The organism is Celeribacter sp., from assembly GCF_048266405.1.
GTDB lineage: Bacteria > Pseudomonadota > Alphaproteobacteria > Rhodobacterales > Rhodobacteraceae > Celeribacter.
This window is the reverse complement of the sequence record NZ_JBLWZO010000004.1, coordinates 223,217-277,609: the sequence shown is the minus strand read 5'-3', so window position 1 is coordinate 277,609 and position 54,393 is coordinate 223,217. Positions and strand designations below refer to the sequence as shown.

The following is a 54,393-nucleotide window of genomic DNA, read 5'->3' as shown; positions in this document are numbered from 1 at the left end:
CATCCGGCGTTCGCGCGGTATTTCGGTCATGATGCACGAGGAAGCGGGCACGCCGGAATTTTGGGATCACTACAATCGCCTGCTGAAAGGAAAACCAGCGCCTGCGCCGGTGAAGCGCAATTTTGAGGCGTTGATCCTTAGCTACTACGAGAGCGACGCCTACAAGAAGCTGAAGCCTCGGACGAGATCCGACTATAGGCGGTACATCAGCCACATTCGTGAGATCTGGGCCGACAAAGACCCGGCCAGGATCGAAACCCATCACATTTATGAATTGCACCGCGCTAATGCGGATCATTGGCGGCAAGCCAACTATCTTGTTCAGGTCATGGTCGTCTTGATGAACCACGCACGATTGATCGGCTTCATCAAGAAAGAGCACGGCAATCCAGCGAAGGGCATTCCGCTTTTCAAGCAGCAAAGCGACGGCTGGGAACCTTGGCCGGATGATGTTCGTGCCGAGTTCGAAGCACTGGCTTCAAAGAGAGCGCGGCTGGTCTACGAGCTTTGCGTTGGTACAGGCCAGCGCATCGGTGATGTTGTGAAGATGAGGTGGGAGCACTTCTCCGATGAAGGATTTGATTTCACCCAAGGCAAAACCGACAAGCCATTGTGGATCCCGCTCACCGACCGCTTGAAAGCCCATCTCGACGGGCTCGCACGAACGGACGGCACTGTTGTGACCGACGCCAAGGGTCGACCAGTGAGCTACCGGATCGTTGCGGAGGAAATGCGCACCATCAAAAAGAAGATGAAGCACAAAAAGGCGAGCTACTACAAAACGCACGGGCTCAGGAAAAACGCGACGATCGAACTTTATCTGGCTGGATGTGATGACGAGATGGTCAAGGCCGTCACCGGCCACTCAGGTGTTGAGATGCTAAAAAAATACGGCGGGCCGATCCGGCAAAGGGAGCTCGCGAAGCGCGCTCAAGAGGCAAGAAATCAAATGGAACGAAGCAAGACCGAAACGTGAAAGTTTCAACGGTTGTTTCAAAAATGGCAGTGAAGGAGAAGGCGGATGACGCAAGTCATTGATTTTATTGGAGGCGAGTACCGGAATCGAACCGGTGTTCACGGATTTGCAATCCAGTGTATTTAGCATTAAAAACAATATCTTAGGGCCTAAAAAGTATCAGGACATTTGCCGAACAAGTCGCGAACCTGATACCCCCATTCTGGCAGGCTTAAAGCCATGAGCGGTATGGCTTTGATTTGGGCCGCGAACGTTAAGGGCCTGAAACCCGCCGCGAAGATCGTGCTTATCCAGCTGGCGGACTTCCACAACAAAGAAACTGGCCAGTGCAATCCAAGCGCTCAGCGGTTGGCCGACGAGTGCGAGATGGGCCGCGCAACGCTGTTCCGGCACATGACCACCTTAGAGGAATGTGGCCTTGTCACACGCCACGCCCGTGGGGACGGGGATGGTGGGCGCGGGTCTAACCAGTATGAGCTGCACCTCGATATTACCCTTGGTCCAAGCGCGCGCCCAAAGGCCGGGGGTGGCGGTCCTGATGGGGTTGAGTCTCAAAATGGGACGGGGGGAAACGTCTCAAAAACGAGGAGGAAAAGTCTCAAGGGTGAGACGGGGGTAGTCTCAAAACGAGACAGGAACCTTACCATAGAACCTGTAAAAGAACCTCCTTCGCGCAGGCGCGAGGCGGAGGAGGCTGAGAAGATTTTGGCAGCCTATCCGCCGGACCGATTGCGCTGCAAAACGGCGTGTCTTGCCCAGATCGAAGAAGCCATAAAGGAAGGGATCGCAGCAGAGGACTTGCTTCAGGCCGTCCAATCCTACGTGACCGACAGCGCGGGCTTTACCCGCTCCAAGGTTTGCTTTTCCGACAACTGGTTTCAGTCGCGGCGCTGGCAGGCCTATGTCGAGAAGCAGGCGGAAGATCGAGAAAAGGCGGCGGCGTTGCAGGCCGATCACCACAAACGGCTGGCATGCTGGATAAGTGATCGCAGCCCGATGTGTAAACACATCACAGCCAAACAGATCGACGGATTGCTGGCGTCGAAACTGGTGACGCGGGCGCAAATTCAAGCCGCAGGCCTCAGATCATGACCGTTACCGATCCCAACGAAGAGCAAACAGCAAGGCGACCCATGTCATACGCTGACGCTGCTGACACGGGACCTTGCGAGGGGCGGCAAGCCTCCCCTTCGAACCCCACCGGCACGGGAAAATCCCGCACCAAAGAGCCGCTGACCGAAACCTTCGTCTTCCGCTGCACCGCGTCCGAGAAGGCTCAGTTGCGCGCCAAGGCGGAGGCTGCTGGCCTGCCCGCCGCGACGCTCCTGCGCGAGGCGCTTGGCCTGACTGAAGCGCGCCGCCGCAAGCCCGTGCCGCGTATCGATCCGGCGCTGGTGCTGGCCGTCGGGCGCATTGGCGGCAACCTCAACCAAATCGCGCGCTGGCTGAACCGCGCGATGCTGGCGGGGCGCGTTAATCTTGACGCGCTCACCGTTGCCCGCCGCCTGCTGACCATCGAGCGCCAGCTTGCCCAGATCATCGAGGCCGCCCGCCGATGCTGATCAAGTTCTTCCGCAACGGCAAAGGCGCGGGCGCTGGTCCGGTCGGCTACCTCGTCGCGGACAAGGTGCTGGCCTATGACGACAACCGCGACCTGATCCGCGATGCAGACGGCCAACCGATGATCGTCACGCGCGAACCCTTGCCAGAGGTTCTACGCGGCAACCCCGGCCGCACTGAGGCGCTGATCGACGCCAGCCGTCACCAGTGGACCTACCGTGCAGGCGTGATCAGCTTTGCCGCCGAGGATGCCCCGACCGAGGATCAACAGGCTGAGGTCATGGACCGCTTCGAACAACTGGCCTTCGCGGGGCTGAACCCTGAGCAATATGACGTGCTCTGGGTCCGACATACCCACGAAGACCGCGTTGAGCTTCACTTCTGCACGCCGCGCTTGGAGCTGACCTCAGGGCGGAGTCTGAACATTGCGCCACCCGGCTATGAGAAAGCCTTCGACAGTTTGCGCGATGTGATGAATCAGCGCCACGGCTGGGCCGATCCGATGGAGTTGGAGCGCATCCAAGAGGTCCGCGACATCATCGAGACGCCGACCCGCGCCCAAGGCCGCGACGAGCTGCATGCTTGGCTGCAAGACCAGATCAGCGTCGGCCTGATCACCGACCGCGCCACCATGATCGATGCCCTCACAGATGCAGGCTACGACCTGCCGCGCGTCGGCAAAGCTTACCTAACCGCCCGTGATCCCGACACAGATGAACGCTGGCGTTTGAAAGGAGGTATTTTCCATGAAGACTGGCAAGCCGACACGGCTAAGCGAGAAGCTGAACGCGGAGCTGGACACGATCCGGCAGGACTACGCCGCCTCGATGGCATCGCAGCTGGAGAGCTTCAGGACCGATTTGAGCACCATTGCGACCATCGCGCATCGTACAATCGAGACCGATACCCGCACCTTTCTGCGACAGAACAAGAGTTGGCTGACGATCTCGCCCTGGCTGATCACGGGGGCATTCTTAGTGGGGATCGTCTCGATGATGGCCGCGAGCTTGCTCTGGACGCTGATACTGGCGAACTCCGAGATGACGGACTTGGGCCTGACGCGGATCGACAGGGAGGACGGGACATGGCTGGTGCTGGACCCGACCAAGACGCGCCTGAGGACTTGCACGCTAGCCGGCAGGTCAGTGGCCTGCATCAAGATCGAGGAGGATTAGATGACGACACCCCTGACAGCCTTGGAACGCGACTTGCTCGCCTGCGTCGAGCGGTTGGTGACGGCCTGCGAGGTCTCAGCAAAGGAATTGAGCGGGTTAGAGGAACGCTCGACGACCAGGATGCAGAGCCAGATGGATGGATTGGCCGCTTGCGTGTCAGTGCTCATACAATCGCAAACGGCGTCGGTGGCTGCGTTGCACGGCTTGTTGAGCGAGGGGCAGAACTACGGGAGGCTGCGCACGCAACTCGAGACCAGCTTGAAATTAGTGAAAGCCGCCGAGACGCAATTGAAACAGAACTAGAGACGCGGGAGGTCGAGATGGACCGAGGGATGACGCATTGATGAGCCAAAACCGATTGACAAATGGTAACGTATATGTCACCAATATCTGCAATGAATAAGCTTGTTGTCTATGTCACCGAAGCGGGGAAAACACCGTTCGACGATTGGTTCAATGGTCTGGATACGGCGGCAGCATTGAAAGTGCGAACCGCTCTTGCACGGATCGAGACAGGCAATCTTGGCGATGTGAAGCCAGTCGGACAAGGCGTGTCAGAGCGGCGCATTACCTTCGGCCCCGGCTACCGTGTCTACTTTGGCAAAGACGGCGATACGCTTGTGATCCTGCTCTGTGGCGGCACGAAAAAACGCCAGTCGAAAGACATCGAGCAGGCAAAAGCATATTGGGACGACTACAAGGCCCGCAAAGAGAAAGGCGACTGACATGCCCCTGACGAAAGACTTCAAAGACACGATCAAGGCCCGCGCTGAGCGCGATCCTGAATTTCGTGCAGGACTGTTTCGCGAAGCAATCGAAGCGATGCTCAGCGACGACCTAGAGACCGGCAAGCTGCTGCTACGCGACTACGTCAATGCCACGGTGGGGTTTGAGGCCTTGGCGCAAGACATGGACAAGGACCCCAAGAGCCTGATGCGAATGCTCAGCGCCAAGGGCAATCCGCGCGCGGATAATCTGCTGGCGATGGTGTCGCGGTTGAAGCAGCGCGAAGGGATGGCGTTTTCGATGGTGCAGGACGTAGAACACCGTGTTTAGGCTTTCCTAGATGCCATCAAACCAAGAGGTTTTGATTTGGATTTTTTCGATCATTTCAGTTTCCACACCTAGCCGGTTTTCCTTCAGGAGATCGCACAGGCGGTCGCCGTCGATAAGGTCGATAGCGATTGCGCCGTCACGCGTCGCTTCATCTGAAGCCTGACTGGTGAAATGCCCTGTGGTGATAAACAGCCCCTTATCGGCGCGGCCTTGCAGAGCGCCTCGGAAATCGCGGATTTCCTTAGAGCCCACGCTTCCCTTCCAGCGTTTGCACTGAAAGTAAACCTGGAACGAAACAAGGTTCACACGAAGAACCCCAACCCCGTCAATGCCCCCATCACCAGACTTGCCGCGCACCTCCACCTTTGTGAATCCAGCCTCGCGCAAAAGCCGCTGTGCTAGGCGTTCAAATGCGGCGGGGTCCATCTTGCCAAGGACAGACAGCAACGCCGATTTCCAATCCTCTTCATCATCGGGACCGTCCTCGGCCAGCATCTCAATCTCACTGGCTTGGCTAGATTTGGCCCCTTTGGCCGCAAGCCGTTTGAGGCGGGCGCGTTCACGCTCTTCCAAAGCTACCTGATCATAAATCGCGCGTGTTTCTTCAACGCTGGTGATTGCGGAACCGCCTTCGGTCAGGGCCCAGACCCCCCTAGAGGAGTTGTTTAGGGCCTTTCCGCGTTTGAGATACGTGCGTGCCCAAGCGAGATAATAATTCACGCGTGTACGGTTTTCATCGCGTGGCATGGTGAAGGCCTGTTCGACCTCGGTCACGCCTTCCAGCTCGATCACCTTCTCATCAAGCTCCTGAATAGTCGCAGAGCCACCGAGGTCCTTTAGCGCCTCAACGGTAACGAGCATCATCCCCGCAAGGTCTGGCAGAGTCTCTGCATCAATTTCAAAGCGTCGCGACATTCAATTTCCTTTCTGCCAGCCGACCAAGGTTCGGGCGGCGGATAAAATGCTATTTCGGGATCGCATCAGCAGTCGCGCTTCGACATCGTCCCAAGGTACCATCTTGCGCAGCGCGGCGCATTGGCTGGCGTTTTTGTGGGGCGCTGAAACAACAGCCTCGAAGGCGTGTTCTAGCGTGTCGTTGGGAACTTCGACCGCCTCGGTCAACCAAAACAGCATTGGTGCACATTGGATGTGGTTGTAAATATACCGTGCATCGCGGGGCTGACCGGTTAGGCGGCCATAAGCACCGGGGCCGTCGTATTCGGCGAGCCATCCGAGCCAGTGTTCCTTTTGGCTACCATACCACGCATTGCCGAAGCCCACGCCTTCCTGCAGCGCCTGTTCGAGCTGTTTGTGCTTTGGCGTGTCAGCGTCTAGCCGTTTGATCTTTCGCCGCAATTGCCGCGCATTCATTACGCTTTGTGCCGCCATGCTAAATCGCGCTTTCGAGCAGTTTGATTTCGTCGTCGATTAGGTCGAACAGGGCGTAGTCTTGAATGTCATTGAGAACTGACATAGTCACTTGCCCACTATTTTGCCCAATCTATCAAAATATTGCTCCACCATCTCAATTTCCGCGCCTGACAAGCCGTAGAGGCTGAAAACGTCACGCTCATTTTCATCATCCAATTCCTTGAATTTTTCAGATAAATCACCATTGCTTGCCATCGCAATGAGTTGCATGGTCCGCGTCGAAATTTTTGATACCAAGTCCTCATTTCCAGCCAATTCGGGCAATGGAAATGTCTTAAGATCATTCACGAGAATTTTGGGGAATGCGCCTTTCGTTGCTTTAGGAGATGAATTGAAATGGAAAAAGCTAGCAACTTTGGAGTTCAAGATCGCAAGTAGCACATGCCGATCAAACTCCTGATCATTCTCAACCAAGATATTGATGAGCGCAGGATCGTTGTACAGCTCTTCCTGAGTGTATGCCGCAAAAACTCTTGGGTTTGTGATCTCTCGAACCAAAATCCGTGGTTTTTGAAAAAACTCTGGTTGCCTTGGGTTCGCGAGTTTCGAGGAATACTCCACATACTCTCGCTGGTTCCACTTGACGGAAAACCGAGTTACGTCTTCACCTTTAAGCCAAGGAGAATTGGTGCTTGTCGCATTCTCTGAATGATAAACTCGATTCTTGATTACTTCTTCGGATTGACCTCGGTATTTGTCATAGGCAATCAGGCCCTGGGAAATCAACGGGAAGCGATCCTTGAGCTGTTGACCAACGTTTCGGATCTTCGAAACGGCGCTCATAACCTTTGCATCCAGTCGAAACACGAGGCCCCAGTTCCCGATATTTTCTGAAAGAACGTTGACGGGTGCGTTTTCAATCGGTTGCAATAGGTAGGAGGAAACATCTTTGCTTTGCCCGGTTCGTCGAAAATTTACACCTTCCGATCCAACACGACGGCGACCGTGAATTATGACATTGTGTACAACGATTCCGTCAAAAACTGTGAAGCCTGTAAGGTCATCAATGTGTAGGTCTTTCCAATCGTGAAGAAGCTGCTCCCGATAACTCTTTGCAAAAAAGTTGAACAGAATCGTGTTTGGAATGATCTGGCAGGTATGTCCTTCTAACTTAGCAATTCGCGATGCCAAGTTTATGAAAAGATAGTATATTTCATAATCAGGCACCTTTCCTAAGGCACTAATTATGTGGGTACGCATAGGTTCTTGAATCGATACCCCGTAAGGCGGGTTTGCAATCACCACATCGAACCCGATGTACTTGCCCTTATCATCAAGCACCTCAGGAAATTCAAACCGCCACTCTAGAGCGCCCAGAAAAGTTTTCCGTTGAAGTAGCTTCTCGCGGTCACCCTCAAGTCGTTGAATGCGTTCTCGGGTTACCTTCAGTTTCGCCTCAATTTTCTTGTTTTGCTCTTCATCTAAGAAGAGGTCGTCCTGAGCTTCTTTTGCACGCAGTCCAGCAATTTCGGCATCAATCTGCTTAGTAATTCGTCCCAGTTCCTCCTCATGGAACTGGGTTTTGACACTGTCGATTTTTGCTTGAAGTTGGCGCTTAACGTCTTTGCTTTTTGATCTTTTATAGTCTCTCACTAGTTTCCGATACTCAGACACCGTGAGTTTTGCCTTCTTGAAGGCTTCAGACAGGTTTTGATCTAGTGTGAACCGCGACAGGAGTGAGTTGCCACATTTGATGTTGATGTCAATGTTTGGCAGCGTTTCGAGTTGAGAGTCTTGGCCGTCCCGATAATAAGCGCTCTTAAGAAGTTCGATCCATAGTCTAAGCTGGCAAATACGCACCGAATTTGAGTTGATATCCACACCAAACAAGCAGTTCTCGATCAGCTTTTGCTTCTCGTGAAAAAGGGTTTGCTGAACCTGCTGAAGGCGCTTCGGCACTTTGGTGCCGTGCACTTGATAGGCGAAGACCTCGTCTGTGTCCGCATTCACAACTATTAGTTCATCGTTGTCCACCTCGACGACATAGTCAGACAACCGGTTGCCTTCTGCATCGGCCAAGATGCCAAGTCTAGACTTGAGCGCAATCAGTTCATTGAGACATGAAACAAGGAAGTGACCCGATCCAACCGCAGGATCACAGATCTTCAGATTGTCGATCACTGCGTTATGACGTAGTGTTGCTGACTTGGATCGATCATCGGAAATGTTGTTTCGGAGATCTTCCGTGTCGGTGAGCGTCCAGCTTGGGTTTTCCTTTTGAAAGGCTTCAAGGACGGTTTTCTCGATCACCTTTCGCGCCATGTACATCGTAACGAAGCCTGGCGTGAATATCGCGCCTTCTTTGTATCCATTGATTTTTTCAAAGATCAAACCAAGTACGGCAGCGTTGATTATGGTCTTGCTTTCCTCCTGAACAACCCCATTGCCAACGGTTCCGAAGTCATATGCATCAAGAAAATCAAAGATATAGGCCAAGGTTCCTTTCCTTCCTGAGGCGCGTCGGCCAGTCGCGTCACGAAGGACGGTTCGGCTGAACAGTGGTGCGTCCAGTCCGTTAGTCAGGTCACTTATTCTGAAAGATTTCTCCAATTTGGTGCGTTCGAAAAGAGAACTGTTGAGGTAAGGCACCTTTTCGTATTTTGCCGTTATATGGGGGTCCCGTTCAGACGGCGCAAAAGCAAGTACCTTGAAGAACAGATCCGACAGATCATCAAAGTCGGCGACCATTGAAGTCGATAGAAACTTGTACGACGGGTCTTGACCGTGGAACTTGAAGATTTGGGCTTCTAGTAGCTTCAAGAAGAGCAGACGGTTGACCCATGTAAGGCATAGTTCCAAGGCGATATTGAACTCGCGTTCATCATTCGATGAACCGTAGGTCTGAATCATTGTCGGATCATTGAAGTCGTCTTGATACCTTATTTGGCTGATTGCATTTTCCAAAAGTGAGCCAGGATTTCGCTTGGACGCTTCGAGGCGGCCGATCACACGCTTTGCGCCTTCCTTTCTTTCTTCCAGCCCGATGAGATGAAGCAGCTCATCATAAAAGGCTTTGTTCAGGCTGTTACTATCGTTCGACAGTTCTTTAGCGATCAAGCCATGAGGGCTGAGCAGCTTGAATAGTTTGACGAACGCTTTGTCGTCGGCACCATTCTTGAGTTTCGTTTTGTAGCTCCTCAAGTCAATGTGGACTGCCTTGAGTTCGGCTTCGTTGGCAGCGATGAATTTCGCAGCTATCTCTTTGTAAAAGAAATCGGTGGTGCTATCGGACTTCTTACCTGCGGCCCAGTCTTGGAAATCCTTTCTCAAAACCTTGTTTTGATAAAATGTTCTCTCAAAATCAGATGCTTGGAAGACATACATCTCGAATTCTGTGCAGATTACAACGTGACGAATATCTGTATTGCCTGCGTGCCGCTCCCGAAAGAAGTATAGAATGAGTTCGTGCAACGCCTTACGATTGATATCATCTTGCCGGATCATGTCAGCTTTGTTGAGTTCGCGCTTGGCCTCAAACAAGACTGCGGCGGGACTGCCCTTGCCGCCAGTCCGAATAACGAAGTCGATATCACCATATTGTTCAATCGTATGCGACGGTTGGTAAGTTGGCTTGAGTAGTCCCATGAAGTGGGTCTTGAGGTTTTCTTCAGTTTCCTTGCTGTCAATGTGACCCAGATAGAACTCCAAATCGCGCCCGAACTGCTCTACGTCCGTCCGAGCTGGTCGGTGCGCTTTCAACGCTGGAGAAAGTTTCTCAGAAATGGTTTGGGTTACTAACTTCATTCAAATGCTCACTAGTTGTCAAAAATGCTAAGCTCTTGCCGCCGATGCTTCATCAAAATCCGCAGGAATTTCTGTCCGATTAGGATGGCCATCGGGCCTAGGACGACCAGCGCGAGGTAAAGGGACCGCGCGATGTCCCAATCCGGTTGGCCCGATGTTGCAATCATTCCCGTGCCGCCGACCAGCAGAGATATCGCGCCGGCTACGCCGATCTGGCGGGCGAAGGTGAACACTTCTTGGTCGCAAGAGTCCAAGTCTGACTTTAAGGATTTAGGTGGTTGAGTCGTGTCGGTCATAGCGGTTCTCATGCTTAAAGCGTGTCAAAGTAATGGCTGGCCACCTGTGCCGGTGTTTCGCCGGTTTGCGCAGATTGCGCGGCGACAAAGCCGATGATTTTGGCAAGCTTGTCGATAGGAAGGTTCGTTCCCCGCCCGTAAGCTTCTGATAAGACGGCGATGGCGCAGGCCTCAGCCAGTTCAGGATCGTCGCTCTTATGGACCTTGCCGCGCCCGGTCAGCAGCCATTCAAGGGTTACGCCGAACCCCTCGCTTATCTTGACGGCCGCTAGGGCCGGAAGTTCGCGCTTTTCTTGCTCGTAATACTTGTAAGTCCGATCTGACACATCGATGGCCGCAGCCATGACCGGCTGGGTCAGATCGTTTTTCTTGCGAATTTCTCGTAGGCGAAGGCCTATTCCGGACAAGTTTGTTGACAAGGTGCACCTTAGGTTACTACAAGTGCATAAAGCTGCACTTGTAGCGAGTTGTGAGCAATTCTGTTCACTCTTGCAGTGTTTTCAACCGAATTTCAACGTAAAGGTGAGCTGTGACCAAACCTCTCGAAACACCAAAGGAGCTGGCCGAGCGAGTAGGTCTGCCCGTGACCAACATCCGATATCTGATCCGCGAGGATATGCTGGACCATATTTACACGGCGCCAGGGCAGCGTAACCCCAAAATTCCAAGCGGCGCTTGGGAGAAGTATGTGTCTCAGTTCACGGTCAAAGCGCAAATGGGTGCGTTGCGCAAAGCGGGTGAAGAAACGGGGGCGGACAAATGACGCGCCACACTCCTATGATGGCCAGCGAGACCACCGCAGCCCGCTTGCTCGATCTGCGCACGAACGAGTTCAAAGCTTTGGTCGATAAAGGTCACTTGCCGCAGGGGCATGAAATTGCGCCCGGAGTTGTTCGTTGGGATACTGAGACGCTAAAGCGAATTTCAGGTGGGGATGTGACAGGATTATGGGATCAAATTCAGTGGTAGGCCGACGCAAGAAATACCTTTGGCAGCATCCGTCTGGCCGTTGCTATGTGCGCAAGAGTATCAACGGCAAGATGTTCTATTTGGGGCGGATCACGGCGGGGGAGGGCACGGCAGAGTTCGACCAGCAATACTGGGAGATTGTCAGCGGGAAGAAAGCGGTCTCCAAGACATCATGGGGTGCTTTGATTGATGCCCTGCGTGAGACCGACAAATGGAGAGACTTTTCGCCGCGCTACCGGCGCGACCTCGAAAAAGTCTTTGAGTATTTGACCGAAAAGATTGGGCGCGCTGACGTGGCCCGACTGACGCAAGCGGACATCTATGAGGCCATGGAAAAGAACCGGCATCGCGTGCGGTTCGCGAACTATATCCCGACCGCGATCAGCATGTTGTCCAAAATTGCGATCCGCAAACGCTGGCGCAACGACAATCCCGCGATTGATATCGAGCCGTTGAAGGTTCCGAAGGACCGCAAAAAACCGCATTTGCCGTGGACCGACTGGGCGGTTGAAAAGATGCGGGAAGAGGGTGAGCCATTGCCTCGCCTGATTTTTGAGATTGGTGTGGGGAGTGTACAGCGCCCCGGTGACTGGGTGGACTTCCAGTGGGGCGACTATGACGGCGACACCCTCAAGCTGCGCCAGAACAAGACAGATACCGTTCTTTCACTGCCCTGCACGATTGCGCTCAAGGCTGCACTGGACGGAGCGAAGGCCGATCTGGGAGTCGCGCCTCACCCATCGCGCCACATCCTGACGCGGGCTGATGGTTCGAAGATGGATTATCACGCGATGGCACGTGTGATGGTTCGAGAGCGAAAACGGTTGGGCCTGATGGCCTATGACCAACACGCGCTGCGCTATCGCGGCGTGATGGAATTGGCGTGGGCGGGCTGCACGGACGATGAAATCGCCAGCTACAGCGGCCACACTTCCAAAGAGATGATCATCAAATATGCGGGTGAAGCCCGTCAGATCATGCGCGCGCGACAGGCAGCAGCAAAGCGCAAATGATCCAGAACAGAACAAGCACAGAACAAGAAACTGATACCCGAGGTGATACCAAATGAGCAGAAAAATTCATAACCCATTGATTTTAATGGAGGCGAGTACCGGAATCGAACCGGTGTACACGGATTTGCAATCCGCTGCGTCACCACTCCGCCAACTCGCCTCACGTGGTGGTTAGCGCGGTTTATACGATGAGTTCGGGGTTCGCAAGACGGCAAATGCTGTCTTTCTCATGTTGCCCTTTGTAGGTGAGCGTGGCTATAAGGGGCGTAACTCCGTATGTCCCAAAGAGTTCAGATCATGCCAAATTTCACACAACTGCGCACTACAATGGTCGACACGCAAGTGCGCCCTTCTGATGTGACCAAATTCCCGATCATCCAATCCATGCTGACCGTCCCGCGTGAGGCCTTTGTGCCTGCGGACAAACGCAGCGCGGCTTATGTGGGCGAGCATCTGGATCTCGGTCATGGTCGCGTGGTGCTTGATCCGCGCGTGTTGGCAAAGATGCTGGACGATCTCGATATCCAATCCGACGAGCTTGTGCTCGATATCGGGGCGGGACTCGGGTATTCTTCTGCGGTGATGTCGCACATGGCCGAGGCTGTGATCGCGGTCGAGGAAGATGCCGAGATGGCGGCAGCTGCGGCGAAAAACCTCATGGAAGCCGGCGTCGACAACGTCGTAGTCGAAACGGCAGCTTTGGCGGAAGGTGCGCCTCAACACGGGCCTTATGATGTGGTGATTTTGCAAGGTGGAGTGGAAAACCTACCTGACGCGATTCTGTCACAGGTTAAGTCTGGTGGGCGTATCGTATGTATTTTTATTGAAGGTGCCCTTGGCATCGTGAAAATGGGTTACAATATAGACGGGGAAATCAACTGGCGTGCGTCGTTTAATGCGACTGCTCCGGTGCTCCCTGGTTTCGAGGCAGAAAAAGCTTTTGCGCTTTGAGCGATGATCCGGTCGGTTCCGGTGCGCGAGCGTCAGGCGAGGTCAGATCAATGAAGATGAAAAACACACTTAAATCCCGAGCATTTGCAGCTGTTATGGCTGTGGGGCTTGGAATGAGCGCTCCTCTCGCGGCTGCGGCTGAATCTTTGGGTGATGCGCTTGCCGCAGCCTATAAACATTCAGGGCTGTTGGAGCAGAACCGCGCCACATTGCGAGCCACGGACGAAGGCGTTGCTACGGCCCTGTCAGCCCTGCGTCCGACGATTGGCTATAGTGCGGGGTCTGATTACAATTTCACCACCAAAGATTGGGTGTCTCAGCTTGGCTTCAACGCCACCATGACGCTTTATACCTTTGGTAAAAACAAAGTTTCGCTCGATATCGCCAAAGAAACCGTTCTGGCGACCCGCGCCTCCTTGGTGAACGTGGAGCAAGAGGTGCTTGCTGCCGCGGTCGACACCTACATGAACGTGCGCGAGCAAGAGGCTTTGGTCAATTTGCGCAATAGCGCCGTGCGTTTGGCGACGCAAAACCTGCGCGCGACCCGTGACCGGTTCGAAGTGGGGGAAGTGACCCGCACGCAGGTGTCGCAATTCGAGGCGCAACTGGCCTCCGTGCGCGCTCAACTGGCCTCCGCACAAGGCTCACTCGCCGCCGCTCGTGAAGCCTATAAAAACCAGATGGGCCATTATCCGCAAAACCTGTCCAGCCCGCCCAAGGTGAAACTGCCCGTGACCTCTGCGGATGCAGCCGTACGTTTGGCGCAGCGCACCCATCCCGGGATCAAAGCCTTGCAGCACCAAGTGGCTGCGGCGGATCTGGCGGTCGATGGCGCTGAGCGCAACCTGTTCCCCGAAATTTCGGCCTCCGCAAGCATCGGAGCGAGCGACGCCACCAGTGGCGTGAGCAAAACCTTCGGGGTCAAAGCGCAGGGTGTGATCTATTCGGGCGGCGCCATGTCGTCGGCCATTCGCAAAGCGATCGCACAACGGGATAAATCGCGGGCCGAACTGTTGACGGCGACACGCGATGTCGAGCAGGGCGTTCGCTCGAATTGGGCAATGCTGTCGGTTCTGTCCGCGTCACTGAATGCCTCGCAATCCTTTGTCCGCGCCCAACGCGTTGCTTATAACGGGGTGAAGGAAGAGGCCGATCTGGGCGCATCCACCGCGCTTGACGTTCTTGACGCAGAGCAGGATCTGCTCGATGCGCAGGTCTCCGCCATTCAGGCGCAAATCGCCGCAGAAACCCAATCCTACAAAGTGCTGCAATCGATGGGTCTTTTGACGGTTGAGAACCTGAACCTCAACGTGCCTGTCTACGATCCCGCTGCCTATTATAACGCAGTCAAAGATGGCCCGACGACCTATGTGAGCCCAGAGGGCGCAAAGTTGGACCGTGTTCTTGAGGCGCTTGGCCGCAAGTAATCCTGAAACGGCGCCCCCGCCGTGCGAAGAAAGCAAGTTGTTGTGTCGACGGGGGAAGGCCGCTACCATCTGAGGTGGTAGGCTGTGGGAGTCGCGTGGGGAAACGTATGTCTGATCCGATGACGAATATGAAAGGGGACGAAGATGTTCTTGCATCCATTCGCCGTCTCGTCGTGGATAGCCGCGCTGCGCGTGACCGCATGACAAATGGCCATCCATCGGCGGCCAACGCCGCACCGAAAGCGAGTGAGGCGAACGGGACATCCGGTGCGCCTGAGTTGCTTCTTTTGACCACCGATTTTCTCGTTGAGAAACCTGACAACACGCCAAGTGACGTCGAGGGTAATCCTCCTTTGATCTTGGGGCCGGATTTGGCCGTTGTGAAAACGGACGAGCCCGAGGTCGCAGAGCAAGAGGACGCGCCCGCTGAGGCGACGAATGCTTGGCACGCCCAACTCGACGACACCCCGGACGGGGATGCGGCAAAACATGCCGCCAAGTTGAACCTTGAACAACGCATTGCCGAACTTGAGGCGGCGATCGGCTCTGTCGAGGAAGAATGGGAACCTGATGGTTCCGAGTCCCTTGAGGGGGAAACGCCGCAGGGATTGCCGCGCGGATTTGCCGATATCGTGTTGAGTATGCGGGCCAAAACGGAGCAGACGTCAGACCCAGATGAGGCGACTGATGCGGAGATGGATGCCCTCGATGTGGCGGAGCCAAGCGAAGCGGCGTCTGACGTTGTCGAACCAGCCCCCTCAGACGCCATTGAAGAGACCGCCGAAGTCGTGGAGGCATCTGTTGATGTGCTTGAGGACACTCTCGACGCCGAGACTCTGGCCGATCTGACCGATGATCTTTACGTGTTTGACGGGGATGACGCCGAAGACGTCTCGTTTGATGAGCCGCAAAACGACGAGGAGCAGGCCCATTTCTCCGACGACGAAGAGGTGCTCGACGAGCACATGCTCCGCGCTCTTGTGGCTGACGTGTTGAACGAAGAGTTGCGCGGACAGTTGGGAGAGCGCATGACGCGCAATATCCGCCGCCTTGTGCGCCGCGAAGTGCAACGCGCCTTGTCTGTGCGCGACCTTCAGTAACGCCTAAAATTCAATTTCTTGTGCGATGGTGAGCAGGGCCTCTAGGTCCATGTGCCGCTCCATATGTGCCGCGAGCGCATCAAGCGCCACCTCAACACCGCCCTCGAAATCGCCAAGCCCCCCCGTGATGCCAAACCGTGCCAGATAAGACGCGCGAAAGGCATCGGCGGCGAAGAGCCCGTGCAGGTAGCATCCCATAACGCGGCCATCGGCACTTGCCGCTCCATCGCGGTCGCCCGCTATGTCGAGCCATGCGCGGGCGCAGTCGGGGCCTGTGGTGCGCCCGATGTGGATTTCATAGGCCTGCACTTCAGTGCCACTGGCCAGATCCCGTGCGGTGACTTCGGTGACGCGTTTTTCGGGCGTCATGTCTGTCTCAATGTCCAACAGGCCCAAGCCTGCGTGACGTCCTGCGTGGCCCTCAATGCCATCAGGGTCGTTGATCCATTGCCCAAGCATCTGATAGCCGCCGCAGATGCCCAAGACATGCCCGCCACGGCGCACGTGGGCGGCGATGTCGATATCCCACCCTTGGGCCCGCAAATAAACCAGGTCGCCGATGGTTGATTTCGTGCCGGGGAGGATCACCAGATCGGCATCAGCGGGCAGGGGGCGGCCCGCCTCGACGATCTCGACCGTGACATCTGCCTCGGCGGCGAGCGGGTCGAGGTCGTCGAAATTGGCAATGCGCGACAGGCGCGGAACGACGATCTTCACCCGTCCTGTGCCGCGCGATGTAATGTCCATGACGTCCTCGGCTGGTAGGCGGTGCGCCAGATCGAACCACGGGATCGTGCCCAAGTTAGTCCAGCCCGTCAGATCCGCAATCGCGCGCGCGCCCTCGTCAAACAGGCTGGCATCACCGCGAAACTTGTTGACGGCAAACCCTTTGATCCGAGCGCGGTCGACCTCGGGCAAAACGGTATGGGTGCCGACGATCTGGGCAATGACGCCGCCCCGATCTATGTCGCCCACCAATACCACGGGCACGCCCGCTTCCTCGGCAAAGCCCATGTTGGCAATGTCGCCCGTGCGCAGATTGATCTCGGCGGGGCTGCCCGCGCCCTCGATCACCACAATATCGGCGCTCTGGGCAAGGCGGTGAAAGCTCTCCATGACGGCGGGCAGGAGCGTCGCTTTGGTCTTGCCGTAATCGCGGGCCTTCATCGTTGCAACCCGTTTGCCGTGAACCACGACCTGTGCGCCCACATCCGTTTCGGGCTTGAGCAAGACAGGGTTCATATCGGTGTGCGGGGCGCGGCCACAGGCGCGGGCCTGAAGCGCTTGGGCGCGGCCTATTTCGCCGCCGTCCGTTGTCACAGCGGCATTGTTCGACATGTTTTGGGGTTTGAACGGCGCGACGGACAGACCGCGCTGTGTCAAGGCACGCGCAATACCCGCAACGAGCATGGACTTGCCCACGTTCGAGCCTGCCCCTTGGATCATGATCGCTTTTGCCACGCGGGTCTCTCCCTCACTTTGGCGGTAGGAATATGGGGTGGGGCCGCAAGAGGGAAGGGGTTAGTCGTCCTCGGGGCCGCGCCGTTTCACATCTGCCACGGGCGTGCCGTCAAAGTGGTAGTAGACGTTGCTGCCCGACATATCCGCCATGAAATCCAGACCGGGGTAAAAGGCGCGCTCCTTCGGATTGCGCGATCCCACTTCGAGCAGGACCACGTCTTCGTCGGTGTTGTTTTGAATGCAGTGGCCGATTTCCTCGCCCGCTCTGAACCCGACACTATCACCCGGAGACAGCGCCTCGGTGGTGTCGCCGTGCACCAAGGTCGGATGTCCCTCCAAGACATAGACAAACTCGTCTTCTGTCTCGTGCCAATGGGGCAGGGCGGACCATGTGTCGGGTTTGAGCCGTGTCAGGTTCACGCCAAACTGTGTGAGGTCAGCCGCATCGCCAAGGGCGCGTTTTTCGCGGGCTTTGGTGTGTTGGTGGTGGGGCGGGGGGTAGAGCGTGCCGATTTTGACGGGCACTGCGGTCGCTTCGATTTTCTTTGCCATATCGCGCCTCCTATGAGGCACAGGCTACGAGACGGCGCAGGTCTGTGGCAACCCAAAGACCCAAGCGTCAGACACAAAAAGACGCGCCAGCGAGCAGCTAGGCGCGTCTATTCTGAGCAAGAAACAGCAGCGTTTCACACGTCGTTGTAAATAGGAGCCTTATGCAGCTTCCATTTGCTGTGCGTTGCGACGTTCACTTTCTTCGCGTGACAGAGCCACAGAAGTCCGAACGCCCTTGGACACAAATTCCATCAGTCCGGAGACGACACGTTCGTTCGGGTCGATTCCAGCACAGGACAGAACTTCGCGGCCATCCCGAGAGCGCGCCCAGCGGGCGATCTGTTCGGGGCCGTTGCCGTACTTCTTGTCATCGGCAATAGCGTCATCGAGAGCAGCGAGAACAACCGCCGCGAAGAGTTTCCGCGAGCGTTGGCCTTGCTCGTAATTGAACGCGGTGCCGTCAACAAAATCAGCCATGTGATGTCCTTGTTTTATTGGTCTTGTGGTGCAGACGTGAGGGGCGTTATGACAGGTCCGCAGTGATTCGGATACACCACAGATGCATATCACCTATGCGTTTGCGACATATGTACGGGCCAGACGCCTCTATATTGCGCGGCTTGCACCACGCCCATGGGCCATATATAGGTCGCGCTAAAGTTCCTTCAATCTTTTACCTCAGGTTTTGCCAATGCCCAAAATTAACGGTAACGAAATTCGTCCCGGAAACGTCCTTGAACATGACGGCGGCCTTTGGTCGGCGGTTAAGGTCGATCACGTCAAACCCGGCAAGGGCGGTGCTTTTGCTCAGGTCGAGCTCAAGAACCTGCGTGACGGTCGCAAACTCAACGAACGTTTCCGTTCTGCCGACAAAGTCGAGCGCGTGCGCTTGGAGCAAAAAGATCAACAATTTCTGTTCGAAACCGACGGAATGTTGACGTTCATGGATAATGAAACCTTCGAGCAGGTCGAGCTTTCCGCCGATCTCTTGGGTGATCGCCGTCCATTTTTGCAAGACGGAATGATCGTCACAATCGAGTATTACGAGGAAGAAGCGCTCAACGTGTCCCTGCCGCAAAAGGTGACATGCAAGATCGTCGAGACCGAACCAGTGGTGAAAGGCCAAACCGCCGCTAACTCGTTCAAGCCTGCGGTTCTGGACAATGGCGTCAAAGTCATGGTGCCGCCCTTCGTTGGTCAGGACGAGATGATCGTCGTGAATACCGAAACGATGGAATATTCCGAACGCGCCTAACTTGGTGTGATCACAACTAATTGAAAGCCGCCCGCGTGTTCGGGCGGCTTTTTTTATGCGGTGACGGTGGCCGAGGCGGCGGTGAGCGGCCCTGTGGCGCGGTCAAACCGCAGATAGGCGATGGCGCGCCCGTTGGATTGTGTAAACAGCGTTCCCGCCTCTTTGCCGCTCTCAGTGAGGAGCGGCGTGCCAACAGGAGCGCTGCCCTCAATCGCAACCGAGGCCAGACCTTTGCGCAATTCGGTCTTGTGCTTCATCCGTGCGGTGACTTCCTGACCGACGTAACAGCCCTTTTTGAAATCCACACCGTGCAGTCGCTCAAACCCGGCCTCAAGGATATAGGTGTCGGGAGTTAGCTCGATACCCGTCTCAGGTATGCAATGCGCCACGCGGATCGCGTCCCAATCGACATCTTCGCTCGGGCGTCCATCATAGGCCCGCCAGCCCAGATCAGGGTGACGCGGGTCGGCAAAGGCGCCTTCGGGGATGGGCCCTACACCGCGTGACACTGTGCGATCCGTGAGGGTCAGCGTTACTTCGGAGCGCAGTTTATACATGGTGAGGCGTTTGGTCAGGGCCTCGGCCTCGGAGGCCGCGACATCCAACAGCACGTTGTCGCCTTCCGCTACGAGAAAGAAATCGACGATGAACTTACCCTGCGGCGTCAATATCGCCGTGTAGACCGCGCCATGATCAATGCCGTCCAAGTCATTGGTGGTCAGTCCTTGCAAAAACTTGCGGGTGTCGGAGCCGGTGAGGGCGATGATGCTGCGCTCGGTCATGTGCATTCCTTTGGAGGTTCATGCATATATAGGGCGCGGCAGGGTCAAGTTGAAGCACTGCCTGCGCGGTAGGGCTTTTGCGTTTCAATCGGGTTGTGAAACCCGTTAGGTTTGGCGGGAGTTTTGAAAGCGAGAGCGATATGCGTGCCCCGATTTCCATTGTGATCCCGACCTTGAATGCCGCCCCTCAACTGGCCGAAACATTGGCGCGGGTGATGGAAGGTGTCGATGCGGGCGTGGTGCGCGAGTTGATCGTGTCGGACGGTGGATCGACCGACGACATTGCTCGTCTGGCCGACACGGTTGGTGCCGAATGGGTCGAGGGACCTGCGGGGCGTGGCGGTCAACTGGCACGTGGGGCCGAGGCGGCGCAGGGTGCATGGCTGTTGTTCCTGCACGCCGATACGTGGCTACCCGAGGGGTGGAGCGATGATGCCTTGGCGCATCTGGCGCACCCCGACCGCGCTTTGGTGTTCTCGCTGTCGTTTCGCGGAGGCGGTGCAATGGCGCGGATCACAGGCGGCTGGGCGAACCTGCGCACGCGCCTGTTTGGTCTGCCCTATGGCGATCAGGCCTTGCTCATCTCGCGCGCACTCTATGACGAGATCGGCGGTTTTTCTGACATCCCCCTGATGGAGGACGTTGATTTGGCCCGACGGTTGGGACGGGGGCGGATCACTCTGAGCGGTCGCGCCGTCCAAACAGACCCATCACGCTACCAAGAGCGCGGCTGGCTGTCCCAAGGAGGCCGGAACCTTTGGCGGCTTCTTCGGTATTTTGCCGGGGCCGATCCGAGGGAACTGGCACGCTCTTACCGTCGGTGATGGTTTTGCCATCCGAATATTGCAGGCGATACAGATCGGCATAGAGCCCGCCACGAGCCAAAAGCTCGTCATGGGTGCCCTGATCCACCACTTCGCCTTTGTCCATCACCACGATCTTGTCAGCGTTGCGGATGGTCGACAGGCGGTGCGCGATGACAAGTGTGGTGCGGCTCTTGGAGAGATCCTCAAGCGCCTCTTGCACGATCTTTTCCGATTGCGCGTCGAGAGCGGAGGTCGCCTCGTCAAGCAGGAGGATCGGACGGTTGCGCAGCACCGCGCGGGCGATTGCCACACGTTGGCGTTGTCCGCCCGAGAGGGCCGAACCGCGCGAGCCTGCATTGGTGTCCACACCCGCCTCAAGATTGTCGAGGAAGGCATCGACATGGGCGGCTTTGAGGGCTGCCTCCAGTTCGGCATCGCTGACCTTCGCGCCCATCAGCACGTTGTCACGGATACTTTCGTCAAAGAGCAGTGCATCTTGTGACACAACGGAGAACAGGTTGCGCAGTTCCTTGAGATCAAGCTGATCGGTTGGAGTGCCGCCAATGGAAATCGTCCCGTTTTGAGGGTCGGCCAAGCGGGCCAGAAGGTGAAACGTCGTTGATTTCCCCGCGCCAGATGCGCCGACAAGGGCGGTGGTCTGTCCCGCTTTGGCGACAAAGGAGGTGCCCTTGAGAACGGGGGTGTCTGTGTAGGAGAAGTCTACCGCGTCGAACACAATGTCAGCTTCGCGCGGAGGAACGGCCAAGCGTTTCGGCGCAGGTGGCGAGACAATGCTTGGTTTTTCTTGAAAGATGCTATGCACCCGCACCATGGAGGCGATTGCGGTCTGCCATTGGCCCGATACGTTGCCAAGGCGGCGTGCGGGATCAACCAACATGCCCACTGCCGTGAAAAACGCCATGAATTCACCGACAGTTTTCTCGCCAGAAATAATTTCCATCCCGCCGAAATACAAAACAGCGGCGAAACCGATGCCAGCGACAAAGTCGATCAGCGACGGAATCGCCGATTGACCGCGTGCGGCGCGGATTTCTTCGCGGGTATATCCCCCGATAGCTTTTTTGAAACGGTCCGTCTCACGGGTCTCGGTTCCTGATAGTTTGATAGATGTAGTGCCGTGGTAGACTTCATCGAGGCGGTTGGAGACAAAACTCGACGCCTCCCGCGCCGATGTGGAATTTCTGCGAACCAGTTTTTGCAAGGTGCGGATGGGCAGGGCGATGAAGGGCAGCGCCATGAGTGCGAGTAGGGTCCATCCCCAATCCATTGAGAAAGCCACCACTAGCAAGGAGATAACACCAATTACATCGCGCACGAGGCTGCGCAGAATATTGCCCCATTGGTCGGAGGCCGCTTGGCAGTCGCCGCGCGTCCGCTCGAGCAGAACGCCGGGGGGGTATTTGTGGAAAAACGCGCCGTCGAGCGTCAGCACATGGGCCAGTAGATCTGACTGGAGATGGGCTGCGGATTTGACCCGCACCATCGTCATTAACACGCGGTTGGCGTAGCCCGATACAGCGCGAATGGCGAATACACCGAGAATAGCCATGGCCGTCCAGCCAATGCGACTGCTGTCAGATGCCACAAGCACGTCGTCGAACATCGGCTTGATGAGGTAGCTGATCAGGCCAAGCATAGCCCCCTCAACCACCATAAAGAAAAGGGCGGCAATGAGCTTTTTTGACTGTGGGCGCAGGTAGTTGCCAAAGAACCAGCGCAGCAAGTCTCCAGATTGGTTGTGTGGCGTGTCGGCTTCAGCACTCATGGAAACTCCGTCGCGGGTTTGGCGCAAATGCTGCGCGTCCGTTGGATGGGTTTACAGTTTCGCGGGGCGTGCATCAAGCGTTGCTATTGTGCCGTCTCGTCACCTTTGTGTGGCCCGACTTTGTCGCCACGGTTGCACGTCGCGCATTGCGCTAGGACATTGTGATCAATTGACGGCTCCCGTTTGCGCGGCTAGGCACGTCAGGTGGCCTGTGTTTCGGCGCGGTGCCTCCCCCATTCTTTGCCACTCCAACAAAGGTCGATTTCCTATGTCGCTTGCTAACGGTCGTCACTACCTCGCTATCCCTGGTCCTTCGGTCATGCCCGATTCCGTATTGCAGGCCATGCACCGTCCCGCACCCAATATCTACACGGGCGAATTGGTCGAGATTACCCACGGGCTTGTCCCAGATCTCAAGACGATCGCAGGCACGGCGGGTCATGTGGCGATGTATATCTCCAACGGCCACGGCCTTTGGGAAGCGTCTTTGACCAATATGGTGTCGCGCGGTGATAAGGTCTTGGTCTGTGTGACTGGTAATTTTGGACACGGTTGGGCGGATGTCGCGAAGCGACTGGGCCTTGATGTCGAGATCCTCGATTTCGGCAAGCAAGCTCCCGTCGATCCCGCTCGACTTGAGGCCGCCCTGCGCGCCGATACCAAGCACGAGATCAAAGCCGTGATGTCCGTTCACGTCGATACTGCCACCTCGGTGCGCAACGACATTGCCGCCCTGCGTCGCGCGATTGACGCCGCTGGCCACCCCGCGGTGTTCGCCGTGGATTGCATCGCCTCCTTGGGCTGTGACCGCTTCGAGATGGACGCATGGGGCGTGGATGTGATGATCGCCGCGAGCCAGAAGGGCCTGATGACCCCGCCCGGCATGGGCTTCGTGTGGTTCTCGGACAAGGCCTTGGCCGAGGGCAAGGACGCTGATTTGCGCACGCCCTATTGGGATTGGACCACCCGCGCCAAACCTGTCCACCTTTATGAATACTTCGACGGCACCCCGCCAACCCAGCATATTTACGGGCTGCGCCAAGCGGTCGATATGATCATGGACGAGGGGCTTGAGAATGTGTGGAAGCGTCACGAGACGCTTGCAGGGGCCTATTGGGCTGCGATCGACCAATGGGGCTCGGACGGGGCGCTGCGGTTCAATATCGACACCCCTGCGCATCGCTCTCACGCTGTCACCACGCTCTCCTTGGGCAATGGGGATGGCACCCGTCTGCGCGAATGGCTCACCGACAATCTGGGGATCACCTTGGGGATTTCATTGGGGTTCGGTGAAATCGGATCGGACGAATCGCACAGCTATTTCCGGATCGGCCACATGGGCCATATCAACGCGCATATGGTGCTTGGCATCGTCGGTGCGATTGAAACGGCGATGAGTGCGCTCGACATCCCACACGGACTCGGCGGATCAGTTGCAGCCTCATCCTTCCTGTCACAGATCGGATCACAGGTCAGCGTGACCCCGTCCGAGGCCGCGTGTGGCTGCTGCGGTTAAGCCAGATCGCCGAGCGCCAAAGGCAGGCGTTCGGCAAACACCTCGATCTCTTCAGGACGCCCCACGGAGACGCGGAGACACCGATCAAGGGGCGCAACGCCGGGCATACGGACAAAGACGCCGCGCTGGGCCAGAGCGCCCAAAAGCGCACGGGCATAGTCGCCATCGCGTCCGCAATCCATCGTCACAAAATTGGTCGCCGAGGGCAGCGGCGTCAGCCCGTTGCCTTGCGCGATTTGTGCAAGACGGACGCGGCCCGCCGCAACGCGCTCCAGCGTCGTGCCGAGATAGGCCTGATCGCTCAACGCCGCCACAGCGCCCGCAAGGGCGATGCGATTGACGCCGAAGTGATTGCGCACCTTGTCAAAGCTCGTGGTGACATCCGCGTGCGAAATGCCGTAGCCAATGCGTGCGCCCGCCATGCCGTAGGCCTTTGAAAAAGTGCGAAAACGGATCACGCGACGGTCAGATGGATCAAGCGGCGGACGCGTTTCCTCAGGGGCAAACTCCGTGTAGGCCTCGTCAAGCACCATCAAACAGCCCTCAGGCACGGCCTCAATCATCTCTTGGACAACCTGCGCGGAATGCACCGATCCCATCGGATTGTTCGGATTGGACAAGTAGACCAGCTTCGCGCCAACGGCGCGGGCCTTTGCAATCAGCGCCATCGGGTCTTCGTGATCGCCATCATAGGCCACGGTGTGCAACTCGCCGCCATAGCCCGCGACGTGGTAGTTGAATGTCGGATACGACCCAGCCGAGGTGACGACCGCGTCGCCTTCCTCCACGTAGAGTCGCACCAAAACGCCAAGTAGCCCGTCGATGCCTTCGCCCACGGTGATGTTGGCGGGATCAATGCCATAGTGCGCGGCAAGCGCGGCCACCAAGGGCGCGTTGTCTGGGATGCCGTATTTCCAGATATTCGACAGTTCCGACTGCATGGCAGCCACGGCCACAGGCGAGGGGCCGAAGCTCAACTCATTGGCCCCAAGACGCGCGTCAAACGGCGCACCGCGGGCGGCTTCCATAGCTTCGGGGGCCACAAAGGGAATGGTGGCGGGCAGGGCGCGGGCGCGCTGTGTTTGTCTTGGATCACTCATGTCCCTGTCTTGGCGCAAACTGTTGCGCCGCGCAAGCGCCGCTGCGTCACACATGCAAAACGCAAATGGCCTTGCTAGGCTAAGCGCCGAGAACGGAGGCTCCCATGACTGACACATCCCAAGATGCCCAAGAGATCGTCACCCTTGAGGTGGCTGACCACATCGCCCACCTGACCCTGAACCGCCCTGCAAAGATGAATGCGGTTTCGGTCGAACTGGTCGATGCGCTCCTTGCTCAAGTGGAGAAAATCGCCGCTTCGGATGCGCGTGTGGTGTTGTTGTCGGGCGCGGGGGATGCCTTTTGCGCAGGGTTGGACACCTCCAATTTTACCAAATTCATGGGCGCGGACCTCGATGAATTGGTGATGGCGCGCACTCACGGCGACGCCAATGCGTTCCAAGCCTTCTCCCTGTGCCTGCGCGATCTGCCTATTCCCGTCATCGCCGCGATTCAGGGCGCGTGTTTCGGCGCGGGGATGCAATTGGCCATTGCCGCCGATATCCGCATTGCGGCCCCTGACGCCAAACTGTCGATCATGGAGATGAAATGGGGGCTGATCCCTGACATGGGCGGGATGACGATTTTCCCAACGGTGTTGCGCTCCGATGTGCTGCGCCAGATGATTTACACCGCCGATGTCTATCCTGCACAGCAGGCCCTCGCGATGGGCGTGGTCACGGAACTGGCCGACGATCCAAAGGCTGCGGCGCTTGCCTTGGCGCAAAAGATCGCGGGCAAAAGCCCCTCGGCCATTCAGGCGGCCAAACGGTTGATCGCCGTGGCCGAGACTTCGCAGGACCGCACCCATGTGCTCTATGAGGAAAGCCGTGAGCAGCGTGATCTGATCGGCAAACCCGACCAAATCGAGACGGTGATGGCCGCGATGCAAAAGCGTCCTGCGGTCTACAAATAGGGCATTGAAAACCCCAGATACGGAAAAACGTGACCTGACCCTTGAAATAGGTCAGCACCATTACCATATATATTAACAAGAGACTGATAATAAACTGAAACAGAGACAAGGAGGGACGTGACATGACCAAACTTAATCGCCGCGCATTCCTTGCGACAGGTGTTGCCGCCGCCTCTGTGCGGGCCTTGCCGCCTGTGGCTGTTGCTCTCAAAACCCGCCCCGCGCGGCGCGTTTTGGAGTTGGTCTATGACAAATCCATCGGGGCCATGCGCGCCATTGATCGGATTGTTCCGTAACCCCCACATCGAGATGTGTAACGAGTCTGTTGGTTTGCGTAACGAGTGATTTGTTACCTTCAAGCAGCGTGGCGTCGTGCCACCCTTAGACGCGCCCGTCAGCCCCCACCCAGTGCAAGTCGAGCGCGCCCTAAGAAAAAGCCCCGCCATAACAGCGGGGCTTTTGTTTTCATGTCCGTGACGCGAGGAGCGGATTAGCCGATTTCGGCCAAACGGGCGAGGGCGGCTTTGATCTTGCCCTCTTCCTCTTCGCGGGCTGCAAGGTTTTCTTGGGCTTCGGCCACAACCTCTTCGGGCGCGGAGGCCACGAATTTCGGGTTGTTTAGACGACCGCGCAGGCCACCAAGTTCCTTGGCCAGTTTGCCGAGCGCTTTTTCCAGACGGGCTTTTTCCTCAGCGATGTCGATCACACCATCCAGAGGCAGCGCGAATGTGCCGCCCGCCACGGAAATGGTGATCGACCCTTTGGGCATGGCCCCCACGGTGAGCGTGTCGATCCGCGCCAGTTTCATGATGAGGGCTTCGTTGTTGGCCCAAGCGGTCTTGCCCGCCTCGTCCAGTTCGACCTGCACCATCGGGATTTTCAGACCCGCAGGCACATGCACTTCGGCGCGGCTTGAGCGGATGGACTCGATGAGATCAATCACCCAGTTCATTTCGCGGTCGGCCTCGGCATCAACCAATTCCGCGCCGTAAGTCGGCCAGTCGGAAATCGCCAACATGTCACGGTCGGATTTGATGTTGGACCACAGTTCTTCGGTGATGAACGGCATGATCGGGTGCAGCATGGTGAGCGCTTGGTCGAGCACCCAACCCATCGTTTGACGGGTCTCCGCGAGGGTCGCCTCATCGCCATCGTAGAACAGCGGCTTGGCCAGTTCGACGTACCAGTCGCAGAATTTGCCCCACACAAAGGCATAAAGCGCACCCGCGGCATCGTTGAAGCGGTAGTCGTCAAAGGCCTGATCCACCACGGCGCGGACCTTGGCGGTCTCGCCGATGATCCATTTGTTCACCGTCGCCGTCGGGGCGGGCATGACGGCGGGATCGTAGTTTTCGAACACCTCGTTCATCTCGGCAAACCGCGCCGCGTTCCAGATTTTGGTGGTGAAGTTGCGGTAGCCCTTGATCCGGTCTTCGGACAGCTTCAACACACCGCCGATGGAGGCCATCGACGCATTGGTAAAGCGCAGCGCATCGGCGCCGTATTCGTCAATGATCTCAAGCGGATCAATGACGTTGCCCGTGGTCTTGGACATCTTCTTGCCCTTCTCGTCGCGCACGAGTTGGTGCAGGTAGACGGTGTGGAACGGAACCTCGTCCACAACAGCCAGTTGCATCATCATCATGCGGGCAACCCAGAAGAACAGAATGTCCTGACCCGTGACCAACACATCGGTCGGGAAGTATTTCGAGGTGCTCTCATCCCACTCGGGCCAGCCGAGCGTGCCAATGGGCCAAAGGCCAGAGGAGAACCACGTGTCGAGCACATCGGGGTCGCGCCAGACGGGGTAGACCAGTTTGGTCGGATCCTGGCTGACGTTATAGGCCGCGAGCGCTTCCGCGAAGGTTTCAATCGCCTCTTGGCGGCTGCCAACCTCAACAATGCGGCTGTGGTTGAGCGGGGTGGGGATGTCGGCAATCTCGCCCATAAAGGCGTCTTTGACCCCTTCAAAATCGGTCGCGCAGTGATGCACCGACCCGATGTGCAACATGCCACCAGCCGTCAACAGACGGAACAGTTCCACCTCGTCGAGTGCGCCGTCGCCCTCGTCGTCTTTGAAATTCGGAGCAGAGAGGTCGAGGCCATACCACACAGGGATCTGATGCCCCCACCATAGTTGACGCGAGATGCACCAAGGTTCGATGTTTTCAAGCCAGTGGAAATAGACCTTCTCGCCGCTTTCGGGCATGATCTTCGTCTTGCCATCACGCACCGCGTCGAGCGCGGGAGCGACGATTTTCTCGGCGTCCACATACCACTGATCGGTCAGCATCGGCTCGATCACGACTTTGGATCGGTCGCCAAAGGGCTGCATGATCGGTTTGTCTTCGACATAGGGCACCGTTTCGGTCACGTCGGACTCGTTGCCGTCCTCGTCTTTGACCTTGCGCGTCACCGTGGTCATCACGGCGAGGCCTTCGGCGTTGATTTGTTCGATCACCGCTTTGCGGACCTCAAAACGGTCCATGCCGCGCAGCGCATCGGGCACGAGGTTGATCGTATCGACTTCCTGTTCGGTAAAGGGTTTGCCCGCGAGGATTTCAGCGGCCAGAAGGGCGCTGTCCTGATAGGACAACCCGTCATCACGCATTGCGCCACGGGTATCCATCAAGCGATAGAGCGGCAGGCCTGCGCGTTTGGCGACTTGGTAGTCGTTGAAATCATGCGCGCCGGTGATTTTCACCGCGCCAGAGCCGAAATTCATATCGGGATATTCGTCGGTGATGATCGGGATCAGGCGGCGATGCTCTTTCGGTCCCACAGGGATTTCGCACAGCTTGCCAACGATCGGCGCATAGCGTTCGTCATCGGGATGAACCGCCACGGCCCCGTCGCCCAGCATGGTTTCGGGCCGCGTGGTGGCGATGGAGATGTAGTCGCGTTCCTCGGAGAGCACGACATTGCCGTCCTCGTCTTTCTCGACATAGGTGTAGGTCTCGCCACCCGCCAGCGGGTATTTGAAATGCCACATATGGCCCGCGACTTCGATGTTTTCCACTTCGAGATCGGAAATGGCCGTCTCGAAATGCGGGTCCCAGTTCACAAGCCGTTTGCCGCGATAGATCAGACCCTTTTTGTGCATATCCACAAAGACCTTGATCACGGCATCGTGGAAATTGCCGTCCTCACCCGCGGGCGCACCTGGCGCACCCGACATGGTAAAGGCGTTTCGGCTCCAGTCACAGGACGAGCCGAGGCGTTTGAGTTGGTTGATAATGGTCGCGCCGTATTGGCCTTTCCACTCCCAGACCTTTTCGAGGAACTCGGGGCGGGTAAAGTCCGTGCGCTTCTGGCCTGACTTGGCCAGTTCCTTTTCGACCATCAATTGGGTCGCGATGCCCGCGTGGTCCTGCCCGGGTTGCCACAGCGTGTCAAAGCCGCGCATCCTGTGCCAGCGCACCAGAATGTCCTGAATGGTGTTGTTGAAGGCATGGCCAACGTGCAATGCGCCCGTCACATTGGGCGGCGGGATCATGACGCTAAACGTCTCCTCGCGGCTCGCATGTGCTCCGGCTTTAAAGGCACCCGCCTTTTCCCAAGCGTCATAAATCCGCTTTTCGGCCTCATTTGCGTCAAAGATTTTGTCCATAGCCATTGTATATATCGCCTGCCAGTCGTTCCTCGGTCCTGCGTTGTTTATCGCGCGGGCCACATAAGGGAAAGGGAGAAACCCGCCGACTTGGACCTCCAGAACGGACAAATTGACCCGCTATCGAGCGGTTTGTGCGCCCCGCGTGTCTGACCCGCGCCGCCAAGCCGCGATATAGCGCCATCTGGAGAACCGCAAATGGGTCCGCTCAGACAAAAAATACAGGCTATGGCCGATACCATTGCAAACAGCTCGTGGCACAATGGCGTGACGATGACGGTGCATGATCATCACACAGGCAAAGGGTGCAGCATCGGTGCGGGCCAACTGGACAGCACGAAGCCCTATTTTGTTGCCGGGGCGACCAAAATTTATGTGACGGCGATTGTCATGCAATTGGTCGAGGAGGGGAAAATCGATCTCGATAGATCCTTTGTCGCGTATCTCGACAATCCACGGATTTGTGCGGAATTACATGTGATGGACGGGGTGGATTACACTGCCCAGATCACCCTGCGCCATTTGTTGTCGCATCGCTCGGGGCTTGGCGATTTCTTTTTGTTCAAAAACAACGCCCGTTCGGTGCAGCATTCAATTGCCGAAGGGATCGACACGGGATGGACCTTTTCCGACGTGGTGCAGCGCACGCGCTCACATGGACCGATTTGCCCGCCCGGAACGGGACGCAAAGCCAATTTCACCGATACCAATTTCCACCTCTTGGGCAAGGTTATTGAATGCGTTGAGGAAAAGACATTTGCGGAGGTCTTTGACGAGCGGATCGCACAAAGGCTGGGCCTGACCTCGACCTATGTCTATTGCGACCCTGCGGATCGTCGCCCGCTCAATCTGATGTCGAAGGCCAACGAGATTTCCATTCCCTTGTCGATGACCTCGTTTCAGGCGGACGGCGGCGTTGTCACCACATCCCGTGAGGCAATGGTCTTTATCCGTGCCTTTTTCGAGGGCTATCTGTTCGAGACGCCAAAACTTTTGGAGCAATGCGTCTGGCGCGGGATGTTCTACCCGTCCGAATTCGGCCTTGGGATGATGCGCCTGAATGTCCCCACATGGATGACCATGCCGCACCGTTGGCGCCAACCGTGGAAGGTGTTCAAGAAAACCGACACGGTTTTGGGCCATATGTCGATTGGCGGGGCGTTTTTGTTCTGGGCACCGAAAGCAGGGGTCTATGTCACCGGAACCGTTAACCAGATGATTGATCCCGCCCGCGCGGTTTTGTTCGCGCTCATGAGCATCGAGGCGGCGCGAGAATACCGCGCCAAGTCCACAACCGAATGCGCAACACCCCTCTCGCTGCGCAAGTCTGACACGATGATAGAGGGGTGATACGATAGAGGGCGGCGCAAAGCTGCGCCTAGATCGAACGATCGAATTTGGTCGACAGGTGAATCAGGCTCTCGATGTCATGCACGCTGCTGATGGCGGTGATCTGTTCGAGCGTCGTGTCGATCTCTTCGGTTGATTCGCAGGCCAGTTCGGCAATCAAATCAACGCGTCCCGTGGCCGTGGCCACCATAACCACTTCGGGAATCGCTTTGAGTTTGGTCACAACGGCGGCGGTCGTGCGGGCTTCGCACTCGATCAGCACCGTGGCACGCACGCGGCGTGCCAAAATCACATCGCCCAATTTGATCGTATAGCCCGCAATGGTGCCATTTGTTTCCATTTTTTCCAAGCGGGCCTGCACCGTTGAGCGCGCCACTTTGAATCGACGTGCCAAGCGGGACACGGAGGTGGAGCTGTCCACGGCCAGCGCCGAGAGAATCTTTTGATCGAGGTCATCCATTGAAGCGGTCCCTAATGTGCCAGTGTTCGGGGCGCCATAATCGGCCTGACGCAACGATACCTGTCAATTTAACCACACAACACTACAGTTTGTCCACGGTTCCGCACGTTTCAACTCTTTTTATCGTCAAATTTAGCAAGCATATAGCCAAGACTGTTTTCAGGATCACAGGATGGTCGCAGGGCACTCTTCGAGCAGCTTTCGCGCACCGCACCTGGCCTGGTTTGGATAACCGCGTAAGCGCAATCCCAACCGGTTCCCCCGGGCAAGAGAGTGGCTGCGCCTTATTGGTGAAGGATACGCCGATGGGGCTCTCTAACCATATCTGGGCATCGCCCGCTGAATACCTGCGCAACCATGCTCCCGAGCATCCCGTTCTGTTTTTCTCGCCCGAAATCCTTCAGGCGAATGCGCAGCGTTTCTTGAGCGGCTTTCCCGGTCTCGTGACCTATGCGGTCAAGGCAAACCCCGATGAGGCTGTGCTTGAGAACCTCGTGAACGCGGGGATCTGCGGCTTCGATGTGGCCTCGCCCGTCGAAATCGACACCATTGCCCGCATCGCGCCTCACGCAGCGTTGCACTACAACAACCCAGTGCGCTCGCGCTCCGAGATCAAACATGCCGTCAAGGCAGGCGTGAAATCCTATTCCGTCGATAGCCGTTCCGAGTTGGAAAAGCTGGGCGAACTGGTGCCGTCCGAAGGCGTGGAAATCTCCGTGCGTTTCAAGCTGCCCGTAGAAGGGGCCGCCTATAACTTCGGCGCCAAATTCGGCGCGACCGTTGATCTGGCCCGTGATCTGGTGATGCGGGCGCAGGCGCTCGGCTTCACCGTCTCGCTCACCTTCCACCCGGGCACACAATGCACCGATCCCGCCGCATGGGCGTCCTACATCCATGCCGCTGCGGGCATTGGCCGCGACACAGGCGTGCGCATCACCCGTCTGAACGTGGGCGGCGGTTTCCCGTCGCACCGCCTCAACGATGTGATCCCGCAGCTCGACGCGACCTTCGCGCTGATCGACCGTGTGACTGACGAGGCCTTTGGCGAGGATCGTCCCGCGCTCGTATGCGAGCCCGGCCGTGCGCTTGTGGCCGAAAGCTATTCGCTGGCCACTCGTGTTCGCGCCATTCGTGACGACGCCCATGTGTTCATCAACGATGGCATCTACGGCGCTCTGTCCGAATTGCACCTCGTCGGTGTGATCGACCGCATCGACGCCTACGGACCCGAAGCCCAGTTGCGGATGGGCGAGCCCGTCATGCGCACCGTGTTCGGCCCGACCTGTGACAGCACCGACAAACTGCCTTCCGAGATCGGCTTTCCCTGCGATATGGAAGAGGAAGATCACGTGATCTTCTACGGTGTCGGCGCCTACTCGGTTGCCACCGCAACCCGCTTTAACGGGTTCGGAAACCTCACCGTCGAGATGGTGCAAAGCCAGACCTGTGCCCTGCGGGCGCTTGCGGCGTAATCGCGCGGCATAATCTGCACAGCCACACCGCACATCTGCGCTCTTTACATGACCTGTCCCGCCGTTACTCTTTGTAGCGGCGGGATTTTCTTGCCGCACTCTGAGGGAGGGTCATGACATGGACAAGTTCGGGAAAAGCCAACCAGTGAAACGCCGCGAGGATACGCGGTTTTTGACAGGGGCGGGACGCTATGTAGATGACATCGCCCCCGAAGGCGCGGCCTTTGCCTATTTCCTGCGTTCGCCCGTGGCGCATGGCGAGATCACCGAACTGGATGTGGAGGACGCCCGCGAAGCAGATGGCGTTCTGTCTGTCCTCACCTTTGCCGATCTCGCCCCTCTGGGTCTGCATCCCTATCAAAAGGGTGAGGTGATCACCAACGCCGATGGCACCCCCGCCGCCGATCCCAAACGCCCGTTTCTGGCCGAGGGCCGTGTGCGCTATGTGGGCGAACCGATTGCCTGTGTGATTGCTGAGACGCTCGCGCAGGCCAAGGATGCCGCCGAGATGATCGCGTTCGACTATGACGATTTGCCCGTGCATGTCGGTCTTGAGACAGGTGGCCCGCAAATCCACGACGAGGCTCCCGAAAATATCGCCTATGACTATGAGAAGGGCGATGGGGCCGCCGTTGCCGCCGTCATGGCCACAGCCGCCCACCGTGTCACCGTGCCTGTGATGGACAACCGCGTGCTCATTGCCCCGATGGAGCCACGTGGCGCCTTTGCCGAATGGGGTGACGATGGGCGCGTGCATCTGTGCTTTGGCGGTCAGGGCGTCTGGGGCATGAAAGACGATCTGGCGGAGAACCTCGGTATTGACCGCGAGCGCGTGCGGATCACCAACCCCGATGTGGGCGGTGGATTTGGCCTCAAGGGGATGCCCTTCCCCGAGTATTTCGTGATTGCCGCTGCGGCCAAGGGTGTGAACCGCCCCGTGCGGTGGATGTCCGAGCGCACCGAAGGGATGTTGTCGGATCACGCGGGTCGTGATTTGATTTCCACTTGCGAGTTGGGCTTTGACGCCGATCACAAGCTGATTGCCTATAGCGTCGATACGATTTCAAACCTTGGCGCGTATAACTCCCACTTCGGGCAGGCGATCCAGTCGGAACTGTTCGAAAAGGTGCTGATGGGCACCTATGATTGCCAAGCGGCCTTCTTGCGGGTGCGCGGCATCTACACCAACACCTCGCTCGTCGATGCCTACCGTGGCGCAGGGCGTCCCGAGGCGATTTTCGCACTGGAGCGGGCAATGGACCAAGCTGCGCGCGAAATGGGCGTTGATCCCGTCGAGTTGCGCCGCAAGAATTTCATTCCCGCCGAATCCTTCCCTTACCGCTCGGCCACGGGCGAATTGTATGACGTGGGCGATTTCAACAAGGTGATGGACCGCGCTCTGTCCGAGGCCGATTGGGACGGGTTCGCCGCGCGCAAAGCCGCCTCCGAGGCCGCAGGCAAGCTACGCGGACGTGGGCTTTGCTATTATATCGAGAGCATCTTGGGCGACCCTGATGAATGGGCGCATGTCGAGTTTCGCGACGATGGCCGTGTGAACCTCTATGTCGGCACACAGTCGAACGGGCAAGGCCATGAGACGGTCTATGCCCAGTTCCTCGCGGACCAGACGGGCATTCCCGTGGAGATGATCGACGTGGTGCAGGGCGATAGCGACCGCATTCCCTCGGGCGGTGGCACGGGCGGGTCGCGCTCCGTGACCACGCAAAACAACGCAACGCTCAAGACCGTGGACCGGATCGTGAGCGCGTTCTGCGATTTTCTCAAAGCCGAGTTTGGCGGCGAGGTCACATTCGACGACGAACGCTTCCGCATCGAGGGCACCAACGAGACGCCGACCCTGTTGGACGCCGCCGCCCTTGCGCGTGAGGCGGGCCGCGACGACCTGCTGTCCGTGCGCGAACAGGCCGAGATCGAAGGGCGCTCCTATCCCAACGGCTGTCACATCGCCGAGGTCGAAATTGATCCCGAAACGGGTGAGGCAAAGGTGGTGAAATATTCGGTGGCCGATGACTTCGGCAATCTCATCAACCCGATGCTGGCCGAGGGTCAGGTCCACGGCGGGGTGGCACAGGGGATCGGGCAGGCCTTGACCGAGATGTGCGTCTATGACGACGAGGGCCAACTCGTCACCGCTTCCTTCATGGATTACGCCATGCCGCGTGCCGACGATATTCCCTTTGTCAAATTTGTCTCCGAGCCAGTGCCCTCGACCCAAAACGTCATGGGGATGAAGGGCTGTGGCGAAGCGGGCACCGTGGGGGCTTTGGCGGCTGTGGCCAATGCCGTGGCCGATGCGCTCTGGCCGCTTGGCGTGCGGCGCATCGACATGCCGTTTACACCGCAAAACGTGTGGCGGGCCGTGACAGGCGCGTCAGAAAGCGCTGGCATTGCCGCTGAGTAACTCTTTTTTCGGGCGCATTCAGCAGCTCTTTTCGGTCCGCTCGCGGATACGGACCTCGGGGGCGACGCGCTCTCGCGGCCCGATCTCGCATCTGATCATTCTCGACGGCACCATGTCCTCGCTTGAGGCGGGGTTCGAGACCAACGCGGGGCTGACCTATAAGCTCGCCACCGAGGCCGCCGAGGGCGCGAATATGATCGTGCGCTATGAGGCGGGTATCCAGTTGAACTCGTGGCGCGATGCGCGTGACGTGGTCGAAGGGCGCGGCATCAACAAACAGATCAGGCGCGTCTACGGCGCTCTGGCCTCACGCTATCACCCGGGGGATCGCATCTACCTGATGGGCTATTCGCGCGGGGCCTATGCGGTGCGCTCGCTTGCGGGGTTCATCGACAAGGTGGGGTTGGTCAAGGCTGAACACGCCACCGAACACAACATCACCGTGGCCTACCGCCATTACCAAACGGGACCACAGCTCGCGCCCGCGAAAGCCTTTCACGACGCCTATTGCCACGAGACTACCCCCATCGAGTTCTTGGGCGTGTGGGACACCGTGGCGGCTGTCGGGCTGCAATTCCCTGTGCTGTGGCGGTTTAGTTCGGTGTTCCATGAGTTCCACGACCACTACCCGCCGCGCTGTGCCAAGTCGGTCTACCATGCGCTTGCCGCCCATGAACGGCGCGGAGCTTACGCGCCCGTGATGTTCCAGACCAATCCCGACATGCCCGATCAGCACCTGCAACAGATGTGGTTTCGCGGCAGTCACGGCGATGTCGGCGGGCAGTTGAGCGGCTATGCGCCCGCCCGCAAACTGTCGAACACGACGCTTGTGTGGATGTTGGACAAGGCCGAAGCGGCAGGGCTTGCCTTGCCCAAAGGCTGGCGCTCCCGCTATCTGGCCGATCCGCACGCGCCCTCGGTGGGCTCGCATCGCGGCTGGGGTAAATTCTTCCTCATGCGCCGCGCACGCACCATCGGGGCCGATCCGTCCGAGGTGCGTCACCCGTCACTCAACGTGTAAGCGTTACGCCCCAGCGACGCCCAGATTGGCGCAAATGGCTTTGGACAGGTGCGGACGGTTGAGGGTGTAGAAATGCAGATCCTCTACGCCCTCATTGATCAGGCTCTGGCAAAGCTCGGTGCTGAGATCAATCGCGAGTTGCTGCGCGTCATCCGTGGTCTCGAAGGCCTCGGCGTAATGGGCGGGCAGGGGCGTGCCACAAGAGGCCGCGAATTTCTGCACGCCTTTCCAGCTTGTGATCGGCAAAATACCGGGAATGATTTTGCCCGTGATGCCCGCAGCCGCACAGCGGTCGCGGAAGCGGAAAAAGGTGTCGGGGTTGAAAAAGAACTGGGTGATGGCCGAATCCGCCCCTGCCTCGAATTTCTGTTTCAACCAAGTGATGTCGGCGTTCTCGTCGCGCGCATCGGGGTGCGGGTCGGGATAGGCGCCCACACGGATTTTGAACTTGCCCGTTTCCTTGAGCGCCGCGATCAATTCCACCGAATTGGCAAAGCCGCCCTCGGCGGGAGTGAACTTGCCTGCTTCCTTGGGGGGATCGCCACGCAGCGCCACGATTTCATTGACCCCAACGGCGCTGTAGCTGTCCGCGATGGCGAGGGTTTCTTCGCGTGTGGCGTTGACGCAAGTGAGGTGCGCGGCGACGTTCCAGCCGTATTTACGGTTGAGCAAAGCCACCGCATCATGGGTCAACTCGCGCGTGGTTCCGCCTGCGCCATAGGTCACGGAGACAAAGCCCGGTTTCATACCCTCAAGCGCCTGCACCGTCTCAAAAAGGCTAAAGCAGGCTTCGATGTTCTTGGGGGGGAAGAACTCGAATGATATATTGGGCGCGGAGGCGGTCATGGAGGCAGTCCTTGTCTAAGATTGCGCCTCTTGTGTCACAGGCATTCATGTGAGACAAATTCATAATTTTCAAGTTTAACATGAGCGAGGCTCATCTACATGCACCTCGAATTTAGACATCTGCGCACAATAAAGGCGATCCATGAGGCGGGCGGTTTGGCGCGCGCCGCCGATCAGCTTCATATCACGCAATCCGCTCTGTCCCATCAGGTCAAAGGCCTTGAGGATCAAGCGGGCGTGGAGTTGTTTGTGCGCCGCTCCAAGCCGCTCAAACTGTCGGCGGCGGGTATGAAACTGCTCGCCTTGGCCGAAGATGTTCTGCCACGGATCGAGGCTTTGGAAGCGGAGTTTTCCAATATCGAGGATGGCACCGCAGGGCGGCTGCACATCGCCATTGAATGCCACGCCTGTTTCGACTGGCTCATGCCCGTTCTGGACCAGTTCCGAAAGGTCTGGCCCGAGATCGACGTGGATATCCGGTTGCGCCTCGCCTTCGGCGCCTTGCCCGCCTTGATGAAGGAGGAGGTCGATCTGGTGATTTCCTCCGATCCCGACGACATGGAGGGCGTGACCTATATCCCGCTGTTCGACTATGCGCCGATGTGCGTGATGTCGTCAAAAAACCCGCTCGCGGCCAAAGCATATGTCGAGGCCGAAGATTTTGCCGATCAGACCTTGTTCACCTATCCGATGGAGCGGCCCCGTCTGGACGTGTTCAAGGAACTGCTCACCCCCGCAGGGGTCGAGCCCGCCCATGTGCGCCAAGTCGAGCTGACGGATGTGATCTTGATGCTCGTGGCTTCCAATCGTGGTCTGGCCGTGATGCCCGATTGGGTGATGCGCGACATCCGCGACCACCCCGATTATGCCGTGCGTCCCCTGACGGCTGAGGGATGCACCCGTCGCCTCTATGCCGCCGTGCGCGAGGACGATGCGATGAAGCCCTATATGGCAAATGTCATCCGCATCGCCAAAACCGAAGCCGTCAAATTGCAGCGCGGTGGCGGAGGCGGGAGCGGTTATCGGCGTTGACCGCGCCGTTGTCATAGGAAATACACCAAACAGGGGCGCTAGCCCTTGGCAGACAGGAGATAGGAGCGTATACGCGCCCCTCGAAACACATTCCGGAGCCCAAGACATGCAAGGCAGTGCAAACCTCAACGTGATGATCAAGGCCGCTCGGACCGCGGGCCGCTCATTGATCAAAGACTTTCGTGAGGTCGAGAACCTTCAGGTGTCGACCAAGGGGGCGGGAGACTTCGTCACCAAGGCCGACGAAAGCGCCGAAGAGATCATCCGCGAGATGCTCATGGAGGCGCGTCCAACCTATGGCTACTTGGGCGAAGAGACCGACGAGGTGGAAGGCAAAGACCCGACACGCCGTTGGATTGTCGACCCGCTCGATGGCACCACCAACTTCCTGCACGGTCTGCCGCATTGGGCCGTGTCCATCGCGCTTGAACACCGTGGGGAGATCGTCTCCGCCGTTGTGTTTGACGCGGCCAAGGGCGAATTGTTCTGGGCTGAAAAGGGCGCAGGCGCATGGATGAACGACCAACGCATCCGCGTCTCCGGTCGTCAGAAGATGATCGAATCGATCTTCGCCACGGGCCTGCCCTTCGCAGGACGCTCCGATCTGCCCGCGACCCTCAAAGACCTCGCCCGCATTCTACCCGCCACCGCAGGCGTGCGCCGTTTTGGTGCAGCCTCGCTCGATCTGGCCTATGTGGCTGCGGGGCGCTACGACGGGTTCTGGGAACGCCGCCTCAAAATCTGGGACATGGCCGCAGGGATTTTGCTCGTCAAAGAGGCAGGTGGCCTGCTTGAGGCGATCGACCCCGAAGGGGATGTTCTGGTGGATTGCGATGTGGTCTGTGCCAACGAGCCACTGTTCGACAAATTCGCCAAAATCGTGCGCAACGTCTAAACCCGCACCCCATTCAGATTGCGCAAACGGCCTCCAGACCGGGGGCCGTTTTCTATTGGAACATCGCGAAAACACCTAATGCCTGCCCAATTTAGAACATGTTTTTCATAGAGATTGAGTTAAATCTTTGAAGGGAAACCCCACTATGAAACGCTTTAAAACAGCACTTTTTAAGTACCGGTCCCAAGATGACGGCGCCGTCACAGTTGATTGGGTTGTCTTGACAGCATCTGTCGTCGGTCTTGGTGCGCTCGCGCTTCAATTTGTTTGGGGTGGGACCGATGTCCTCTCGAACAATGTGAGCGATGAGGTCGAAAGCATTGAGGTCGGGGCGCTGGGCGACAGCTGATGCGCAGCCCCGCGACGGACCGCAGCGGACATTTGCCCGCACATTGACCGTCTCGCTGCGCTCCCCGTGCGACGCATTCCCACACGCATTCACGCGACGTCCCTGTGATCACGGGAGGCCGCGTTTTTTGCGCTCTTATTTCCTCCGCTTGACCACAGGAATGCGGCTCTGTTGGAATTTATAGCGGGCTTGCGTATGTGGCGGATGACCATGGGTGAGAGCCCAATACTCTTTACCACCCAAGCGTCGCCATTCAGGGATCGCCAAGATCACCCCCGCAATAAATCCGCCGATATGGGCGAGATAGGCCACGCCGCCATCGCCGCCCGTCCCGAAACCGCCGAAGAGCTGTAGCGCGAACCACAGGCCGAGCATGATCCATGCGGGGAAGGGGATGACCTTGAAAAAGATGATAAAGATGAACAACACATCGACCTTTGCCCGTGGAAACAACAACAAATAGCCCCCCATAACGCCCGCAATCGCGCCTGAGGCTCCGACCATCGGAATCCAGCTTGAGGGAAACACGATATATTGGGCAAATGCGGCGGCGATTCCGCTCATCAGATAGAATCCCAGAAACTTCACATGCCCCATCTCGTCTTCGAGATTGTCGCCAAATATCCATAAAAACAACATGTTGCCCGCAATGTGCATGAGCCCGCCGTGCATGAACATCGAGGTGATGACGGTATGAAACCCTTCGCCCGACGAAAGGCGCAAGGGGATCATCGCCCATTCCGTGTAGATGCCGCTGATCGCGGCCTCATTGCTATAGCTTGGCCACATCGCCAAAAAGACAGCGATATTCAGCCCGATCAGCGTGTAGGTGACGAGCGCGGGGCGGCGGGACGGGTTGTGATCGCGAATAGGAAACATGCGGGAATAGGGGCCGCAATCGGCAGCGGCGTCAAGGCAAGACTGCCTCTTTACACCGCTGATTTGGCGGCTATGGTCGCGCAACATCGCTTTGGTGATGCACGTGCCCGCGTGGTGGAATGGTAGACACACGAGACTTAAAATCTCCTGGCCCGTTTGGGCCGTGCCGGTTCGAGTCCGGCCGCGGGTACCACCTCGGTTTTTTGAGCGCCCGAGAACCGCATGGCCTCACCTTCGGTCCAACGACAAAGAGCCACGGTTGCCCGCAGCCCCTTCATGTTGTCGATTTATCCCGTTGAGCGTTACTGCGCGATCTGGCTGGCCATGATCGCGATGGCCTTTTGATAGACCCCCGCCGCGTTCCATTCCTTGATCACACGGAAGTTGGGTTGACCTTCAAGATAGCCTTGTCCCGGTTTCCATCCTTTTTGTGCGAGGAAATTCGCGGTAGAGGCAAGCCCGTCAGAGATATTGGTCAGGTCCACAACGCCGTTGCCGTCGCCGTCGATACCATAGGTTTCGATGTTCCCCGGTAGGAATTGGGTGTGGCCGACCTCGCCGTGCATCGCGCCTTTGGTTGAGGACGACAAAGCGCCTTTGTCGACCAAACGCAGCGCGGCGAGGGCGTGAGCCGAAAAGAAGTCCGAGCGGCGGCAATCATAGGCCAGCGTCGAGATGGCCGACAGCACATTGGCATTGCCCATGTTCGAGCCGAATGCCGTCTCCATGCCGTGGATCGCGACGATCACTTCGGCGGGCACGCCAAAGCGCTGTTCCAGTTTGGCGTAGTAAGTCGGGTTTTTGGCGATGCGAGCGCGGCCCATTCTCACGATCGTGGCGGCCCCGCGCACCTGCATGAATTTCTCAAGCGAGTATTTGAAGCTCTTTTGATTGCGGTCGGCGGCGATGGTTTTGGAGGCGTAGGAGGTGGCGGCAAGGGCCGCGAGGCCTTTGGCCCCGACACCCGCGCTTGCGGCTTCTTGGGCGAACTGGGCTTTCCATGCCTCGAACCCGCTCGACGTATTGCCGCAGGTCGCAGCGAGGGCAGGGGTGGCGGTCAATAGGGCGAATGAAAGGGCGAGGATGCGGCGCATGGGCGGGCTCCAATAATGGTTAAGGGCGAATGCTCTGACGCTAACACGCAGAACCAGCCCGCGAAAGGGCGACCGAAATGGCGTCTCGTTGCCCGACAAAAGTCCGACAGGGGTCCGACACATAGCCGACAGGTGTTTTGGGGTGGGCCGAATTGCGCCGAACTTGTCCATATCGAACAAAAAGGGCGCCCCGTGAGGGACGCCCGAATCTGTGGATGTCGCCGTTGATCAGTCGCGTTTGCCCGCGAATTTTTCCTGCCACTCTTCGCGTTGGTCGTCGGAGATTTTGCCGAAGAGATTGTCGGGAACGGCAAAAGTATGACCCGCGGGAAGCTGTGCAAAAGCGGCCTGTTTATCCTCAGGCCAAACGGGGTCGCCCGTGCCCATTGCTGTGCCCAGTTTGCCCGCTGCATCAGGGATGAACGGCGCCGAAAGACCTGCGTAGAGCGGGATGAGATTGAGCGCAAAACGGATCTGCATCGCGGCGGTTTCGGGGTCTTCTTTGAACACGGCCCACGGGGAGGCGTCTTGGAGGTATTCGTTGCCAAGCGTCCAGATGGCCCGCAACTCGCTTGCGGATTTTCGCACGTCGATGGCGTTCATATGGTCTTGATACGCATCAATTTTTTCGGAAATAGCCGCGATCAAAGCGTGTTCGCGCGCGCCGTATTCGCCCCCTTCGGGAACGGCTTCGCCAAACTTGGAGCGGCAGAATTTTGTGACGCGGGAGACGAAGTTGCCGAGAACGTCCGCGAGGTCTTTGTTCACGGAAGACTGGAAGTTCTCCCATGTAAACTCGCTGTCCGATGTTTCGGGCGCGTGCGACAGCAGCCACCACCGCCAGTAGTCGGAGGGCAGCAGCGACAGGGCTTGATCCATGAAGACGCCACGCCCGCGCGAGGTTGAGAACTGACCGCCATCGTAGTTCAGGTAGTTGAACGATTTGATGTAATCGACCATCTTCCACGGCTCGCCCGAGCCCAGCATGGTGACGGGGAAGGAGAGGGTGTGGAAGGGAACGTTGTCCTTGCCCATAAACTGGACATAGCGGACATCATCCGCGCCCTTATCCGTGCGCCACCACCGTTCCCAGTCGGCGTCGCTAAGCCCTTGTTTTTCTGCCCATTCACCACCGCAGGCGATGTATTCGATCGGGGCGTCGAACCAGACGTAGAAGACCTTCCCTTCCATGCCTTCCCACGGCTCGTCTCCCTTTTGAACGGGGACGCCCCATTTGAGGTCGCGGGTGATTCCACGGTCTTGAAGACCGTCGCCATCGTTGAGCCATTTCTTTGCAATCGAGGTGGTCAGGATCGGCCAATCGGCTTTGCTTTCGATCCATTCTGTCAACGCACCACGCATTTTCGACTGACGCAAATAGAGGTGCTTGGTCTTGCGTTCTTCGAGGTCCGTGGCACCCGAAATGGTCGAATAGGGATTGATGAGGTCGGTGGGATCAAGCTGCTTGGTGCAGTTGTCACATTGGTCGCCACGCGCCCCTTCAAAGCCACAGTTGGGGCAGGTGCCCTCAATGTAGCGGTCGGGCAAAAAGCGCCCGTCTGTGGCGGAATAGACCTGTGTTTCTTCGACTTCTTCGATCAGCCCCTCTTCGAACAGACGTGCGGCGAGGTGCTGTGTCAGCTTGCGGTTTTGCTCGGAGGATGAGCGGCCGAAGTGGTCAAATGATAGGCGGAAGCCACGGGCCAGTTCGGCCTGAACTTCATGCATTTCGGCGCAGTATTCGGCGACGTCCTTGCCCGCTTTTTGTGCGGCAATTTCGGCAGGGGTGCCGTGTTCATCCGTGGCGCAGAGGAACAAGACTTCGTCCCCGCGCGCACGACGGTAACGGGCGTAGAGGTCGGCGGGCAATTGCGAGCCAACGAGGTTGCCGAGGTGCTTGATCCCATTGATGTAGGGAAGCGCGGAAGTGATGAGCGTGCGTGCCATGAGCGTGCGGGTCCGTCCGTTAAATTCTCTTGGTGCGTGTTTATCGCGCTCCGCACCAAAGAGCCAGAGGGCACAGGCCTACTCGTTTGGGCGTCCTTGGGCATGAGCGTCGAGGCACTTTGTCGAATTTGCACAGCGAAACCGCCGCGAAACACGCGTCTTGCCCTTTGAACATGACGCGCGGCGTTATACGTTGCGCACAAACGCCCGACCTCGTGGGCCACATGAACGCACAAAGACGAATAGGAATGCCTCGATGAAAATGCGCAAAATCGGCAAAAGCGATTTGGAAGTCTCCGAGATTTGTCTCGGCACCATGACATGGGGCTCGCAAGACAGTCTCGAAAACGCCCATTCCCAGATCGCCCATGCCAAAGCGCAGGGGATCAATTTCATGGACACGGCAGAAATGTATCCCGTGAACCCAGTGCGGGCCGAAACGGTTGGCGACACCGAGGAGATCATCGGTAAGTATTTCGCAAAGGCAAAGGATCGCGCTGATTGGGTTTTGGCGACAAAGATCGCAGGGCCATCCGGATTTATCTCACAAGAGGGCATCACGCCGGCGACGGTTGAAGCGCGGCTTGATCTGTCACTGAAGCGGCTGCAAACGGACTATGTCGATCTCTATCAGTTCCACTGGCCCAACCGTGGCTCCTATCATTTCCGCCAGCATTGGACCTTTGATCCGAGTGCGCAGCCTTCCAAAGAGGAAGTGCTCGACAATATGCGGGCCGTGAACGAGAAAATGGCAGAGCTGCAAAAGGCGGGTAAAGTGCGCGAGTTTGGTACCTCCAATGAATCCGCATGGGGCATGATGCAATGGCTGCGCGTGGCCGAGGAAACGGGTGGTCCGCGTATGCAGTCGATCCAGAATGAATATTCTCTCCTGTGTCGCCACTACGACACCGATCTGGCGGAATTTGCGGTCCACGAAGAGGTGACGCTCTTGGCTTATTCAGTGCTGTCGTGCGGCATGCTGTCGGGCAAATACAACGGGGGCAAAACCATTGACCCCAACTCGCGCATGGCTGTTGGTCCCGATCTTGGGGGGCGTGTGACGCCACAGGTTTGGCCCGCTGTCGATGCCTATTTGGCGATTGCGAAAAAGCACGGACTTGATCCTGTGACGATGGCTATCGCGTGGTCGATGACCCGTCCGTTTGACGTGGTGCCGATCATTGGCGGGCGCTCGGTCGATCAATTGCAGCACTCGATTGATGGTGCGGATTTGACCCTGTCCGAAGAGGTGCTGGCGGATATTGATGCCGCCCACCGCGCCCACGGGAAACCGTTCTAATGCGTGGCCGCTCTCTCTTGGCGAGCATCGCAGTTGTGGTGCTTTTGACGGGATGTCAGCCATCAGACGAGGGCAGCGACATTATCGTCGGGCCGGGGGCTGCGGCGTCCGACCCGTCCAACGCGGCGACGCAACAGGAGGCATGCGAGCGGCGCGGCGGCGATTGGCGCAGGGTCGGTTCGGTGGGGTTGATGACCTGTTTTACCACCCCCAAGGATGCAGGGAAATACTGTACCAAATCCACCGATTGCTCGACCGAATGTCTGGCGCGTTCAAATACATGCGCCCCCATTCAGCCCCTTTACGGGTGTAACGAGCTTTTAGATGCGCTCGGGCGCAAGGGGACAGTATGCGTAGATTGAGCAGCGCCATCGCGCTCGTTGGCCTTCTTGGATTGACGGCCTGTATGGATGGGGGAGGCGCGTCGAAACCGACGGGAACGCGTGACGCGACAGTGCCGATGTCCTCTATGGCGGCCTTTGATCCGTTACGATTTGCGGGGCGTTGGAATGAGGTGATGACCTATCTGCCCGCAGGGGCGTCCTGTGTGATTGGCGGGGTGACGTTCACGCCGCAGCGCTCGGGCGATATGACGCTCACGGAGGGGCCATGCGCCGATGGCGCGCCGCGTCGTGGCTTGGCCAAGCGCGTTGGGCCAGGGCGGTTTGAGTTTATGGGCGAGACGCTTTGGGTGTTGTGGGTCGATCAAAGCTACCAAACGGCGGTGATCGCCACGCCTGAGGGCCGTGCGCATATCCTGTCGCGCAGCCTGAGCGTCCCACAGGACAAGACGCAAGCGGCCAAAGACATTCTGGCGTGGAACGGGTTCGACGTTACAACCTTGGCCCCTGCGCGGCGTAAATAGCCTTTCAGGCAGGACAATTTAGGAGGAGAGAGATCATGCGGATTTTGTTTACAGGCGGATCAGGTAAAGCGGGACGCCATGTGGTGCCGTATCTTTTGGCCAAAGGGCATCGCGTTGTAAACGCCGATCTCGTGCCGCTTGATTGCGAGGGCGTCGATAACCTCACGGTGGACATCACCGACAGCGGACAGGTGTTTAACGCGCTGACCTCTTATGCCAACTTTGACGAATTGGACCCCGGGACGGGTGTGCCGAAGTTTGACGCCGTTGTGCATTTCGCCGCCGTTCCGCGCATCCTGCTTAAGCCCGATAACGAGACCTACCGCGTGAACACCATTGGCACCTATAACGTGCTTGAGGCGGCGGTGAAGCTCGGTATCAAGAAGGTGATCTTTGCCTCATCGGAAACAACCTATGGCGTGTGTTTTGCCGATGGCGAGCACAAGCCCGAATACCTGCCTGTGGACGAAGAGCACCCCGTGATCCCCGAGGACAGCTACGCCATGTCCAAGGTCGCAAACGAGGTGACAGCGCGGAGTTTCCAGCGTCGCTCGGGCTTTGACATCTATGGCATCCGAATCAACAATGTGGTCGAGCCGCACGAATATGCTCAAGACTTCCCGACCTATTTTGCCAATCCCGACATGCGCCGCCGCAACATTTTTGCCTATATCGACGCGCGTGATCTTGGGCAGATGGTTGATTTGATGCTGAAAACGGATGGATTGGGATTCGAAATCTTCAATGCCTCCAATGATAATCATTCCGTGAACTTGACCACCAAAGAGATTATTGAAAGGTATTATCAAGGGGTCGAGGTCAGGGGCTCTCTGGGTGAGGAAGAGACCGTCTACTCCAGTGCTAAGGCCAAGAAACTCTTGGGTTTTGCGCCAAAGTATAACTGGCGCGATGTGCTCGACGGCTGAAGGATGTTCACTTGATCACGTTTGTTGATCGCGATGTGAGTATTTTTTGACTGGTCGGTAAAGGGTGTTTGCGCGTATAGCGCTCTGATGCACGAACAAAAATCATATTCAGCACACGCTCGCGCGGTGATTGCACTGGCTTTGCCCTTGGCGGGGAGCCAGTTGGCGCAGTTTTCGCTTCACATGACTGATGTCATTATGATGGGGTGGTTCGGTCTTGACGAGCTGGCCGCTCTGGTCTTGGCGTCAGGCTACTGGTTTATCACCTTTATTCTGCTCGCAGGTTTTGCCTTTGCCGTTATGCCGCTCGTCGCCAATGCGGCGGGGGCAGGCGATACTACGGTTGTGCGCCGTGCGACGCGGATGGCCATGTGGCTTTCGGCAATGGCTGCCGTTCTCGTTTATCCTTTGTTCGGTTTTTCCGAGCGGGTGTTGATCGCTTTGGGCCAAGAACCAGAGATTGCCGCCCTCGGTCAATCCTATCTCACAGTGGCGGGGATCGAGATGTTGCCCGCGTTGATCGCGATGGTTTTGCGGTCCTATTTCTCCGCTCTTGAGCGCACGCGCGTGGTGTTGATGTTCACCATCGTCGCCGTCATTGCGAACGCGGGTCTGAACTGGCTCTTTATCTTTGGTAATTTTGGTCTGCCCGAGATGGGCGTGATCGGATCTGCGTTGGCTTCGCTCATCGTGTCGACGCTCACCGTCGTGGCGCTGGTGATCTACGCGAATAAGGCGACCCCCGAAAACGAGTTGTTCCGCAATCTGACCAAACCCGATTGGGACATGTTCCGTACTGTCGCCAAAATGGGTGTGCCGATTGGCCTGACTTCGCTTGCCGAGGTCGGTCTGTTCAATGCTGCTGCGATTATGATGGGGTGGATTAGCACGGTGGCTCTGGCCGCGCACGGTGTGGCGCTGCAACTCTCTGCGGTTGCCTTCATGATCCAGATCGGTCTTTCGCAAGCGGGCACCATCCGTGCGGGCAACGCTTACGGGCGCCGCGATGAGGCGGGGCTGCGCCGTGGGGCAGTTGTGGTCACAGTGTTGTCCTTGGTCATGGCTGCGTTGACACTCACAGTGTTCTTGTCTGCCTCCGAGATTTTGATCGGATTCTTCATTGCGCCGAGTGAACCTCAGCGTGATCTGGTTATGGCAACGGGAGCGGGCTTCATGGTGTTCGCCGCGTTGTTCCAATTCTCGGACGGTGGTCAGGTAACGGCCCTGTCGCTGTTGCGCGGGGTGCAAGACACCACCGTGCCGATGTGGCTTGCGTCGTTCTCTTACTGGGGTGTTGGATTGCCTGTCGCCTATGTCTGTGGCTTCGTCTTGGACTGGGGCGGCAATGGCATCTGGGTCGGTTTGCTGACGGGCTTGAGTTGTGCTTGGGCTCTGATGGCATGGCGCTTTTGGATGAATAAATCGCGCATCAACGAAGCATAGGCCCGCGCCGCAGCCGCGTTTAGTCCTTTGCCATGAGGCGGTCGGCCTTTTTGCGGACCAATATCGTGCGTAGGTCGTGCATCGTCAGCAACAGCGAGTCGGTCACAAGTTCCAGTTGCTCGTCCGTTGCGCGGGTTTGTGCCCAATGCGCAGTCAGATTGAGATGGTCGATTGTGCGGTGGATGTCGTCGATGGCGCGCTCGGCCAAAACCACCGCCCGTTCTTCCATCCATGCGTGGATCGCGCTGATGTCCTCGTCCGTCAAGTCGCGCTGCCCGTGTGGTTTGACCTCGCCATTCTTCATATTCACAACGGCGATCTGATCCATCTCGATCCGCCGTTGGCGGTTCTCTGTGTCTACACGGAACACAAAGGCCCCGTTCTCACGTACACGAAAATAATAGTCGGGAAGATCAGAACTCATATGGGATCGGCTTTCAGATAGTTACGCGGGCGCACAATAGGGGGTGCGCGGGCGGCAATGCAAGCGCCCGCACGCTTCGATTAGGTGAGATCGGCACAGAAGGCTTGAATGCGTGTGCAGGCCGCGGTGAGGGCGGCGTCCGAGGTCGCGTAGGAGACACGGAAGTTGGGCGATAGGCCAAATGCAGCGCCGAACACCACCGCAACACCGTGTTCCTCAAGCAGAGCAGTGCAGAAATCCTCATCGGTTTCGATCTTTGTTCCGCCTTTAGAGGTTTTCCCGATACAGCCCGAGATGTCGGGATAGACATAAAAGGCGCCTTCTGGCATCGGACAGGTGATGCCGTCGCAGGCGTTGAGCATCTCCACCACCAAGTTGCGGCGGCGCACAAAGACCTCGTTGTTTTTCGCAATGAAGTCATGCGGGCCGTTGAGTGCCTCAAGGGCGGCATATTGCGAGATCGAGCAGGGGTTCGAGGTGGATTGCGACTGGATCTTGCGCATGGCGCCGATCAATTCGACAGGCCCCGCCGCATAGCCGATCCTCCAGCCCGTCATCGCGTAGGCTTTGGACACACCGTTGACGGTCAGGGTGCGGTCATACAGACGCGGCTCAATTTGGGCGGGGGTGCAAAACTCGAACCCGTCAAAGGCGAGGTGTTCATACATATCGTCCGTCATCACCCAGACATGCGGGTGGCGCAGCAACACATCCGTCAGCCCCTTCAGCTCATCGCGTGAATAGCCCGCGCCTGTAGGGTTAGAGGGGGAATTGAAAATAAGCCATTTGGTCTTTGGTGTAATTGCGGCGTCCAACTGTTCCGGCGTCAGTTTGAAGTTGTTTTCAAGCGTGGCCGCGACAGGGACAGGCACTCCGCCTGCAAGCAAGACCATGTCGGGGTAGGAGACCCAATAGGGCGCAGGGATTACCACTTCGTCGCCCTCATTGAGTGTGGCCATCAGCGCGTTGAACAACACCTGTTTGCCGCCAGACGAGACGCTGACTTGATCAGGTGTGTAGTCGAGTCCGTTGTCGCGTTTGAATTTTGCGCAAATCGCCTGTTTCAACTCGGGGATGCCATCGACAGCGGTGTATTTGGTTTTACCCTCTTCGATGGCGCGAATGCCTGCGGCCTTGATATGGGCAGGGGTGTCGAAGTCCGGTTCTCCCGCACCGAGGCCAATGACATCACGCCCTGCGGCTTTCAGCTCTTGCGCTTTGGTGGTCACGGCGATTGTGGGCGAAGGTTTTACACGAGCGAGTGTGTCGGAGAGAAAGGGCATATGAGGCTCCATCGTCAAAGGGGTCGTCCCTTGAGTGACACAATGTGACGCCTTCGCCAAGACGTGCCTTGCGAAGAGAGCGTGAGGGGTGCAAAAAGTGCGCACACAAACGGGAGAGCCACCATGACCGAGACACACGAGCATCGCCTGAAACGGATCAAAATCCGCGCATGGCGCCGCGGGATCAAGGAAATGGACCTGTTGATCGGGGGCTATGCCGATGCGCATCTGGCCGATATGAATGCGGAAGAGCTGGATGCCTTCGAGCGATTGATGGACGAGAATGATCAGGATTTGCTCGCATGGGTGACTTATCAGGTCGAAACGCCTGAAGAGTTCAAAGATATGCTGGCAAAAATCGTGGCCTTTGCCGATCCAAAGTTGTGGTTAAAGTAAGGCCGCTAAACGCGCGAACTAAAAAAACTTTTCGCCACTTAACGTTATCTTGGGAAATTGGGCGCAAATTGGCATCTGAATTGCTTTGTGGAGTGACAGATGAGCGTCCATCCTATGATAGAGAATCCAGCAGATACGGCATTTATGTCCCAATACCTCGAGGCCCTGTCCCTCGTGGAACGACTACACCGACTTCTACTTGATGTGATCAAGGACGAGTTCGAACGTGTCGGGGTGTTGGAAATCAATGCGGTCCAAGCTCTGCTTTTGTTTAACGTTGGCGAGAACGAAGTGACCGCAGGGGAATTGAAATCGCGCGGGTATTATCAGGGCTCGAACGTGTCCTATAACCTCAAAAAACTCGTGGACATGGGCTATATGCACCATCAGCGTTGTGAGATTGATCGACGCTCTGTGCGGGTCAAGCTGACGGAGAAGGGCCGCCATGTGCGCAATACTGTTGCGGCGCTCTTTGCGCGCCACGCCGAGGGCCTTCAGGGGCGCAAGGTGATTAGCTCCGAGGGTGTCGAGGAAATCAACACCGCGCTGCGCCGTGTCGAACGATACTGGGCCGACCAGATCCGCTATATCTACTAAGATCCAAAGATGTGCCCCGCGATTGCGGGAAGTGATCGCGGATCAACGAAAGGCAGGCATTTCGCCTGCCTTTGTCGTGTTTGCCTGCGAGGTCTGTGAACGTGGTGCGTGAGCGTGGTCTGGCCTGTTATCCAACTGCCCGATCGCAAGTGTTTCCAACTCCTTGAGGAGCTTGCGGCGCATCGCATTCGGGTAGTCGGAATAGGAAGTGGCCTGTTCGACAAAGGCCCCGAACCCGTGAATGACTGCGCCATGAAAATACCGGTGTAGCTGCGCCAAATCGCGTGCTGCCGCATCAGGATCAGCCTGTGACACAGTGCGAGCGACAGCCAAGCCGTTGACGGTGATCTGGCCCAATGCAGGCATCTCACGCACATCTTGCGGGCGCGGGCCGACATTGGACGGACCATCGGCGGAAATATCGAGGGTATAACTCCAACAATTCTCGACTTCGGAGAGTTTTTGTGCGCCGTAAAGCATTGCTTGTCCCATTGCGGTGCCAAGCGCATGCGGGATGCGGGTCTGGGCGCGTAACTGTGTTGTGACGTCTTCGAGATCACGGGGCGTGGTGATGGCCCGCCACGTCACCAAATCACGCGGCGCACTGTCGCCCGCCCATTCAAAAACCATCAAATGGACGGGTGCTCCTTCAAGCGCGAAAAAGGCTTTGCGCACGCTCGGATCGTCCAAAGCCTGCGCAAGCCCTTCGATCTGTAGCTGCCACTCCTCGGCGCCAACCGAGCCGGACACATCAAGCCCAAGGGCCAAAGCCTGCCGGCAGGTGTCCGCTGCCGCCCGTTCGGCCGTCGCCAAGAGCCCCGCAGCGACCAAGAGCGCGGAGCCAAGGCGGGCGAGGGGCGACAAACGGATCATCTTACAGGTCGTCCGTTTACCAATGACCGGTGTTTTCCATCGACGCCCAAGGTTCTTGCGCGGGCAGATTCTCACCCTTTTGCAAAAGCTCGATGGAGATATTGTCGGGCGAACGGACAAACGCCATATGGCCATCGCGCGGAGGGCGGTTGATCGTCACGCCGTTGTCCATAAGAGTCTGACACAGCGCATAAATATCGTCCACCTCATAGGCGAGATGTCCGAAATGACGACCGTCAGAGGGCAGCCCGTCGTCGCCGTCCCAGTTGTAAGTCAGCTCGACAGGGCATTCTTCCTGTCCCTCAGGAGCCATAAATATCAACGAGAACCGGCCCTCTTCGCTGTCGTGTCGCTTGGTTTCTTTCAGACCGAGCAATTCAAAAAAGGCCATTGATTTTTCGAGATCCTTCACGCGGACCATCGTGTGTAAGTAGCGCATGGGCATCCTCCTGTTTGTATGTGGTTGCGGTGATCTTAGCGCTGTTTTCCGCGATGACCATGCCTGTCGCTGCGTGGGCCATTTGCACAAACGCGCGAGCTTCAAAGGAAAGGGTCAGAATGCGGATTTAATGCCGAGACCGATGGAGGATGTGCGCGTGTCGAAGCGTGAGACGTTCGACCACGTCTTGCCAAAGTCGATCCGCACCTCGGGCGCGAAACCGTAGAAGGAATGCTCGATCAGCGTAAAGCGCGCCGAAAGATAGAGCGATTTGTCGGTCCTGTCAGTGGCAACGAGGAAGGGATAGACCTCGTAGTGGCTCATCTCCGCGCCGAGCGCAAAGCTCGCCTTCGTGCCCAAAACGGGCTCCATCAGCTCAAGCGACGTGGACAGGCCGAGGCTGTCACGCGCTTTTGACGGGTCGTTGGAAAACACTCGCTCGACATAAGCCGCATTGCGGAAAACGCCGATGTCACGCGCCCGTTTCGCGTGTTCGACACTGTATTGAAGGCTGCGTGCGGGCGCGCGGGTGGCCTCCGTGGGGCGCTCGTAGCGCGCGGTCAGACCATGGCGGAAGGCGGCACCGCTCTTGAGCTTGTGGTGATCGGTGAGCGTGAGGCTCACGGTGTCGGCATAAGGCGCGTGGGCCGAATAGATCCGCCCCGCGCCGAGGCTCCACGTCAGGCCGTGGTCCGAGTTGAGCGTTGTGCTGCCTCCGAAGGCAAGCTCCACGGTGTCGGTGTCGTAGTCCGATCCCTTCGCGCTGGGCGCGCTGGCCTTGGCCTCTGACGAAAGAACGATGCGGGTGCTGCTGTGTTTGATGCCGAGCGAATAATCGGTGCCCGCGTCCCCGTCCCATGTGTAGCTGGCGCTGCCCGAGAGCGAGGCGCGATAGCCCGAAAGCGCCTGTGAGGTCGGGCTGACCGAGAGGTCGAAGGGCAGGGTGATGCCATCGACGGCATAGCGCGACCCTTGCGCGCCGTTATTGACGTTCGAGGAGGGCGCGACGTTGAAAGACAGTTGCGTGCGCCACGGATCGGCTTGGCGCACCTGATTGAAATTGCGAATGATATTCTGCTTCGCCAGCGGGCTTTCGGCAGTATTCATCGCGCGGCGCAGCCAGAATTTCGACTGGAAGTTCCGACCGTTGCGATAGGCTTCATGTGCCGCCAGCCGTGCGATGCGGGTGCGTTCGGCGTCCGATGTGGCCTCGCGCCATGCCGCCCGCGCACTGGGCAGAACCTCGTCGGTGCGGCCCAACTGGCGCAAAGCATCGGTGCGGATCAGGTGGGCGTCATAGACATTGGGGCGAGTGGTAAGCAGCCCCTCAGCGAGATCAAGCGCCACCTGTGCCCGCCCCGCAGCCAGTTCACGCGCGGCGAGGTCGAGGAGTTGCGACTGGGTCAGTTCCAGCGGCGCGGGTGCGGATTGCGCGGAGGCCGCCAAAGGCGCCCCCATAAGGCAAAGCGCAAGCCCGATCCCATGGAGAATGCGGCGTGGTGCAGGCATCAGGGATTGCGGTCGAGGATAAATCCGCCCGTCTCGTTCCCCATAATCACAGTGCCGACCGCGACTTCAGCATCGTCGCCCGCCAACATGCCTTGGATCGTAGCGCCGGCAGCCGTGGCCTGAAACTCGCCCTGTGCATCGAGTGCGCCGTTTTCCGCAAACACTCTAATCGAATCGAGAGTATCAATCAGATTGCCATCTGTATCGAACACCTGACGGTCGGAAATCACATAGCGGATCGCCCCCGCGCTATTGAGTTCATCGAAGTCGATCTCGAGTTCCATGAGGCCCGAAACATAATCGGGCATGTCGTCGCCGTAAGTGCGCACGGCGGCGTAATCACCCGTCCATTTTCCCTGATTGGCGGTGGCCATGACAACGCCGCCCGTCCGCCCGTAGACGAACCCTTCCAAAGGGATAAGGTTGGAAGACTGGTTGCTTCCCACTATGGTGACATAGACGCTGTCATCACCTACGTCTTTCGACTGGTGGAGAGCGATATAGTAAAATTGGTCAATCGTGCTGCCGCCGACGGGGTCGGTTTGCGTCGACTCGGCGTTCTCATAGAGGTAGAACTGACCGTTTTGCCCCGCCACGCCCGTCGGGTTGCCTGCCGAGGTCAGCCGCACATAGCTGCCGTCGCCGTCAAAAGGCATGCCCTCGATGGTCAGCGTGTTGCCATTGTCGTGCACGGTCACGCTGTCGTCATTGAGAAAGTAGTCCGACGCCGGGTCGTCCTGTGCCGCGTGCAGGCGCACGATAGGGTTTTTGGCGCTGAGCTCATTGTTTGGCGTTCCGCGCAGGTCGCTGATTGCCGATATCGTCGTCGGTGTGTCTGGCGTCGCGTTCGGTCCTACTGATCTATTGGGACTGCCACAGGCGGTTAAACCTGCCAACAGGGCAGAGAGGAGGGCGATTTTCGACGTGCTCATTTGGACCTCGTAGCGCAAACACTTTTGCATTCTATATCACGAAAATTTTTATTGTGTAGGAGTCCCAAAGTGTCATCCCCATGTCAACTGATGCTTCGGGGAGAGGCGCGAAAAAGCGGTCTGTGTCGGGTAATCAATTTTTGTCTGTGGCCTGTTCTC

At 57.7% G+C, this 54,393-nt stretch carries 53 protein-coding genes, 2 tRNA genes and 1 pseudogene (1 of these 56 running past the window's edge); 31 read left to right on the top strand and 25 right to left on the bottom strand.

Translation table 11 applies throughout. From position 1 onward, the window contains the following. The 6 genes from ACN0TS_RS10770 to ACN0TS_RS10745 form a co-directional block, all read left to right on the top strand. A protein-coding gene (locus ACN0TS_RS10770) for a site-specific integrase (RefSeq protein ID WP_417259357.1) crosses the window boundary here: on the top strand, positions 1–976 show its 3' portion. The gene continues 56 nt to the left of window position 1, outside the view; the window shows 976 of its 1,032 coding nt (coding positions 57–1,032); its start codon lies beyond the left edge, outside the window; it ends in the stop codon at positions 974–976. 219 nt (positions 977–1,195) lie between these two features. Then, the gene (locus ACN0TS_RS10765) at positions 1,196–2,068 is read left to right on the top strand and encodes a helix-turn-helix domain-containing protein (RefSeq protein ID WP_417259356.1); all 873 of its coding nucleotides are present in this window, start codon (positions 1,196–1,198) and stop codon (positions 2,066–2,068) included. Then, positions 2,065–2,538, top strand: a complete 474-nt coding sequence (locus ACN0TS_RS10760; RefSeq protein WP_417259355.1) for a plasmid mobilization protein — start codon at positions 2,065–2,067, stop codon at positions 2,536–2,538. The genes ACN0TS_RS10765 and ACN0TS_RS10760 overlap by 4 nt, the downstream gene beginning before the upstream one ends. Further along, positions 2,532–4,055, top strand: a complete 1,524-nt coding sequence (locus ACN0TS_RS10755) for a relaxase/mobilization nuclease domain-containing protein (protein WP_417259354.1) — start codon at positions 2,532–2,534, stop codon at positions 4,053–4,055. Before ACN0TS_RS10760 ends, ACN0TS_RS10755 begins: the two co-directional genes overlap by 7 nt. Before the next feature lie 51 nt (positions 4,056–4,106). Then, on the top strand, positions 4,107–4,436 hold the full coding sequence (locus tag ACN0TS_RS10750) for a type II toxin-antitoxin system RelE/ParE family toxin (protein ID WP_085631393.1): 330 nt from the start codon (positions 4,107–4,109) through the stop codon (positions 4,434–4,436). A 1-nt stretch (position 4,437) separates the two neighbouring features. Further along, on the top strand, positions 4,438–4,767 hold the full coding sequence (locus ACN0TS_RS10745; RefSeq protein WP_417259353.1) for a DNA-binding protein: 330 nt from the start codon (positions 4,438–4,440) through the stop codon (positions 4,765–4,767). A gap of 6 nt (positions 4,768–4,773) precedes the next feature. Here the strand turns inward: ACN0TS_RS10745 and ACN0TS_RS10740 are convergent, their stop codons facing one another. The 5 genes from ACN0TS_RS10740 to ACN0TS_RS10720 all read right to left on the bottom strand — a co-directional run bounded on the left by ACN0TS_RS10740 (position 4,774) and on the right by ACN0TS_RS10720 (position 10,657). Beyond that, positions 4,774–5,682 (bottom strand): restriction endonuclease, encoded by a 909-nt coding sequence (locus ACN0TS_RS10740; protein WP_417259352.1) that lies wholly within the window; start codon positions 5,680–5,682, stop codon positions 4,774–4,776. After that, positions 5,683–6,156, bottom strand: coding sequence for a hypothetical protein (locus ACN0TS_RS10735; RefSeq protein ID WP_417259351.1), 474 nt, complete (start codon positions 6,154–6,156; stop codon positions 5,683–5,685). A gap of 87 nt (positions 6,157–6,243) precedes the next feature. Next, positions 6,244–9,942 (bottom strand): TaqI-like C-terminal specificity domain-containing protein, encoded by a 3,699-nt coding sequence (locus ACN0TS_RS10730; protein WP_417259350.1) that lies wholly within the window; start codon positions 9,940–9,942, stop codon positions 6,244–6,246. A gap of 11 nt (positions 9,943–9,953) precedes the next feature. Beyond that, on the bottom strand, positions 9,954–10,238 hold the full coding sequence (locus ACN0TS_RS10725) for a hypothetical protein (RefSeq protein ID WP_417259349.1): 285 nt from the start codon (positions 10,236–10,238) through the stop codon (positions 9,954–9,956). Between the two features lie 14 nt (positions 10,239–10,252). After that, entirely contained in the window at positions 10,253–10,657 is a 405-nt protein-coding gene (locus ACN0TS_RS10720) for a helix-turn-helix domain-containing protein (protein ID WP_417259348.1), read from the bottom strand. Positions 10,658–10,767: 110 nt separating this feature from the next. Here ACN0TS_RS10720 and ACN0TS_RS10715 point away from each other — a divergent pair, with 110 nt between their 5' ends. The 3 genes from ACN0TS_RS10715 to ACN0TS_RS10705 are packed head-to-tail and all read left to right on the top strand — an operon-like array spanning position 10,768 to position 12,220. After that, positions 10,768–11,001, top strand: a complete 234-nt coding sequence (locus ACN0TS_RS10715; RefSeq protein ID WP_417259347.1) for a hypothetical protein — start codon at positions 10,768–10,770, stop codon at positions 10,999–11,001. Then, positions 10,998–11,207: a hypothetical protein gene (locus ACN0TS_RS10710; RefSeq protein WP_417259346.1), complete on the top strand. Its 210-nt coding sequence runs from the start codon at positions 10,998–11,000 to the stop codon at positions 11,205–11,207. Before ACN0TS_RS10715 ends, ACN0TS_RS10710 begins: the two co-directional genes overlap by 4 nt. Next, entirely contained in the window at positions 11,186–12,220 is a 1,035-nt protein-coding gene (locus ACN0TS_RS10705; RefSeq protein ID WP_417259345.1) for a tyrosine-type recombinase/integrase, read from the top strand. The genes ACN0TS_RS10710 and ACN0TS_RS10705 overlap by 22 nt, the downstream gene beginning before the upstream one ends. A gap of 86 nt (positions 12,221–12,306) precedes the next feature. Here ACN0TS_RS10705 and ACN0TS_RS10700 read toward each other — a convergent pair. Beyond that, positions 12,307–12,380 (bottom strand) — tRNA-Cys (locus ACN0TS_RS10700). A 137-nt stretch (positions 12,381–12,517) separates the two neighbouring features. Here ACN0TS_RS10700 and ACN0TS_RS10695 point away from each other — a divergent pair. The 3 genes from ACN0TS_RS10695 (at position 12,518) to ACN0TS_RS10685 (ending at position 15,698) form a co-directional block, all read left to right on the top strand. Continuing rightward, positions 12,518–13,171 carry a protein-L-isoaspartate O-methyltransferase family protein gene (locus ACN0TS_RS10695; RefSeq protein WP_417259344.1) on the top strand — a complete coding sequence of 218 codons (654 nt, stop codon included), beginning with the start codon at positions 12,518–12,520 and terminating at the stop codon, positions 13,169–13,171. A 113-nt stretch (positions 13,172–13,284) separates the two neighbouring features. Beyond that, positions 13,285–14,598 (top strand): TolC family outer membrane protein, encoded by a 1,314-nt coding sequence (locus ACN0TS_RS10690; protein ID WP_417259343.1) that lies wholly within the window; start codon positions 13,285–13,287, stop codon positions 14,596–14,598. Between the two features lie 107 nt (positions 14,599–14,705). Then, complete coding sequence (locus tag ACN0TS_RS10685; RefSeq protein ID WP_417259342.1) at positions 14,706–15,698, top strand: hypothetical protein; 993 nt, start codon at positions 14,706–14,708, stop codon at positions 15,696–15,698. Between the two features lie 3 nt (positions 15,699–15,701). Here ACN0TS_RS10685 and ACN0TS_RS10680 read toward each other — a convergent pair whose 3' ends face one another. From ACN0TS_RS10680 to ACN0TS_RS10670, 3 genes are all read right to left on the bottom strand, one after another. Then, positions 15,702–17,159, bottom strand: coding sequence for a cobyric acid synthase (locus tag ACN0TS_RS10680; protein ID WP_417259341.1), 1,458 nt, complete (start codon positions 17,157–17,159; stop codon positions 15,702–15,704). Between the two features lie 60 nt (positions 17,160–17,219). After that, positions 17,220–17,711 carry a cupin domain-containing protein gene (locus ACN0TS_RS10675; RefSeq protein WP_417259340.1) on the bottom strand — a complete coding sequence of 164 codons (492 nt, stop codon included), beginning with the start codon at positions 17,709–17,711 and terminating at the stop codon, positions 17,220–17,222. Between the two features lie 159 nt (positions 17,712–17,870). Beyond that, positions 17,871–18,188, bottom strand: coding sequence for a DUF6280 family protein (locus ACN0TS_RS10670; protein ID WP_417259339.1), 318 nt, complete (start codon positions 18,186–18,188; stop codon positions 17,871–17,873). Between the two features lie 214 nt (positions 18,189–18,402). Between ACN0TS_RS10670 and efp the strand changes: the two genes are divergently transcribed. Then, positions 18,403–18,966: an elongation factor P gene (gene efp / locus ACN0TS_RS10665; RefSeq protein WP_417259338.1), complete on the top strand. Its 564-nt coding sequence runs from the start codon at positions 18,403–18,405 to the stop codon at positions 18,964–18,966. A 53-nt stretch (positions 18,967–19,019) separates the two neighbouring features. On the opposite strand, the gene ACN0TS_RS10660 is transcribed toward efp, so the two are convergent. After that, complete coding sequence (locus ACN0TS_RS10660) at positions 19,020–19,748, bottom strand: YgfZ/GcvT domain-containing protein (protein ID WP_417259337.1); 729 nt, start codon at positions 19,746–19,748, stop codon at positions 19,020–19,022. Between the two features lie 140 nt (positions 19,749–19,888). On the opposite strand from ACN0TS_RS10660, the gene ACN0TS_RS10655 reads away from it, so the two are divergent. Then, positions 19,889–20,572, top strand: coding sequence for a TIGR04283 family arsenosugar biosynthesis glycosyltransferase (locus ACN0TS_RS10655; protein WP_417259336.1), 684 nt, complete (start codon positions 19,889–19,891; stop codon positions 20,570–20,572). Positions 20,573–20,861: 289 nt separating this feature from the next. Here the strand turns inward: ACN0TS_RS10655 and ACN0TS_RS10650 are convergent. Continuing rightward, positions 20,862–22,211, bottom strand: a pseudogene (locus ACN0TS_RS10650) (ABC transporter ATP-binding protein); the annotation flags it as partial. Between the two features lie 397 nt (positions 22,212–22,608). Between ACN0TS_RS10650 and ACN0TS_RS10645 the strand changes: the two are divergent. Beyond that, complete coding sequence (locus tag ACN0TS_RS10645; RefSeq protein WP_417259335.1) at positions 22,609–23,856, top strand: pyridoxal-phosphate-dependent aminotransferase family protein; 1,248 nt, start codon at positions 22,609–22,611, stop codon at positions 23,854–23,856. Here the strand turns inward: ACN0TS_RS10645 and ACN0TS_RS10640 are convergent. Further along, positions 23,853–24,956 (bottom strand): pyridoxal phosphate-dependent aminotransferase, encoded by a 1,104-nt coding sequence (locus tag ACN0TS_RS10640; protein ID WP_417259334.1) that lies wholly within the window; start codon positions 24,954–24,956, stop codon positions 23,853–23,855. The two genes, ACN0TS_RS10645 and ACN0TS_RS10640, sit on opposite strands and share 4 nt — an antisense overlap. Before the next feature lie 104 nt (positions 24,957–25,060). On the opposite strand from ACN0TS_RS10640, the gene ACN0TS_RS10635 reads away from it, so the two are divergent. Together ACN0TS_RS10635 and ACN0TS_RS10630 are read left to right on the top strand one after the other, a co-directional pair. Further along, positions 25,061–25,870, top strand: coding sequence for a crotonase/enoyl-CoA hydratase family protein (locus ACN0TS_RS10635; RefSeq protein ID WP_417259333.1), 810 nt, complete (start codon positions 25,061–25,063; stop codon positions 25,868–25,870). Positions 25,871–25,992: 122 nt separating this feature from the next. Next, entirely contained in the window at positions 25,993–26,166 is a 174-nt protein-coding gene (locus ACN0TS_RS10630) for a Tat pathway signal protein (RefSeq protein ID WP_417259332.1), read from the top strand. A 194-nt stretch (positions 26,167–26,360) separates the two neighbouring features. On the opposite strand, the gene ACN0TS_RS10625 is transcribed toward ACN0TS_RS10630, so the two are convergent. After that, positions 26,361–29,486, bottom strand: a complete 3,126-nt coding sequence (locus ACN0TS_RS10625) for a valine--tRNA ligase (RefSeq protein ID WP_417259331.1) — start codon at positions 29,484–29,486, stop codon at positions 26,361–26,363. A 222-nt stretch (positions 29,487–29,708) separates the two neighbouring features. Here ACN0TS_RS10625 and ACN0TS_RS10620 point away from each other — a divergent pair, with 222 nt between their 5' ends. Continuing rightward, positions 29,709–30,830, top strand: coding sequence for a serine hydrolase domain-containing protein (locus ACN0TS_RS10620; protein ID WP_417259330.1), 1,122 nt, complete (start codon positions 29,709–29,711; stop codon positions 30,828–30,830). 28 nt (positions 30,831–30,858) lie between these two features. On the opposite strand, the gene ACN0TS_RS10615 is transcribed toward ACN0TS_RS10620, so the two are convergent. After that, entirely contained in the window at positions 30,859–31,290 is a 432-nt protein-coding gene (locus ACN0TS_RS10615) for an Lrp/AsnC family transcriptional regulator (RefSeq protein WP_417259329.1), read from the bottom strand. 305 nt (positions 31,291–31,595) lie between these two features. Between ACN0TS_RS10615 and ACN0TS_RS10610 the strand changes: the two genes are divergently transcribed. The 3 genes from ACN0TS_RS10610 to ACN0TS_RS10600 all read left to right on the top strand — a co-directional run bounded on the left by ACN0TS_RS10610 (position 31,596) and on the right by ACN0TS_RS10600 (position 36,205). Further along, entirely contained in the window at positions 31,596–32,762 is a 1,167-nt protein-coding gene (locus ACN0TS_RS10610; RefSeq protein ID WP_417259328.1) for a type III PLP-dependent enzyme, read from the top strand. Positions 32,763–32,880: 118 nt separating this feature from the next. Further along, positions 32,881–35,184 carry a xanthine dehydrogenase family protein molybdopterin-binding subunit gene (locus tag ACN0TS_RS10605; RefSeq protein ID WP_417259327.1) on the top strand — a complete coding sequence of 768 codons (2,304 nt, stop codon included), beginning with the start codon at positions 32,881–32,883 and terminating at the stop codon, positions 35,182–35,184. After that, positions 35,171–36,205 (top strand): DUF2235 domain-containing protein, encoded by a 1,035-nt coding sequence (locus tag ACN0TS_RS10600; protein WP_417259326.1) that lies wholly within the window; start codon positions 35,171–35,173, stop codon positions 36,203–36,205. Before ACN0TS_RS10605 ends, ACN0TS_RS10600 begins: the two co-directional genes overlap by 14 nt. A gap of 3 nt (positions 36,206–36,208) precedes the next feature. Here the strand turns inward: ACN0TS_RS10600 and metF are convergent, their stop codons facing one another. Beyond that, complete coding sequence (gene metF, locus ACN0TS_RS10595) at positions 36,209–37,051, bottom strand: methylenetetrahydrofolate reductase [NAD(P)H] (protein WP_417259325.1); 843 nt, start codon at positions 37,049–37,051, stop codon at positions 36,209–36,211. A 99-nt stretch (positions 37,052–37,150) separates the two neighbouring features. Here metF and ACN0TS_RS10590 point away from each other — a divergent pair, with 99 nt between their 5' ends. The 3 genes from ACN0TS_RS10590 (at position 37,151) to ACN0TS_RS10580 (ending at position 39,327) form a co-directional block, all read left to right on the top strand. Beyond that, complete coding sequence (locus ACN0TS_RS10590) at positions 37,151–38,083, top strand: LysR family transcriptional regulator (protein WP_417259324.1); 933 nt, start codon at positions 37,151–37,153, stop codon at positions 38,081–38,083. Between the two features lie 106 nt (positions 38,084–38,189). After that, entirely contained in the window at positions 38,190–38,978 is a 789-nt protein-coding gene (locus tag ACN0TS_RS10585; protein WP_417259323.1) for an inositol monophosphatase family protein, read from the top strand. A 145-nt stretch (positions 38,979–39,123) separates the two neighbouring features. After that, positions 39,124–39,327, top strand: coding sequence for a hypothetical protein (locus ACN0TS_RS10580; protein ID WP_417259322.1), 204 nt, complete (start codon positions 39,124–39,126; stop codon positions 39,325–39,327). 135 nt (positions 39,328–39,462) lie between these two features. On the opposite strand, the gene ACN0TS_RS10575 is transcribed toward ACN0TS_RS10580, so the two are convergent. Further along, complete coding sequence (locus ACN0TS_RS10575) at positions 39,463–40,206, bottom strand: rhomboid family intramembrane serine protease (protein ID WP_417259377.1); 744 nt, start codon at positions 40,204–40,206, stop codon at positions 39,463–39,465. 105 nt (positions 40,207–40,311) lie between these two features. Between ACN0TS_RS10575 and ACN0TS_RS10570 the strand changes: the two genes are divergently transcribed. Then, positions 40,312–40,399, top strand: a tRNA-Leu gene (locus ACN0TS_RS10570). Positions 40,400–40,508: 109 nt separating this feature from the next. Here ACN0TS_RS10570 and ACN0TS_RS10565 read toward each other — a convergent pair. Then, positions 40,509–41,300: a lytic murein transglycosylase gene (locus ACN0TS_RS10565; protein WP_417259321.1), complete on the bottom strand. Its 792-nt coding sequence runs from the start codon at positions 41,298–41,300 to the stop codon at positions 40,509–40,511. Between the two features lie 228 nt (positions 41,301–41,528). Further along, complete coding sequence (metG, locus tag ACN0TS_RS10560; RefSeq protein WP_417259320.1) at positions 41,529–43,247, bottom strand: methionine--tRNA ligase; 1,719 nt, start codon at positions 43,245–43,247, stop codon at positions 41,529–41,531. 256 nt (positions 43,248–43,503) lie between these two features. Here metG and ACN0TS_RS10555 point away from each other — a divergent pair, with 256 nt between their 5' ends. Beyond that, on the top strand, positions 43,504–44,547 hold the full coding sequence (locus ACN0TS_RS10555; protein WP_417259319.1) for an aldo/keto reductase: 1,044 nt from the start codon (positions 43,504–43,506) through the stop codon (positions 44,545–44,547). Between the two features lie 55 nt (positions 44,548–44,602). Here the strand turns inward: ACN0TS_RS10555 and ACN0TS_RS10550 are convergent, their stop codons facing one another. Next, positions 44,603–44,839 carry a hypothetical protein gene (locus ACN0TS_RS10550; protein ID WP_417259318.1) on the bottom strand — a complete coding sequence of 79 codons (237 nt, stop codon included), beginning with the start codon at positions 44,837–44,839 and terminating at the stop codon, positions 44,603–44,605. Between the two features lie 57 nt (positions 44,840–44,896). On the opposite strand from ACN0TS_RS10550, the gene ACN0TS_RS10545 reads away from it, so the two are divergent. The 3 genes from ACN0TS_RS10545 to ACN0TS_RS10535 all read left to right on the top strand — a co-directional run bounded on the left by ACN0TS_RS10545 (position 44,897) and on the right by ACN0TS_RS10535 (position 47,781). Continuing rightward, on the top strand, positions 44,897–45,412 hold the full coding sequence (locus ACN0TS_RS10545; protein ID WP_417259317.1) for a lipocalin family protein: 516 nt from the start codon (positions 44,897–44,899) through the stop codon (positions 45,410–45,412). Positions 45,413–45,447: 35 nt separating this feature from the next. Continuing rightward, a complete protein-coding gene (locus tag ACN0TS_RS10540; RefSeq protein WP_417259316.1) occupies positions 45,448–46,338 on the top strand; it encodes an NAD-dependent epimerase/dehydratase family protein in 891 nt (296 codons plus the stop codon). 87 nt (positions 46,339–46,425) lie between these two features. Then, on the top strand, positions 46,426–47,781 hold the full coding sequence (locus ACN0TS_RS10535; protein ID WP_417259315.1) for an MATE family efflux transporter: 1,356 nt from the start codon (positions 46,426–46,428) through the stop codon (positions 47,779–47,781). Positions 47,782–47,800: 19 nt separating this feature from the next. On the opposite strand, the gene ACN0TS_RS10530 is transcribed toward ACN0TS_RS10535, so the two are convergent. Both ACN0TS_RS10530 and ACN0TS_RS10525 read right to left on the bottom strand, forming a co-directional pair. Beyond that, the gene (locus ACN0TS_RS10530) at positions 47,801–48,205 is read right to left on the bottom strand and encodes a hypothetical protein (RefSeq protein WP_417259314.1); all 405 of its coding nucleotides are present in this window, start codon (positions 48,203–48,205) and stop codon (positions 47,801–47,803) included. A gap of 80 nt (positions 48,206–48,285) precedes the next feature. Further along, entirely contained in the window at positions 48,286–49,488 is a 1,203-nt protein-coding gene (locus ACN0TS_RS10525) for a pyridoxal phosphate-dependent aminotransferase (protein WP_417259313.1), read from the bottom strand. Between the two features lie 123 nt (positions 49,489–49,611). On the opposite strand from ACN0TS_RS10525, the gene ACN0TS_RS10520 reads away from it, so the two are divergent. Beyond that, complete coding sequence (locus tag ACN0TS_RS10520; protein WP_417259312.1) at positions 49,612–49,884, top strand: succinate dehydrogenase assembly factor 2; 273 nt, start codon at positions 49,612–49,614, stop codon at positions 49,882–49,884. Between the two features lie 99 nt (positions 49,885–49,983). Next, the gene (locus tag ACN0TS_RS10515; RefSeq protein ID WP_417259311.1) at positions 49,984–50,481 is read left to right on the top strand and encodes a MarR family winged helix-turn-helix transcriptional regulator; all 498 of its coding nucleotides are present in this window, start codon (positions 49,984–49,986) and stop codon (positions 50,479–50,481) included. 42 nt (positions 50,482–50,523) lie between these two features. Here the strand turns inward: ACN0TS_RS10515 and ACN0TS_RS10510 are convergent, their stop codons facing one another. From ACN0TS_RS10510 to ACN0TS_RS10495, 4 genes are all read right to left on the bottom strand, one after another. Beyond that, positions 50,524–51,354 carry a DUF1194 domain-containing protein gene (locus ACN0TS_RS10510; RefSeq protein ID WP_417259310.1) on the bottom strand — a complete coding sequence of 277 codons (831 nt, stop codon included), beginning with the start codon at positions 51,352–51,354 and terminating at the stop codon, positions 50,524–50,526. 16 nt (positions 51,355–51,370) lie between these two features. Then, complete coding sequence (locus ACN0TS_RS10505) at positions 51,371–51,799, bottom strand: VOC family protein (protein ID WP_417259309.1); 429 nt, start codon at positions 51,797–51,799, stop codon at positions 51,371–51,373. Positions 51,800–51,907: 108 nt separating this feature from the next. Continuing rightward, on the bottom strand, positions 51,908–53,302 hold the full coding sequence (locus tag ACN0TS_RS10500; protein WP_417259308.1) for a hypothetical protein: 1,395 nt from the start codon (positions 53,300–53,302) through the stop codon (positions 51,908–51,910). Further along, positions 53,302–54,234: a hypothetical protein gene (locus ACN0TS_RS10495; protein WP_417259307.1), complete on the bottom strand. Its 933-nt coding sequence runs from the start codon at positions 54,232–54,234 to the stop codon at positions 53,302–53,304. Before ACN0TS_RS10495 ends, ACN0TS_RS10500 begins: the two co-directional genes overlap by 1 nt. Positions 54,235–54,393: the final 159 nt, after the last annotated feature.

Excerpts from the sequence above, each read along its gene's own strand:
- ACN0TS_RS10655 (WP_417259336.1), top strand. The coding sequence starts at position 19,889 with ATGCGTGCCCCGATTTCCATTGTGATCCCGACCTTGAATGCCGCCCCT.
- ACN0TS_RS10625 (WP_417259331.1), bottom strand. The coding sequence starts at position 29,486 with ATGGCTATGGACAAAATCTTTGACGCAAATGAGGCCGAAAAGCGGATT.
- ACN0TS_RS10620 (WP_417259330.1), top strand. The coding sequence starts at position 29,709 with ATGGCCGATACCATTGCAAACAGCTCGTGGCACAATGGCGTGACGATG.
- ACN0TS_RS10540 (WP_417259316.1), top strand. The coding sequence starts at position 45,448 with ATGCGGATTTTGTTTACAGGCGGATCAGGTAAAGCGGGACGCCATGTG.
- efp (WP_417259338.1), top strand. The coding sequence starts at position 18,403 with ATGCCCAAAATTAACGGTAACGAAATTCGTCCCGGAAACGTCCTTGAA.
- ACN0TS_RS10515 (WP_417259311.1), top strand. The coding sequence starts at position 49,984 with ATGAGCGTCCATCCTATGATAGAGAATCCAGCAGATACGGCATTTATG.
- ACN0TS_RS10690 (WP_417259343.1), top strand. The coding sequence starts at position 13,285 with ATGAGCGCTCCTCTCGCGGCTGCGGCTGAATCTTTGGGTGATGCGCTT.
- ACN0TS_RS10745 (WP_417259353.1), top strand. The coding sequence starts at position 4,438 with ATGCCCCTGACGAAAGACTTCAAAGACACGATCAAGGCCCGCGCTGAG.
- ACN0TS_RS10645 (WP_417259335.1), top strand. The coding sequence starts at position 22,609 with ATGTCGCTTGCTAACGGTCGTCACTACCTCGCTATCCCTGGTCCTTCG.
- ACN0TS_RS10575 (WP_417259377.1), bottom strand. The coding sequence starts at position 40,206 with ATGTTTCCTATTCGCGATCACAACCCGTCCCGCCGCCCCGCGCTCGTC.
- ACN0TS_RS10725 (WP_417259349.1), bottom strand. The coding sequence starts at position 10,238 with ATGACCGACACGACTCAACCACCTAAATCCTTAAAGTCAGACTTGGAC.
- ACN0TS_RS10580 (WP_417259322.1), top strand. The coding sequence starts at position 39,124 with ATGAAACGCTTTAAAACAGCACTTTTTAAGTACCGGTCCCAAGATGAC.
- ACN0TS_RS10505 (WP_417259309.1), bottom strand. The coding sequence starts at position 51,799 with ATGCCCATGCGCTACTTACACACGATGGTCCGCGTGAAGGATCTCGAA.
- metG (WP_417259320.1), bottom strand. The coding sequence starts at position 43,247 with ATGGCACGCACGCTCATCACTTCCGCGCTTCCCTACATCAATGGGATC.
- ACN0TS_RS10530 (WP_417259314.1), bottom strand. The coding sequence starts at position 48,205 with ATGAGTTCTGATCTTCCCGACTATTATTTTCGTGTACGTGAGAACGGG.
- ACN0TS_RS10765 (WP_417259356.1), top strand. The coding sequence starts at position 1,196 with ATGAGCGGTATGGCTTTGATTTGGGCCGCGAACGTTAAGGGCCTGAAA.
- ACN0TS_RS10605 (WP_417259327.1), top strand. The coding sequence starts at position 32,881 with ATGGACAAGTTCGGGAAAAGCCAACCAGTGAAACGCCGCGAGGATACG.
- ACN0TS_RS10710 (WP_417259346.1), top strand. The coding sequence starts at position 10,998 with ATGACGCGCCACACTCCTATGATGGCCAGCGAGACCACCGCAGCCCGC.
- ACN0TS_RS10660 (WP_417259337.1), bottom strand. The coding sequence starts at position 19,748 with ATGACCGAGCGCAGCATCATCGCCCTCACCGGCTCCGACACCCGCAAG.
- ACN0TS_RS10545 (WP_417259317.1), top strand. The coding sequence starts at position 44,897 with ATGCGTAGATTGAGCAGCGCCATCGCGCTCGTTGGCCTTCTTGGATTG.
- ACN0TS_RS10670 (WP_417259339.1), bottom strand. The coding sequence starts at position 18,188 with ATGGCTGATTTTGTTGACGGCACCGCGTTCAATTACGAGCAAGGCCAA.
- ACN0TS_RS10565 (WP_417259321.1), bottom strand. The coding sequence starts at position 41,300 with ATGCGCCGCATCCTCGCCCTTTCATTCGCCCTATTGACCGCCACCCCT.
- ACN0TS_RS10555 (WP_417259319.1), top strand. The coding sequence starts at position 43,504 with ATGAAAATGCGCAAAATCGGCAAAAGCGATTTGGAAGTCTCCGAGATT.
- ACN0TS_RS10520 (WP_417259312.1), top strand. The coding sequence starts at position 49,612 with ATGACCGAGACACACGAGCATCGCCTGAAACGGATCAAAATCCGCGCA.
- ACN0TS_RS10550 (WP_417259318.1), bottom strand. The coding sequence starts at position 44,839 with ATGGGGGCGCATGTATTTGAACGCGCCAGACATTCGGTCGAGCAATCG.
- ACN0TS_RS10755 (WP_417259354.1), top strand. The coding sequence starts at position 2,532 with ATGCTGATCAAGTTCTTCCGCAACGGCAAAGGCGCGGGCGCTGGTCCG.
- ACN0TS_RS10500 (WP_417259308.1), bottom strand. The coding sequence starts at position 53,302 with ATGCCTGCACCACGCCGCATTCTCCATGGGATCGGGCTTGCGCTTTGC.
- ACN0TS_RS10705 (WP_417259345.1), top strand. The coding sequence starts at position 11,186 with ATGGGATCAAATTCAGTGGTAGGCCGACGCAAGAAATACCTTTGGCAG.
- ACN0TS_RS10735 (WP_417259351.1), bottom strand. The coding sequence starts at position 6,156 with ATGGCGGCACAAAGCGTAATGAATGCGCGGCAATTGCGGCGAAAGATC.
- metF (WP_417259325.1), bottom strand. The coding sequence starts at position 37,051 with ATGACCGCCTCCGCGCCCAATATATCATTCGAGTTCTTCCCCCCCAAG.
- ACN0TS_RS10685 (WP_417259342.1), top strand. The coding sequence starts at position 14,706 with ATGTCTGATCCGATGACGAATATGAAAGGGGACGAAGATGTTCTTGCA.
- ACN0TS_RS10525 (WP_417259313.1), bottom strand. The coding sequence starts at position 49,488 with ATGCCCTTTCTCTCCGACACACTCGCTCGTGTAAAACCTTCGCCCACA.
- ACN0TS_RS10740 (WP_417259352.1), bottom strand. The coding sequence starts at position 5,682 with ATGTCGCGACGCTTTGAAATTGATGCAGAGACTCTGCCAGACCTTGCG.
- ACN0TS_RS10675 (WP_417259340.1), bottom strand. The coding sequence starts at position 17,711 with ATGGCAAAGAAAATCGAAGCGACCGCAGTGCCCGTCAAAATCGGCACG.
- ACN0TS_RS10760 (WP_417259355.1), top strand. The coding sequence starts at position 2,065 with ATGACCGTTACCGATCCCAACGAAGAGCAAACAGCAAGGCGACCCATG.
- ACN0TS_RS10535 (WP_417259315.1), top strand. The coding sequence starts at position 46,426 with ATGCACGAACAAAAATCATATTCAGCACACGCTCGCGCGGTGATTGCA.
- ACN0TS_RS10730 (WP_417259350.1), bottom strand. The coding sequence starts at position 9,942 with ATGAAGTTAGTAACCCAAACCATTTCTGAGAAACTTTCTCCAGCGTTG.
- ACN0TS_RS10495 (WP_417259307.1), bottom strand. The coding sequence starts at position 54,234 with ATGAGCACGTCGAAAATCGCCCTCCTCTCTGCCCTGTTGGCAGGTTTA.
- ACN0TS_RS10615 (WP_417259329.1), bottom strand. The coding sequence starts at position 31,290 with ATGGATGACCTCGATCAAAAGATTCTCTCGGCGCTGGCCGTGGACAGC.
- ACN0TS_RS10590 (WP_417259324.1), top strand. The coding sequence starts at position 37,151 with ATGCACCTCGAATTTAGACATCTGCGCACAATAAAGGCGATCCATGAG.
- ACN0TS_RS10750 (WP_085631393.1), top strand. The coding sequence starts at position 4,107 with ATGAATAAGCTTGTTGTCTATGTCACCGAAGCGGGGAAAACACCGTTC.
- ACN0TS_RS10630 (WP_417259332.1), top strand. The coding sequence starts at position 25,993 with ATGACCAAACTTAATCGCCGCGCATTCCTTGCGACAGGTGTTGCCGCC.
- ACN0TS_RS10635 (WP_417259333.1), top strand. The coding sequence starts at position 25,061 with ATGACTGACACATCCCAAGATGCCCAAGAGATCGTCACCCTTGAGGTG.
- ACN0TS_RS10640 (WP_417259334.1), bottom strand. The coding sequence starts at position 24,956 with ATGAGTGATCCAAGACAAACACAGCGCGCCCGCGCCCTGCCCGCCACC.
- ACN0TS_RS10585 (WP_417259323.1), top strand. The coding sequence starts at position 38,190 with ATGCAAGGCAGTGCAAACCTCAACGTGATGATCAAGGCCGCTCGGACC.
- ACN0TS_RS10510 (WP_417259310.1), bottom strand. The coding sequence starts at position 51,354 with ATGATCCGTTTGTCGCCCCTCGCCCGCCTTGGCTCCGCGCTCTTGGTC.
- ACN0TS_RS10610 (WP_417259328.1), top strand. The coding sequence starts at position 31,596 with ATGGGGCTCTCTAACCATATCTGGGCATCGCCCGCTGAATACCTGCGC.
- ACN0TS_RS10695 (WP_417259344.1), top strand. The coding sequence starts at position 12,518 with ATGCCAAATTTCACACAACTGCGCACTACAATGGTCGACACGCAAGTG.